Source organism: Dictyobacter arantiisoli, assembly GCF_008326305.1.
In the GTDB taxonomy this organism is placed as follows: domain Bacteria; phylum Chloroflexota; class Ktedonobacteria; order Ktedonobacterales; family Ktedonobacteraceae; genus Dictyobacter; species Dictyobacter arantiisoli.
This window is the reverse complement of the sequence record NZ_BIXY01000041.1, coordinates 1-57,159: the sequence shown is the minus strand read 5'-3', so window position 1 is coordinate 57,159 and position 57,159 is coordinate 1. Positions and strand designations below refer to the sequence as shown.

General features: G+C 49.8%; 52 protein-coding genes, 1 tRNA gene and 1 rRNA gene. 32 read left to right on the top strand and 22 right to left on the bottom strand.

Going from position 1 to position 57,159, the window contains the following annotated elements:
* The first annotated feature begins 653 nt into the window (after nucleotides 1–653).
* Complete coding sequence (locus F1593_RS14670; RefSeq protein ID WP_235932588.1) at nucleotides 654–893, top strand: hypothetical protein; 240 nt, start codon at nucleotides 654–656, stop codon at nucleotides 891–893.
* Nucleotides 890–1,300, top strand: a complete 411-nt coding sequence (locus tag F1593_RS14665; RefSeq protein WP_149402309.1) for a hypothetical protein — start codon at nucleotides 890–892, stop codon at nucleotides 1,298–1,300. Before F1593_RS14670 ends, F1593_RS14665 begins: the two co-directional genes overlap by 4 nt.
* Before the next feature lie 222 nt (nucleotides 1,301–1,522).
* On the opposite strand, the gene F1593_RS14660 is transcribed toward F1593_RS14665, so the two are convergent.
* A complete protein-coding gene (locus F1593_RS14660) occupies nucleotides 1,523–2,107 on the bottom strand; it encodes a DUF3090 family protein (protein WP_172632128.1) in 585 nt (194 codons plus the stop codon).
* Between the two features lie 105 nt (nucleotides 2,108–2,212).
* Complete coding sequence (locus F1593_RS14655) at nucleotides 2,213–3,193, bottom strand: D-2-hydroxyacid dehydrogenase (RefSeq protein WP_149402307.1); 981 nt, start codon at nucleotides 3,191–3,193, stop codon at nucleotides 2,213–2,215.
* 374 nt (nucleotides 3,194–3,567) lie between these two features.
* Between F1593_RS14655 and F1593_RS14650 the strand changes: the two genes are divergently transcribed.
* The 10 genes from F1593_RS14650 to F1593_RS14605 all read left to right on the top strand — a co-directional run bounded on the left by F1593_RS14650 (nucleotide 3,568) and on the right by F1593_RS14605 (nucleotide 12,289).
* Nucleotides 3,568–4,605, top strand: coding sequence for a D-2-hydroxyacid dehydrogenase (locus tag F1593_RS14650; RefSeq protein ID WP_149402306.1), 1,038 nt, complete (start codon nucleotides 3,568–3,570; stop codon nucleotides 4,603–4,605).
* Between the two features lie 346 nt (nucleotides 4,606–4,951).
* Nucleotides 4,952–5,173 (top strand): AtpZ/AtpI family protein, encoded by a 222-nt coding sequence (locus F1593_RS14645; protein ID WP_149402305.1) that lies wholly within the window; start codon nucleotides 4,952–4,954, stop codon nucleotides 5,171–5,173.
* Between the two features lie 67 nt (nucleotides 5,174–5,240).
* Complete coding sequence (atpB, locus tag F1593_RS14640) at nucleotides 5,241–6,116, top strand: F0F1 ATP synthase subunit A (RefSeq protein ID WP_149402304.1); 876 nt, start codon at nucleotides 5,241–5,243, stop codon at nucleotides 6,114–6,116.
* 112 nt (nucleotides 6,117–6,228) lie between these two features.
* Nucleotides 6,229–6,441 (top strand): ATP synthase F0 subunit C, encoded by a 213-nt coding sequence (gene atpE, locus F1593_RS14635; protein ID WP_149402303.1) that lies wholly within the window; start codon nucleotides 6,229–6,231, stop codon nucleotides 6,439–6,441.
* A 164-nt stretch (nucleotides 6,442–6,605) separates the two neighbouring features.
* Nucleotides 6,606–7,163 (top strand): F0F1 ATP synthase subunit B, encoded by a 558-nt coding sequence (gene atpF, locus F1593_RS14630; RefSeq protein ID WP_149402302.1) that lies wholly within the window; start codon nucleotides 6,606–6,608, stop codon nucleotides 7,161–7,163.
* Nucleotides 7,163–7,759, top strand: coding sequence for an ATP synthase F1 subunit delta (gene atpH / locus F1593_RS14625; protein WP_149402301.1), 597 nt, complete (start codon nucleotides 7,163–7,165; stop codon nucleotides 7,757–7,759). The genes atpF and atpH overlap by 1 nt, the downstream gene beginning before the upstream one ends.
* A gap of 157 nt (nucleotides 7,760–7,916) precedes the next feature.
* The gene (atpA, locus tag F1593_RS14620) at nucleotides 7,917–9,464 is read left to right on the top strand and encodes a F0F1 ATP synthase subunit alpha (RefSeq protein ID WP_149402300.1); all 1,548 of its coding nucleotides are present in this window, start codon (nucleotides 7,917–7,919) and stop codon (nucleotides 9,462–9,464) included.
* A gap of 11 nt (nucleotides 9,465–9,475) precedes the next feature.
* Nucleotides 9,476–10,384: an ATP synthase F1 subunit gamma gene (atpG, locus tag F1593_RS14615; RefSeq protein ID WP_149402299.1), complete on the top strand. Its 909-nt coding sequence runs from the start codon at nucleotides 9,476–9,478 to the stop codon at nucleotides 10,382–10,384.
* Between the two features lie 51 nt (nucleotides 10,385–10,435).
* Nucleotides 10,436–11,857: a F0F1 ATP synthase subunit beta gene (gene atpD / locus F1593_RS14610; protein WP_149402298.1), complete on the top strand. Its 1,422-nt coding sequence runs from the start codon at nucleotides 10,436–10,438 to the stop codon at nucleotides 11,855–11,857.
* Nucleotides 11,858–12,289, top strand: a complete 432-nt coding sequence (locus F1593_RS14605) for a F0F1 ATP synthase subunit epsilon (RefSeq protein WP_235932587.1) — start codon at nucleotides 11,858–11,860, stop codon at nucleotides 12,287–12,289.
* Nucleotides 12,290–12,436: 147 nt separating this feature from the next.
* Here the strand turns inward: F1593_RS14605 and F1593_RS28980 are convergent, their stop codons facing one another.
* Entirely contained in the window at nucleotides 12,437–13,510 is a 1,074-nt protein-coding gene (locus tag F1593_RS28980) for a hypothetical protein (protein ID WP_216368871.1), read from the bottom strand.
* A gap of 427 nt (nucleotides 13,511–13,937) precedes the next feature.
* On the opposite strand from F1593_RS28980, the gene gpmI reads away from it, so the two are divergent.
* Nucleotides 13,938–15,524 (top strand): 2,3-bisphosphoglycerate-independent phosphoglycerate mutase, encoded by a 1,587-nt coding sequence (gene gpmI / locus F1593_RS14595; RefSeq protein ID WP_149402297.1) that lies wholly within the window; start codon nucleotides 13,938–13,940, stop codon nucleotides 15,522–15,524.
* Between the two features lie 95 nt (nucleotides 15,525–15,619).
* Here the strand turns inward: gpmI and F1593_RS14590 are convergent, their stop codons facing one another.
* Genes F1593_RS14590 through F1593_RS14580 form a run of 3 tightly spaced genes read right to left on the bottom strand, consistent with a single transcriptional unit; the run spans nucleotide 15,620 to nucleotide 20,549 of the window.
* Nucleotides 15,620–16,609 carry a hypothetical protein gene (locus tag F1593_RS14590; RefSeq protein ID WP_149402296.1) on the bottom strand — a complete coding sequence of 330 codons (990 nt, stop codon included), beginning with the start codon at nucleotides 16,607–16,609 and terminating at the stop codon, nucleotides 15,620–15,622.
* A 34-nt stretch (nucleotides 16,610–16,643) separates the two neighbouring features.
* On the bottom strand, nucleotides 16,644–18,518 hold the full coding sequence (locus tag F1593_RS14585; RefSeq protein ID WP_149402295.1) for a glutamate mutase L: 1,875 nt from the start codon (nucleotides 18,516–18,518) through the stop codon (nucleotides 16,644–16,646).
* Nucleotides 18,519–18,542: 24 nt separating this feature from the next.
* On the bottom strand, nucleotides 18,543–20,549 hold the full coding sequence (locus tag F1593_RS14580; RefSeq protein WP_149402294.1) for a mediator complex subunit 15 domain-containing protein: 2,007 nt from the start codon (nucleotides 20,547–20,549) through the stop codon (nucleotides 18,543–18,545).
* A gap of 286 nt (nucleotides 20,550–20,835) precedes the next feature.
* Here F1593_RS14580 and F1593_RS14575 point away from each other — a divergent pair, with 286 nt between their 5' ends.
* The 3 genes from F1593_RS14575 (at nucleotide 20,836) to F1593_RS14565 (ending at nucleotide 22,916) form a co-directional block, all read left to right on the top strand.
* A complete protein-coding gene (locus F1593_RS14575) occupies nucleotides 20,836–21,147 on the top strand; it encodes a hypothetical protein (RefSeq protein WP_235932586.1) in 312 nt (103 codons plus the stop codon).
* Between the two features lie 329 nt (nucleotides 21,148–21,476).
* Complete coding sequence (locus F1593_RS14570; protein ID WP_149402292.1) at nucleotides 21,477–22,400, top strand: DUF92 domain-containing protein; 924 nt, start codon at nucleotides 21,477–21,479, stop codon at nucleotides 22,398–22,400.
* Between the two features lie 30 nt (nucleotides 22,401–22,430).
* Entirely contained in the window at nucleotides 22,431–22,916 is a 486-nt protein-coding gene (locus F1593_RS14565) for a DUF6789 family protein (RefSeq protein ID WP_149402291.1), read from the top strand.
* A 127-nt stretch (nucleotides 22,917–23,043) separates the two neighbouring features.
* Here the strand turns inward: F1593_RS14565 and F1593_RS14560 are convergent, their stop codons facing one another.
* The gene (locus tag F1593_RS14560; RefSeq protein WP_149402290.1) at nucleotides 23,044–23,400 is read right to left on the bottom strand and encodes a DUF4870 domain-containing protein; all 357 of its coding nucleotides are present in this window, start codon (nucleotides 23,398–23,400) and stop codon (nucleotides 23,044–23,046) included.
* 622 nt (nucleotides 23,401–24,022) lie between these two features.
* On the opposite strand from F1593_RS14560, the gene F1593_RS14555 reads away from it, so the two are divergent.
* The 5 genes from F1593_RS14555 to F1593_RS14535 all read left to right on the top strand — a co-directional run bounded on the left by F1593_RS14555 (nucleotide 24,023) and on the right by F1593_RS14535 (nucleotide 29,356).
* Nucleotides 24,023–25,810 (top strand): bifunctional lysylphosphatidylglycerol flippase/synthetase MprF, encoded by a 1,788-nt coding sequence (locus F1593_RS14555; RefSeq protein ID WP_149402289.1) that lies wholly within the window; start codon nucleotides 24,023–24,025, stop codon nucleotides 25,808–25,810.
* 342 nt (nucleotides 25,811–26,152) lie between these two features.
* On the top strand, nucleotides 26,153–26,503 hold the full coding sequence (locus F1593_RS14550) for a PTS sucrose transporter subunit IIBC (protein WP_149402288.1): 351 nt from the start codon (nucleotides 26,153–26,155) through the stop codon (nucleotides 26,501–26,503).
* A gap of 12 nt (nucleotides 26,504–26,515) precedes the next feature.
* Complete coding sequence (holA, locus tag F1593_RS14545; RefSeq protein ID WP_149402287.1) at nucleotides 26,516–27,538, top strand: DNA polymerase III subunit delta; 1,023 nt, start codon at nucleotides 26,516–26,518, stop codon at nucleotides 27,536–27,538.
* Between the two features lie 137 nt (nucleotides 27,539–27,675).
* The gene (locus tag F1593_RS14540) at nucleotides 27,676–28,785 is read left to right on the top strand and encodes a class I SAM-dependent methyltransferase (protein ID WP_149402286.1); all 1,110 of its coding nucleotides are present in this window, start codon (nucleotides 27,676–27,678) and stop codon (nucleotides 28,783–28,785) included.
* A 76-nt stretch (nucleotides 28,786–28,861) separates the two neighbouring features.
* Nucleotides 28,862–29,356, top strand: coding sequence for a DUF427 domain-containing protein (locus F1593_RS14535; protein ID WP_149402285.1), 495 nt, complete (start codon nucleotides 28,862–28,864; stop codon nucleotides 29,354–29,356).
* A 156-nt stretch (nucleotides 29,357–29,512) separates the two neighbouring features.
* Here the strand turns inward: F1593_RS14535 and F1593_RS14530 are convergent, their stop codons facing one another.
* Nucleotides 29,513–30,787, bottom strand: coding sequence for a glycosyltransferase (locus tag F1593_RS14530; RefSeq protein WP_172632127.1), 1,275 nt, complete (start codon nucleotides 30,785–30,787; stop codon nucleotides 29,513–29,515).
* Nucleotides 30,788–31,067: 280 nt separating this feature from the next.
* Between F1593_RS14530 and F1593_RS14525 the strand changes: the two genes are divergently transcribed.
* Nucleotides 31,068–33,047 (top strand): copper resistance CopC/CopD family protein, encoded by a 1,980-nt coding sequence (locus F1593_RS14525; RefSeq protein ID WP_149402283.1) that lies wholly within the window; start codon nucleotides 31,068–31,070, stop codon nucleotides 33,045–33,047.
* 226 nt (nucleotides 33,048–33,273) lie between these two features.
* On the opposite strand, the gene F1593_RS14520 is transcribed toward F1593_RS14525, so the two are convergent.
* The 4 genes from F1593_RS14520 to F1593_RS14505 are packed head-to-tail and all read right to left on the bottom strand — an operon-like array spanning nucleotide 33,274 to nucleotide 35,921.
* Nucleotides 33,274–33,801, bottom strand: a complete 528-nt coding sequence (locus tag F1593_RS14520) for a gamma carbonic anhydrase family protein (RefSeq protein WP_149402282.1) — start codon at nucleotides 33,799–33,801, stop codon at nucleotides 33,274–33,276.
* A gap of 47 nt (nucleotides 33,802–33,848) precedes the next feature.
* On the bottom strand, nucleotides 33,849–34,760 hold the full coding sequence (locus F1593_RS14515; RefSeq protein WP_235932585.1) for a proline dehydrogenase family protein: 912 nt from the start codon (nucleotides 34,758–34,760) through the stop codon (nucleotides 33,849–33,851).
* A gap of 57 nt (nucleotides 34,761–34,817) precedes the next feature.
* Nucleotides 34,818–35,690, bottom strand: coding sequence for an SDR family NAD(P)-dependent oxidoreductase (locus F1593_RS14510; protein WP_149402281.1), 873 nt, complete (start codon nucleotides 35,688–35,690; stop codon nucleotides 34,818–34,820).
* 3 nt (nucleotides 35,691–35,693) lie between these two features.
* Entirely contained in the window at nucleotides 35,694–35,921 is a 228-nt protein-coding gene (locus F1593_RS14505; protein ID WP_149402280.1) for a hypothetical protein, read from the bottom strand.
* Between the two features lie 629 nt (nucleotides 35,922–36,550).
* Here F1593_RS14505 and F1593_RS14500 point away from each other — a divergent pair.
* Complete coding sequence (locus tag F1593_RS14500) at nucleotides 36,551–37,672, top strand: hypothetical protein (RefSeq protein WP_149402279.1); 1,122 nt, start codon at nucleotides 36,551–36,553, stop codon at nucleotides 37,670–37,672.
* A gap of 110 nt (nucleotides 37,673–37,782) precedes the next feature.
* Here the strand turns inward: F1593_RS14500 and F1593_RS14495 are convergent, their stop codons facing one another.
* Together F1593_RS14495 and F1593_RS14490 are read right to left on the bottom strand one after the other, a co-directional pair.
* On the bottom strand, nucleotides 37,783–38,088 hold the full coding sequence (locus F1593_RS14495; RefSeq protein WP_172632126.1) for a 2Fe-2S iron-sulfur cluster-binding protein: 306 nt from the start codon (nucleotides 38,086–38,088) through the stop codon (nucleotides 37,783–37,785).
* 218 nt (nucleotides 38,089–38,306) lie between these two features.
* Nucleotides 38,307–38,903, bottom strand: coding sequence for a TetR/AcrR family transcriptional regulator (locus F1593_RS14490; RefSeq protein ID WP_149402277.1), 597 nt, complete (start codon nucleotides 38,901–38,903; stop codon nucleotides 38,307–38,309).
* Nucleotides 38,904–39,220: 317 nt separating this feature from the next.
* On the opposite strand from F1593_RS14490, the gene F1593_RS14485 reads away from it, so the two are divergent.
* Nucleotides 39,221–40,105, top strand: coding sequence for an NAD(P)H-binding protein (locus F1593_RS14485; protein WP_149402276.1), 885 nt, complete (start codon nucleotides 39,221–39,223; stop codon nucleotides 40,103–40,105).
* 178 nt (nucleotides 40,106–40,283) lie between these two features.
* Here F1593_RS14485 and F1593_RS14480 read toward each other — a convergent pair whose 3' ends face one another.
* Complete coding sequence (locus F1593_RS14480; RefSeq protein WP_149402275.1) at nucleotides 40,284–42,371, bottom strand: BACON domain-containing protein; 2,088 nt, start codon at nucleotides 42,369–42,371, stop codon at nucleotides 40,284–40,286.
* A 162-nt stretch (nucleotides 42,372–42,533) separates the two neighbouring features.
* The gene (locus F1593_RS14475; RefSeq protein ID WP_149402274.1) at nucleotides 42,534–46,085 is read right to left on the bottom strand and encodes a BACON domain-containing protein; all 3,552 of its coding nucleotides are present in this window, start codon (nucleotides 46,083–46,085) and stop codon (nucleotides 42,534–42,536) included.
* 402 nt (nucleotides 46,086–46,487) lie between these two features.
* Here F1593_RS14475 and F1593_RS28350 point away from each other — a divergent pair, with 402 nt between their 5' ends.
* Nucleotides 46,488–46,652: a hypothetical protein gene (locus F1593_RS28350; protein ID WP_172632125.1), complete on the top strand. Its 165-nt coding sequence runs from the start codon at nucleotides 46,488–46,490 to the stop codon at nucleotides 46,650–46,652.
* A 146-nt stretch (nucleotides 46,653–46,798) separates the two neighbouring features.
* Here F1593_RS28350 and pheT read toward each other — a convergent pair whose 3' ends face one another.
* Both pheT and pheS read right to left on the bottom strand, forming a co-directional pair.
* Nucleotides 46,799–49,333, bottom strand: coding sequence for a phenylalanine--tRNA ligase subunit beta (pheT, locus tag F1593_RS14470; RefSeq protein WP_149402273.1), 2,535 nt, complete (start codon nucleotides 49,331–49,333; stop codon nucleotides 46,799–46,801).
* 57 nt (nucleotides 49,334–49,390) lie between these two features.
* Nucleotides 49,391–50,437 (bottom strand): phenylalanine--tRNA ligase subunit alpha, encoded by a 1,047-nt coding sequence (gene pheS, locus F1593_RS14465; protein ID WP_268907054.1) that lies wholly within the window; start codon nucleotides 50,435–50,437, stop codon nucleotides 49,391–49,393.
* Between the two features lie 529 nt (nucleotides 50,438–50,966).
* On the opposite strand from pheS, the gene F1593_RS14460 reads away from it, so the two are divergent.
* Nucleotides 50,967–51,040: transfer RNA gene (locus F1593_RS14460), tRNA-Pro, on the top strand.
* Between the two features lie 73 nt (nucleotides 51,041–51,113).
* Here the strand turns inward: F1593_RS14460 and F1593_RS14455 are convergent.
* On the bottom strand, nucleotides 51,114–51,821 hold the full coding sequence (locus tag F1593_RS14455) for a site-specific integrase (protein WP_149402272.1): 708 nt from the start codon (nucleotides 51,819–51,821) through the stop codon (nucleotides 51,114–51,116).
* Nucleotides 51,822–51,829: 8 nt separating this feature from the next.
* Nucleotides 51,830–52,036 (bottom strand): helix-turn-helix domain-containing protein, encoded by a 207-nt coding sequence (locus tag F1593_RS29850; RefSeq protein ID WP_149402271.1) that lies wholly within the window; start codon nucleotides 52,034–52,036, stop codon nucleotides 51,830–51,832.
* On the opposite strand from F1593_RS29850, the gene F1593_RS14445 reads away from it, so the two are divergent.
* The 4 genes from F1593_RS14445 to F1593_RS14430 all read left to right on the top strand — a co-directional run bounded on the left by F1593_RS14445 (nucleotide 52,029) and on the right by F1593_RS14430 (nucleotide 54,684).
* On the top strand, nucleotides 52,029–52,172 hold the full coding sequence (locus F1593_RS14445) for a PhzF family phenazine biosynthesis protein (RefSeq protein WP_268907053.1): 144 nt from the start codon (nucleotides 52,029–52,031) through the stop codon (nucleotides 52,170–52,172). The two genes, F1593_RS29850 and F1593_RS14445, sit on opposite strands and share 8 nt — an antisense overlap.
* Nucleotides 52,173–52,524: 352 nt before the next feature.
* Nucleotides 52,525–53,106 (top strand): TetR/AcrR family transcriptional regulator, encoded by a 582-nt coding sequence (locus F1593_RS14440; protein WP_149402270.1) that lies wholly within the window; start codon nucleotides 52,525–52,527, stop codon nucleotides 53,104–53,106.
* The gene (locus F1593_RS14435; protein ID WP_149402269.1) at nucleotides 53,103–53,831 is read left to right on the top strand and encodes an MBL fold metallo-hydrolase; all 729 of its coding nucleotides are present in this window, start codon (nucleotides 53,103–53,105) and stop codon (nucleotides 53,829–53,831) included. Before F1593_RS14440 ends, F1593_RS14435 begins: the two co-directional genes overlap by 4 nt.
* 271 nt (nucleotides 53,832–54,102) lie before the next feature.
* Nucleotides 54,103–54,684, top strand: a complete 582-nt coding sequence (locus tag F1593_RS14430) for a Uma2 family endonuclease (RefSeq protein WP_149402268.1) — start codon at nucleotides 54,103–54,105, stop codon at nucleotides 54,682–54,684.
* Nucleotides 54,685–54,765: 81 nt separating this feature from the next.
* On the opposite strand, the gene F1593_RS14425 is transcribed toward F1593_RS14430, so the two are convergent.
* Together F1593_RS14425 and F1593_RS14420 are read right to left on the bottom strand one after the other, a co-directional pair.
* Nucleotides 54,766–55,335, bottom strand: a complete 570-nt coding sequence (locus tag F1593_RS14425) for a zf-HC2 domain-containing protein (RefSeq protein ID WP_149402267.1) — start codon at nucleotides 55,333–55,335, stop codon at nucleotides 54,766–54,768.
* A 1-nt stretch (nucleotide 55,336) separates the two neighbouring features.
* Nucleotides 55,337–55,954 carry an RNA polymerase sigma factor gene (locus F1593_RS14420; protein WP_172632123.1) on the bottom strand — a complete coding sequence of 206 codons (618 nt, stop codon included), beginning with the start codon at nucleotides 55,952–55,954 and terminating at the stop codon, nucleotides 55,337–55,339.
* A 133-nt stretch (nucleotides 55,955–56,087) separates the two neighbouring features.
* On the opposite strand from F1593_RS14420, the gene F1593_RS14415 reads away from it, so the two are divergent.
* Both F1593_RS14415 and F1593_RS14410 read left to right on the top strand, forming a co-directional pair.
* On the top strand, nucleotides 56,088–56,540 hold the full coding sequence (locus F1593_RS14415) for a DUF6249 domain-containing protein (protein WP_149402265.1): 453 nt from the start codon (nucleotides 56,088–56,090) through the stop codon (nucleotides 56,538–56,540).
* A 243-nt stretch (nucleotides 56,541–56,783) separates the two neighbouring features.
* Nucleotides 56,784–57,159, top strand: a 16S ribosomal RNA gene (locus F1593_RS14410); the annotation flags it as partial.

The following is a 57,159-nucleotide window of genomic DNA, read 5'->3' as shown; positions in this document are numbered from 1 at the left end:
GGACTTTCCCCTTTACAACGGACGGATTCAAATGTTCCCGAGGGAGATTGGTTGGCAGCTTTGGGTTATTCTGCTCTCGCTGCCTGATTGTTCAAAAGTGTCACGTGGTTTTGAACCATGCCTAACAATTAATAACAGTACCATTGGAAATATTCTATTGAACAAATCTATACACCTCTGTACATCCTATTCAGCTCATCCATAAAATAACAGATCAGAATCGCTTGTACCTGGTGAAATGATCTCTTAACCATTGACTATACACAGGTCCTCACGTACAATAGTAGTACCAACCTGTGTCTCCTTGTATACACAGTTGGTACATCCGACGTGTTGTATGCGCGGGCCTAAAACATGCTATAGCAAGAGGTATGTATCAATCTATCGTGCATGAGGGCGAGAATATTGATATCTGTCATCAGAGTTTGCGCACAGCGGGTAGCCAGCGACCATACAGGCCTGTTCAGAATCATGTAGTTCGTAACAGTGTAACCAAGAAGCATCGAGCGATTCGTTAAACCTGTAGAAATCGTAGAACGAAGACAGTGAGAGGCTACGACTTGATGTCTGTAGCTCCGGCTAATTCTAAATTTTCGTTGGCATCAGCCATGCAACAACATGGCGTAAACTGCTAAGGAGGAACGACTGTGGGAATGTTACGGGTGATGTCACGGCGCGGCGACGACCGTCTTGCATGGGATGAACAGAAAATTCAGGCAGGTGACCACGAAGCATTGGCTGCTGTCCGTGAGGCAGAGCGCATTTTTGAACAGGAACGCAGCAAAGGTGCCACAGCATTTCGCGTCGCCGATGGAAAACCGATACAACGTATTGATAAATTCGATGCCACGGCGGAACAGATAGTTTTAGTACCACGAGTCGTCGGCGGATGAACGTCGCGTCCCTGGCCATTTCTATCCTGTGTTGGATGATCATAGCGCTGGCGGTTACACCGGTCTTATGGCTGTTTCTGCTCCCATATGTGAAGGGGTGGTCACGCTCTGAACGGCAAGCCGCTAACCTCTTGCGGGATATGCTGACTCCAGAACAACTCCGTCAACTGCTCTGGCGCGGCTATTTGGAGATACCAAGCCCCACCGAGCCCAGGCGTACATATCGCGTACCAAAGAGCAAGGGCTATGTACAGGTCATTGAAAATGGTCGTGCCATTATGCGCCTGTGCCTGCAGCCAGTAGAGTATCTTCCCGATGCGGATGTTGTGGTACTTCACAAGCTCATGATAGAGGCCAATGAAGAAATCTACTTAGAAAAGGCCAACAAGTACACCTGCCACGATTAATCTATGAGAGTCCCCGCCATCCTGGCCTATGAATTTTCGCACCTACGGTGCTCAAACCAATTTTTATTGTATGTTGCTGTAAATATGCATAGCACATTTACAGCAACATACAATAAAAAGAGCGCAAGTGCTTACGCGCCTGCCAGCAAGTCAGCAGTAAGATCCCGATGATCCTGGGATTCCGACACATTCTACGTGTGCGGAGTAAGGTTTGCCAATATACTACCTTTCGTCATCGCTTTCTTCTATTTGGATAATCTGGCGATGTCCATTCTGCTTGACGCAGGCGTGAGGGCTTCCATCCAGAGGTGCATGACACAGGGGACAGACGGAGCGACCCGCTGAGATCACAACCTGCAAGGAGATGGACAAATCTTGTGCTTGCTGTTGCGTAAAGGCAAATGCAAGGCTATCATTGCTACGCATCATCTCATCCAGATCCTGCTCATTCTCCAGCAGTACATCTAATGGAATGATACTTAAAGAAAGTAACGCGTCCTGCTCATCAAAACTCAGGCGCATTTGTCCCACTTGCATATCGTAGGTAGGATAACGTGGAAAATCAGCTGGCATGGCCTCTATAGCAGGCAGTGCGCCAGCACGTGCCTCTGTCCGTAATATCTGGCCCTCGCTAATCAAGGCCAATGCGTGATCAATCGCCTCAGCTAACCCGGCTAGCTGCTCTTTTTCCATCCACAGTAGCGCTGATCCACCCTCACCGCGCAAGAAAAGATGGAAGCGCCGTTGTCCGGGTTGACCCACCGCTTCCACGCCCAATAACGATACAGAACCCAGGTCTATACTCATTATGCACCTCATGCTATTTCACTATCATCTGCAATGCCGCTGGCTCATAGAGAATAGGGAGAAGTCCGCTCTATTTATAGGACTATGATGCGTATGTAGCAAGCATCAATAGCCACGAGCCGGATCATAGCGATTATGCAGCGGTTCGCCTGCGCGATATTTGCGCAGGTTAGCAGCAAATAGTTCGGTCAGACGCCGATCATATTGTAAGCTATCACCTGAAATGTGGGGAGTAAGAATGACATTTGGTAATGAGAAGAGAGGGCTATCGGCTGGCAATGGCTCCTGTTGAGTTACATCCAATCCGGCACCTGCAAGCCATCCTTCGCGCAAAGCCCGGATCAGTTGTGGCTCATCAATAATGCCTCCCCGCGCTACGTTTACCAGATACGCGTGGGGCCGTAGCGCACGCAATTCAGGCTCACCAATCAATTTCTCTGTCGTAGGCGTTAATGGTACTGCCAGGACCACATAGTCGCTCTGGCGCAACATCTCATGTAAACGTGTCATAGGATAGAGCTGATCAATATCAGGATCATGGGCACCCTCCTCGACCGTACGCCGTGTCCCTATCACATGCATCCCAAAAGCTCTCCCCAATTGCGCGATACGCCGTCCGATACTGCCAAGTCCAATGATACCCAGTGTCTGACCATCCAGTTCACGACCGCCTAGCTTATACCAGTTCGCGCTCGCCGGCCAGACATGGCGTTCCTGCAAACGCACCATCTCAGGCCAGCTCCGATTAAACATCAACATACTCCCAAAGACATATTCACCAATGGTGGTGGCATGAATACCCACCGCAGTCGTCACCATCACCTCAGATGGAGCATCAAGGATACCCGTCGGGCGCAATCCATCCACGCCCGCTCCGGATGCCTGTAACCAGCGTAGATGAGGCGCTAACTCTCGCCAGTTCTGAGGAACCCAATAGGAACAAAGGATTTCAGCCTCTTGTAGTCGCGCCAGAAACTCCTCGGTATTGGTAAGACAGACAATGTCTGCCTGAGCAGCCTCACGCAAAATCTCTTGCGATGCCGCCGTAAATTGAAAAGTACTTAAAATTCTCCGCTGATCGGGCATAGAACCTCCTTATCGGGCTGAACAAAGGGCCAGAGCCATCGACCTTACTATTATAAGCGCCAGGACTTTTTTTCACTATCACAGCCGCCAAATCTGCCAGCCTTTATACTCTAGCAGAAAAAGTGTAGAACAAGCAAGAAGGAAGCTTGTTCTTGCTTATTTGCCGCCTAAGGCGGGGAGAGATGAGAGAAGGTGGGGAACACCTCACACCCCGGCAGGGGGGACTTCTCTCCCCTGCTAGCGCAACCCCTTTCGACGCACGCTGCTCTGAAACTCTGGTAAAACAGGTGCTGACGTGGTATCAATACAGAGAGAAAAGTCTTGCGCCTGAGCAATCAGGAAAGCGTTCTAGTAGTGGATAGAAAAAACCAAGCATGAATACAACAACATTGCCAACTATTCTTATCAATATGCCCATGGCTGAAACTATTATTACGGATGGCTTGCTGGAACAGTTCCAGCAGCAGTTTCCAGGCTATCAACTACACGTGGTATCCGCCAGAGCTACACATGAGATTCCCACCGATATCTGGCAACACACAGAGATTCTGGCGACGCTAGGGCACCTGCTGCCAGATCCAGAACAGGCTCCTCGGCTCCGCTGGGTACATCTACACTCAGCTGGTGCTGATGTCGCAACCAGACAACCACTCTACAAAACTGATGTTATTTTCACGACCAGTAGTGGAGTTCACTCTATCAATATTGCTGAATTTGTCCTGGCTGCTATCCTCTCCTGGTATCATGAGTTTGCACGCATGTACCAAGGTCAGCAACAAAAAAACTGGATAGAGATGCAGCATTTTCAGATTGATGAGCTCCATGGAAAAACGCTCGGTATCGTGGGCTATGGCAGTATCGGTCGTGAAATAGCCCGGCAGGCGCGGGCCTTTGGCACACGTATCCTCGCCACACAGCGTAATACAGATCATCGGGATCACGGCTTTCTCTTTCCTGGTATTGGAGATCCAGAAGGCACCATTCCCGAACGCTATTATCCCATTGAACAACTTCATGCGTTACTCCAGGAGAGCGATATCGTCGTCGCAGCAGTACCACTGACAGATAGTACGAGACAGCTATTCAATGAGGCTGCGTTCAAGGCCATGAAGCGACATGCCTATTTTATCAATATTGCCCGTGGCGAGGTGTGCGACGAAAACGCGCTGATCCAGGCTCTCAGTGAGCAATGGATCGCTGGCGCAACCCTGGATGTCTTTGAACAGGAACCTTTGCCCGCCGAGAGTCCCCTCTGGAGTCTACCCAATGTCTTTCTAACCCCACATATCAGCGGTTGGACACCTCACTATACGCAACGGACACTGGCAATCTTTACGGAAAATCTACGCCGCTATCAGGCTCACGCGCCACAAACAATGTACAATTTGGTCGACAAACAACACGGCTACTAAAAAATTAGATGGGAATATATCTTGTTGGATATATTCCCACTCATTAAACTGATCATATCGGCATGATATGCAGAATGCAATAAAAAGATCACAAGCTTCCTTATCTTTCGCTGAAAAACTCTCTTTCTCTGGCGTGTATCTTCCCTCTAGCTAAACAAAATAATAGGCTGAATTGGCTTGCAGTGAGCGTTCACACCTATAAGCTTAACGAATATTCTCCCTGCTTCTGTCTTGTTCGTTTCGCATACGAATAAGTGTATCTACTGTTGCAACAATCTCTCCCCCTGTGCTATAATCCGACTGGTATTATTGAGAGGAAAAAGATGGGACGATAAGGGAACAAAGGATGAAACAAAAGCCGCCTACCCCTACTATCTTGAGTACACTGGGGGCCTTGAGCGGAATGGGCTTTACAATAGCCATCCCCATTGCCCTTGGAGCCATTGCAGGACATCTACTGGATGGCTATCTTCATACCGGTGAATTGTTTATACTTCTTGGGCTGCTGCTTGGCCTGATTTCGGGGTTTTATGGAGCATACCGTTTATACAAAAGCGTCTTTCATTAGGCCAAACGGTCCCCCCTGGTACATCGAATAAGATTAGCAGAGCCCGGCTTATAGGGAGGACAGCCGAGTGAATCTGTGGAAACTTCCCAACATATCCATTGCACCAGATATCATTATTCCTGGAACATGGATTACTAACACTCTGCTATGTACGTGGATATCTATTATTATTTTGTTGGTCGTATTCTACTTTGGAATACGCCGACAAGACCTGGTCCCGAGCGGATTACAGAATGCCATTGAATGGGTGGTTGAGTTTCTACAGAATCTCATTGAAGGTGTGGCAGGCAAAGAGAAGGGAAAGAAATTTTTCCCCCTCGTAGCTACATTCTTTATCTTCATTTTATTCTGTAATTTACTTGACATTATCCCTGGCATTGATACGATTGGTACGATTGATGTTACCAGCAAATCGGTCGGAGCAGTCCATGGTCCGCTCCTCTGGGGTGCCGCATCTAACCAGCTTATCCCCTGGTTGCGCCCTGCGACAACCGATCTGAACCTGACGCTCGCAATGGCATTGGTGTCAGTGGTAGCCACACAGATTGTCAGCTTCTCGATGCTTGGCTTTAAAGATCAGATCAGTAAATATCTGAACTTCAAAGCGATCAAAGAGAAAGGCGGCATGGGATTTGTCGACTTCCTGGTCGGCATCTTAGAGATTATCAGTGAGTTCGGTCGTTTGATTTCTTTCTCCTTCCGTCTCTTTGGTAATGTCTTTGCAGGTAGCGTGCTGCTGGCAGTCTTCGCCTATCTGTTACCAGTTGTGGCAGACATCGTCTTCATTCCATTCGAACTGTTCGTCGCGGTTATCCAGGCGTTTGTGTTTGCCTTCTTAACCCTGCTCTTTATGCAAGTGGGCACCACCAGCCATTCCCATTCCGATGAGAATGTGCATGAGGCGGTCCATGAGTATGAGGAGAACGCTGCTACTGCCCATTAATGGGCGGTGGCAACACTGAGCTTGCTACGCGCAGATTTTTTTCTGCGATTGCATAAAAACAAAATTCATCAAAAATAAAACAAGCATTTATCCTTAAGGAGGATTTTACATCATGCAACAACTCGCAGCTGCACTCGCCATCGGTATTGGCGCCATCGGACCTGGTCTTGCCATCGGTATTCTTGCCGCTAAAGCAATGGAAGCTATTGGTCGCAACCCAGAAGCAGCTCCTGTCATTCAGACTAACATGATCCTGGCTATCGTGTTCGCTGAAGCTATTGCTATTTACGCTCTGGTAGTCGCTCTGCTGATCAAATTCATCTAAGTAATACCTGTTCGTACCGTAATGTGGAGACGTAGTGCGTCCATTCTGTGACTTCTCCTCCTCTGGTTTATCAAGATAAACCAGGGGTAGAAACAGACGATGCCGCGTCTCCGTGTTACGTGCGGAGTGTTCATGTATTACTTGTGACGAAAGGAAGCGCTATCGTGCAAATAACATTCACACTGGCTTCAGCCGCCATGGCCGCAGAGTCAACTGGCGGTATTGGAGCACTCGGTATTAACGCAGCCGCCTTCTTATCGCAGCTCGTTAGCTTTCTTATCGTCTTCTTTGTCCTTGGGAAATACGTTCTGCCCGTTGTTCAGCGCACGCTGGCAAAACGGCAGGCATTGATCCGAGAAGGCATCGAAAACGCTGAGAAGGCCAAGCGCGATCTCGCCGAGGCAACCAACAATGCCGAGCGTATCATTCTTGACGCCAAACGTCAGGCTCAGGATAGCATCGAACGGGCGACAAAGAACGCCGCACAGGTTGCTCAACAGATTGAAACCGAGGCACGTGAGCGTGCTGAGAAGATCAGTCAGCAACAGATTGCTCGCATCCAGCAAGAGGCCAATCGTGCTCGCCTGGAGTTGAGCCGCGATGTTATCAATCTTTCCATCGATGCCGCTAGCAAAGTTATCAGCCGGTCAGTTGATAGCAAAGACAACCGTCGTTTAGTCGAAGAGTTTGTCACGGCTAATGACCAGGCGAGGAATAACTAATGCTAAAAGGAGCGATTGCACGTCGCTATGCAGAAGCGATTTTCGAAATTGCGCGCAAGCAGAACACGATTGATCGCAGCCTGGATGATGTAAAAAACATCGCCGAGGTCTTTGGCAATCGTAGCCTGGCTTATTTGTTGCGCGAACCTAAAGTTCCTGCACAGCGCAAAGAGACAGCGTTACGCCAGACTCTGGCCGATAAAGTGCTGCCCACGTCGCTCAACCTTGCCCTGCTGATCGTCCAGCGCGAACTGGTCGATGTCATGCCAAACATTGCCACCGAGTTTGAAAACCTTGTGCTTGACTATCGCAATCAGGCAGTCGCAAAGGTAACGACAGCAGCGCAGTTAGACGAGGCACAGAGTGCCATCGTAAAAAGAGCGCTTGAGCAGAGAACGGGCAAAAACATTGTGATCCAGACTCGGGTAGACCCGAGCATTTTAGGCGGGGTTGTGGCCCGGGTGGGAAATCAAATTATTGATGGTAGTATTCGCAATCGCCTGCATGTCTTGCAGCAACAATTGATCTCGAATATTAGCGCCAGTGATAATGATTTGACTTCTGAAGATTTCAACCAGCCCGTGGCTACGGTTTAAGAACCACACCTGCAAGCAGTACTTTCTCGATCTCAGGTCCAGGTGTGACGGATCGGGAAGCGCATACAGTAGACCCCCGTAGACAGTCCACCTGATCTTTGACAAACAGATGAAAAACAAGTAACAAGCCACCAGGAAGAAAACTAGGAGGAACGCGATGGCATCTTGGGCTGATGAAATCAGTGCCATCATAGAGAAAAACATCGCAGGCTTCGGCACAGAAACCACCTCGACCGCGAGTGTGGGTACCGTTATCGCGGTACAAGACGGTGTCGCCCGTGTATACGGCCTGCAAGATGTACAATATCTTGAGTTGGTAGAATTTCCCCGTACAGGACTCTTTGGCATGGCCTTTAACCTCGAAGAGGAAGCGGTCAGTTGCCCAATCCTGGGTGATTATACACAGATTCGTGAAGATGACGAGGTTCGCACCACCGGTCGAATCATTCAAGTGCCCGTAGGCGATGCTCTACTGGGTCGCGTCATCAATCCCCTCGGTGAGCCACTCGATGAGCGTGGCCCGATTAGCACCGATAAGTTCCGTCCGATTGAACGTGTGGCCCCGGGCGTTATTACCCGCCTCTCGGTGAGTCAGCCAGTTCAGACCGGTATCAAGGCTATCGATAGCATGATTCCGATTGGCCGTGGTCAGCGTGAGTTGATTATCGGTGACCGCCAGACTGGTAAGACGGCTGTCGCTATCGACACCATCATTAACCAGAAGGGCAAAAATCTGCTCTGTATTTACGTCGCTATTGGTCAGAAAAACTCTTCAATCGCGCGTACTCGCGCCATCCTGGAAGAGCATGGCGCGATGGAATACACGATTATCGTTGCTTCTAGCGCTTCTGATCCCGCTCCTTTGAAATATATCGCCCCTTACGCTGGTTGCGCAATTGGTGAGGAATTCATGGAGTCCGGTCGCGATGCTCTGATCGTTTATGATGATCTGACCAAGCACGCTGAAGCGTACCGTAACATTTCCTTGATCATTCGCCGCCCTCCAGGACGTGAAGCCTATCCTGGTGACGTGTTCTATCTGCACTCTCGCTTGCTGGAACGCGCTGCCCGCTTGAATGAAAATTACGGCGGTGGCTCACTGACCGCACTGCCAATCATTGAAACCAAAGCGAACGACGTGTCGGCTTACATTCCAACTAACCTGATTTCGATTACCGATGGTCAGATCTTCCTGGAAAGTGACCTCTTCAATGCTGGTCAGCGCCCTGCTCTGAACACTGGTATCTCGGTCTCTCGCGTCGGTAGTAGCGCGCAGACTAAAGGTATGAGCCAGGTATCTGGTACCTTGCGTCTGGATCTGGCACAGTTCAGAGAGCTGGAAGCTTTCTCGCAGTTCGCCTCGGATCTGGATAAAGCGACCAAGTCACAGATTGACCGTGGCCGTCATATCCTGGAAATCCTGAAGCAGCCTCAGTATCAGCCGGTTTCGGTTGTACGCCAGGTTATCATTATGTACGCGGCAACAAATGGTTATATCGATGAGGTACCTCTGGGCCAGGTAGGCGCATGGGAGTCCGGTCTGTATCGTTTCCTGGATGCTAACTATCAGGATCTACAGAACGAGATTATCGAGACTTCAATCACGGGCCGCAGCAAAATGAGCGCTGACCAACTGAAGAAGTTGGGTGCCGCCATCGAAGATTATCAGAAAACGTCCGCACCACGCGAAGAAGAAAAGCGCTAGGAGGCAGATAGATGCCATCACTCCGAGAAATTCGGCAGCGCATACGATCAGTTAAAAATACGGCAAAAATCACCAAAGCTATGCAAATGGTGGCGAGTAGCAAGATGCGTCGGTCACAGGAGCGAGTGGAACAATCTCGCCCCTATGCCGATCAGATTCGCGAACTCACCGCCCGCCTGGCTGCGGCTGCGGCATCGGGTAATGACGATATGGCAGAAGATTTGGCCCTGTTGAAGCAACGTCCGGTCAGAAATATTGGCATTGTGCTGATTTCCCCGGATCGCGGTCTGTGCGGTGCCTTACCCTCGAATATTAATCGTCACGCTGCCCATACAGCGCAAGATGAGATCCACAATCTCGAAGCTCAGGGACGCCATCCTGGCGTCAGCTATATCGCGGTCGGCAAAAAAGGACGTGATTTCGTGTTACGTACTGAACAAAATCTGATCGCTGAGTTTACTGATTACGGTGACCATCCCGCTATGGACGATGCAACAGCTATGGCTCATGTGGCCGTGGATGCCTTCCTGAAAGGGGAGGTGGATGTTGTCTATCTGGTCTATGCCAAGTATGTCAATACTGTAACGCAGACACCAACAACGGTACAGTTACTACCAGTACAGCCACCTGAACACGAAGAGACAGCACAAGAACACGAAACAAATGAAGAGTATATCTACGAACCAAACGAGCAGGAACTCTTCAAAGCTTTGCTGCCACGTTACGTCGATGTGCAAATCTATCAGGCTCTACTTGAGAACATCGCCAGCCAGTATGCCGCACAGATGATCTCAATGAAAAACGCGACTGATAATGCCAACGAACTGGTTCAGGATCTCAACTTGACCTATAATAAAGCACGTCAGGCCGCTATCACGACCCAAATTCTTGAGGTGGTGTCTGGCGCTGCGGCACTCTAGTGAGATACATGCGCAAGGGGGAGGAAAAACACCCCTGCGATGGAGAAATACATGACAGTTACACAAACACGCACGAAGGGAAAAATCGTGCAGGTGCTGGGTGCTGTGGTAGACGTCGAGTTTCCCCCAGACCAGCTACCAGAAATTTATAATCTGGTGGTGACACGCCCGGCAGGTCTTGAAGAAGACCTTGCTCTGGAAGTTGAACAACACCTGGGTAACAACTGGGTGCGCTGCGTTGCTATGGGCCCGACTGACGGCCTGCAGCGCGGAACAGACGCCTTTGATACCGGTGCTCCTATCAGCGTTCCCGTCGGACCAAAGACCCTGGGTCGTATCTTTAACGTGCTTGGTCACGCTATCGATAACAAACCTGAGGTTGAGGATGCTCCCTATTATCCCATTCATCGTCATGCCCCAACTCTGGAAGATCAGTCTTCAAACGTTGAGGTCTTCGAGACTGGTATTAAAGTTATCGACCTGATCTGCCCTTTCATGAAGGGTGGTAAGATTGGTACCTTCGGCGGTGCTGGAGTCGGTAAGACGGTTATCATTCAGGAACTCATTAACAATATTGCGAAAGGCCATGGCGGTTATAGCGTCTTCGCAGGTGTAGGTGAGCGTACCCGTGAGGGTAACGACCTGTATCATGAAATGCAGGAAGCCAAAGTTATTGACCGCCTGGCAATGGTCTTCGGTCAGATGAACGAGCCTCCCGGATCTCGCCTGCGCGTGGCACTGAGCGGTCTGTCGATTGCTGAGTACTTCCGCGATGAAGAGCATAAGGACGTTCTGCTGTTTATCGACAACATTTTCCGTTTCACACAGGCTGGTGCTGAGGTTTCCGCTCTGCTAGGTCGTATGCCTTCCGCTGTGGGTTATCAGCCAAACCTGGCTGAGGAAATGGGTGAATTGCAGGAGCGCATCACGTCAACGAAAGCGGGTTCGATTACCTCGATGCAGGCCGTTTATGTACCTGCTGACGACTACACCGATCCCGCACCTGCGACGACCTTTGCTCACCTGGACTCAACTATCCTGCTGGAGCGCTCAATCTCGCAGAAAGGTATCTACCCTGCGGTAGATCCACTGACATCCACCAGCCGTATCCTTGATCCTCAGGTAGTAGGCGATGAGCATTATAATGTTGCTCGTGGCGTACAGACTGTCTTACAGCGCTACAAAGAGTTGCAAGATATCATTGCGATCCTGGGTGTGGACGAGCTGTCTGACGATGATAAGCTGCTGGTTGCTCGCGCTCGTAAATTAGAGCGCTTCTGCGGACAGCCATTCACCGTTGCGGAAATCTTTACTGGCCTGCCCGGCAAATATGTGAAGTTGGCAGACACTATTCGTAGCTTCAAAGCTATTCTGGATGGCGAAGTTGACCACATCCCCGAGAACCACTTCTTGTCGAAAGGCGCTATTGAAGATGTCATCTCGGCCTACGAAGCCAGCCAGAAGAAGGGTTAAATGATGGCGACACGCAATACACTGCATGTCGAGGTAGTCACCGCTGAGCATGAATTGTACAATGGCGAGGCCGAGATCGTGGATGCTCCAGGATCTGAGGGACAACTCGGCATTTTACCGGAGCATGCTCCGTTGCTCGCGCTGTTGGGGGCTGGCCCTCTTGAAATCAAATTGCACGGCGAAGATGAGATTATCTTTGTCTCAGGCGGTTTCTTAGAGGTCTCCAACAACCGCGTCACGGTCCTGGCGGATACAGCTGAAAAAGCGGAAGAGATTGATCAGGCACGCGCTGAAACAGCGCGCCGCCGTGCTGAACAGAGTCTGCAAGATGCACGAACGCGTTCTGAGCGGGCGGAAATCGAAGCAGCCCTGCAACGAGCCATCTTCCGTCTGAAGGCCGTAGAGCTGGCACGCACCAGACGCCGTCGCTAGGCAATACTTCGATATGCCAGGCAACTGACAGAAGTTCACAAAGAGTGAGAGGGTGGATAGGATGTATTTAATCCTGTCCGCCCTCTCTTCTTATTTATTCATGCGTTTTCACACGCAAGGCGCACCTGTATGGAAGCGCGCTCGTGCTTAGAAGTCGCCGCTGGAGCCGCCACCAAAGCCACCATCTCCACCACCTCCACCAAATCCTCCGTCACCACCACCGAAACCACTATCTCCACCGCCTCCTCCGAAATCTCCGCTTGCTCCTCCTCCAAAGTCTCCGCCATTATCTCCCCCAAAGCCACCATCTCCACCATTCCCAAAATCTCCGCTGGAACCGCCACCAAAGCCTTCATCTTGATCGCGGTCGCGCTCGCCGGCATTCTTTCCCAATTCATAGCCAAACAAGCCACCTGCAGCAGCACCAAGTCCACCTGCCGCCAGAGGATTCATGCCCTGATTCTGAGGTGGATACGGTCCCTGATAGTTGGGGGGATAGTTTCCTTGATAGTTCGGCGGGTAATTGCCCTGATAATTCGGGGGATAGTTTCCCTGGTTTTGATTGAAAGGCCCTCCCTGATTATAGGGCTGCTGACCAAAGCCCGCTGAACGGTTGAATAAGCCGCGACGACGGGCACGGGTACGCGCAAAGGCGATAGCACCAATAATGAGCAGAGCTATCAATCCCACACAACACAAAGTACTGCCAAACGAGCGCCCTGCTCCACCACCTACCCCTGGCAGAAATGAAGATGCAGAGCTTCCACCTAGCGCGTCATGAAGAGAATTAATAGCTGCTATTGTAGCGCCAGTATAATCTCTACTGCCACCACGGTTTACTGCATTTAAAAAGGCATTCGTAGCGTCTTGAAACTGACCACGGGAGAGTCCGGTATTCTTGCCTCCCGTAATCGCTACGTGGTGGCTATTAAATGCCAGCACAATCAAGTTGGAGTTACGGCTCGCAGATTGTTTGGCCTGCTGATCAAAGGCCGCATTCGATAAACTGCTTGTAATGCTGTAAATATCGATCGGCTTTGATAACGATGAAGCAGCATTCTGTACCTGGGACCGATTGAGCACATTCGCACTATCATAAATGTTGACGGAAGCGGCAAATGCTGCGGTGGCTGTAAACACAAGCAGACAGAAGGCTACAAATGCCGCCATACCCCCCTTGCGCACCATCCCCATCATGGATTCCGAAAGTTTGTTGTCCATTATCATCCTTCCTCATGGCAACGTATTTGAAATAGAGTACTGGCTGGCCTCATCCAGACTGCAAACTATTTCAAACTCTTTGCACCTATGCTTTGCCAGTATAAACGTACTGGTTGTATCGCTATCAAATCTTATTGATACTCCTCTAACTGTTATACGTAGTAGGTGGGCAGAGGGTTAGGAGCAATAAGATTCTATAAACCCATTAGCAAAGATAACCATAGTATACTCAGCAATTTATCTATTAGTGGTGAGTATGAAAATATTCAATTACTTCAGCCGCTATACTCAGGAACACGAAATAGGCATACAAACAGTTACAGGGCAATTGCCCGCATAGTTGCGCTATGCTTCCATGCCATGGCATGCTACAATGAGGTCGTAAACCATTGTTTGAGCATATATTATCGTGGAGTATAGTAGCAACATGAGTACGACATCATCGGGGCATAAACGCCCTTTTGTTCTGATTATTATGGATGGCTGGGGACTTAATCCTCGCCAGGAGGGGAACGCCATCGCGCTTGCCCGCACTCCCCATCTCGATAAGATTGCACGGGAATGGCCTCACACAGCAGTACGCACCTCAGGTGCAGCGGTCGGTTTACCAGATGGTCAGATGGGCAATTCAGAGGTGGGTCATCAGAACCTTGGCGCGGGTAAACGGGTGCTTCAGGACTATACACGTGTCAGCGAATCGATTCAAGATGGGAGCTTTTTCGAGAACCCGGCCTTCCTGAGGGCTATCGAACATGTCAAAAAGAATCAATCTCAACTTCACATTTGTGGATTGCTTGGCAATGGTGGCGTCCATGCACATGAGACACATCTGGAAGCTCTGCTCCGCCTGGCCGCAACCCACAATATAGAAAAGATCTTCATTCATGCTTTTACCGATGGTCGTGATTCCTCACCAACGGGCGGCCTGGAATTTATGCAACGCCTGGAGACACGAGCTCGCGAAATTGGCGGTGAACATCCCGCTAAAGTCGCCACAGTAACGGGTCGCTACTATGCAATGGACCGCGACAATCGCTGGGAGCGCACCGGCGCAACCTATTTCGCGATGACACGCGGCGAGGCCCAACAGCAGGCTGTTTCTGCCCTGGCAGCCATCCAACAAAGCTATGACAACAAGGTCACCGACGAATTTATTTTACCAACCGTCATCATGGAAGAGGGACATCCCGTCGGCACGGTACAGGCTGGTGATGCCGTTATCCACTATAACTTCCGGCCAGATCGCGCCCGCCAGTTGACAAAGGCTTTTGTGATGGAAGAATTGCCTCCTCAAGCAGAAGGCAAGTTTGAACGCGGCCCCCGTCTCAAAGATTTAATCTATGTGATGATGACACAGTATGAAGAGGGCCTGGATGCTGAGGTAGCCTATCGCGCCGATGAGGTCGAGATGCCATTGGCACGCGTTATCGCTGAGCAGGGCATGACTCAATTCCATACTGCGGAAACAGAAAAATACGCTCATGTCACCTTCTTTATCAATGGACGGCGTGAGGTTCCTTTCCAGGGCGAGGACCGTATCCTCGTGCCTTCACCCAAAGTACCCACCTATGATCTGCAACCAGAGATGAGCGCAAAAGGGATCACAGATACCGCCGTTGAGCAGATCCGTAGTGGGAAATATGATCTGATCATTATGAACTATGCCAATGCAGATATGGTCGGGCATACAGGCATTATCGAGGCAACCATTAAAGCCGTCGAGACTGTGGACACCTGTGTTGGGCGGATCATCGAAGCTACACTGGCTGTCGGCGGGAGCGCCGTAATCACAGCTGACCATGGAAACGCCGAACAGTTAATCGAATATGATACCGGCAAACCTTTCACGGCTCATACCACCTTCCCGGTGCCGTTATACTTCATCTCACCACAGTTTGCACAGGTCAAATTGCGCAGTGATGGTATTCTGGCCGATGTCTCACCCACAATCCTCCAGGTTATGCGCATCCCGCAACCAAAAGATATGCAGGGAAGAACCCTGATCTTACCATAGGACAGGCCCGCATTCATACAGCCAGAATACAAGTACCAGGGCGGCTCACAAGCGACGAAAGTATGTGGGCTGCCCTTTCCATAGTGAGGCGAATATTAACCAATACGCTCGATATTTGCCAGTGGAATGACATAGAAAGAACCGTCAACCGCACGTAAACGTACCGCTCGCGCCCGCAGATTAGAAGCAAACGTTTGCTCATACACAAAAAAGTAGTCGATACGTCCTACCAGTCCCAGACACTCACCAGCCGCAACACGCACCAATGATCCCAACGCCAGGGTCGTATCAGGTATCATGGCCCGCCAACCCTTCTCTATCTCAACCAGAGGAATCGAAATGACCAGTTCAGGATAGATATGGTGAGACAGGAGCGTTATGCCTGAAAGTAAGCCTATTGATCCCTGGTAGTGGTGTAACAAATTCAAAGTACGCGGGGGCATGATAACCGAACCTATGCCTTCAGTTAATAGTATGGTGAGAGGAGGGAGTTGACTCTGAGCCAGTTCTGGATTGGATGTTTTCAACAATTGGAGATAATCAGCACGCAGGAAACCTTCTAAATCGCGGAGAGCGATACTGCTGGCGATCACGCCCACCACCCCGGAAGCCAATGCCTGATGTAACAGACGTAATGTTAAGGGGCCCGGCACCACAAGAATTGCGCCCGGCGGGATAGCACGTGTCGTATTGTAGCGATCAGGCGCCTGCCATATCGTTAAAATTCCTGCTACCTGATTGCCTGCACCCAGCACGCCTTGCAGGAAGGCAGCATGGCTCTCAATGACGACACCACCGCGGGCCGTAAAACCTACTACGCGTCCATGCAAACCCGCAGGAATATTTTGAGGGGGAAAGGAGGCAACAGCAGCAGCAGGCAAGATTGGAGAAGAGGAGTGCGCCAACAACCTCTTCTCCTCTTCTTTAAAATGTTGCAGTGATGCCAGACGAAGCACAGGCTGGTCAGGCACCACTTCCTGACCATGATAGACTAATGGGATACCCTTGACCTGATAGCCTCCGGGCCAACGCTCTCGCTTCAAAAGCTGTCGTGGGATTACAGGCCACCCTGACGCATAAGTCATGGCGGGAACCTCCCAGCTATGTTTCGCTTCCCAGTTACGCCCCCAGTGCCTGTGACCATTGCAGCAAGCGTGCCTGCCTCTCAGTGTCATCCGCTGGCAGAGCTAACGGACGACCGCGCGCATCGATAATCAGTCCAATCAGACCGCCATCGATCTCTTCAGCTGCGCGAGCGCGCTCACCGGGTCCAAGCCCAACATCGACCGTTGGGGCCGGGAATAATGTAAGCAGAGCCTGCTCGTTGGGTTGCAGTGGAATCACTTCAACTGAACCACCCATGACGTCAACGCTAATTTGTCTGCCATTACTATATTCTACCCCCACCCTCACAGCCAGTTGCCCCAGTTGTACATTCCCAAAGGGAATGACACAGGTACCCAGGCGATGAGAGACGGCGTCATTTTCGTTTACCTGCACAGCCATAACCGGCGCGACCGTTGCAACTGCCCCTAATTGTGAGATCAACATCGTGCTATCTACTACCAGGGATGTCACACCACGCGGCTGTAATGCATCCAATAACATCATTGCTACCTGCCCATACCTGGGAGCATGAGCCAGTACACCACCAGTTGCAAGAATTAAATCAGTATCGGGCAATGCTAGATGGCTACTCTTACGCGCCTGCTCCACAGTAAGCGAGATCGCTTCACGCGCAAAGGCTTGTATCAAAGCTAGCTCGCGTGAATCTGTCGGCAACGTCTGTGGATGCAACATATGTTTTAGCACAAATTGCCGCACTTCATCCTCAGAAATGCTAAAAGGCAACCAGCGGGTGACGCGTTGTAAGCCAGCGCGCTGCAAAACATCGCCGATATTAGATCCAACGCCCAGAGCAGTATTGACCATCGGAATAAATTCGCCCTTTTCACCTGCCACCATCAACGCTGTCGTACCGCCGCCAACATCTACCGCCGTCACATTCATTGCATAGTGTTGAGCCAGAAAACGCACCAGACTGCTCAGTGAGGTTGCAGAAGGGACAGGACTGGCAGGAGACCAGTTGCGCACATGTTGATAACCAGGGACGTGCTGCAAGCCCTCATGCTCTTGTAGAGAACCGATAGCCGCACTGACGGCACCTACCTGAGCCGCATTGGTTAAAGGCTCGATACGCGTCACGTCAGCCACACTCTGTAGCATCCGGCGCACAGCTTCAACATATTGAGGAGCGCCCGCATAGATAACAGAATAACGTTTCGCCGCCCCATCCGCTTCAGTCGTTCCCTGCGTTGTATCCCGAGCGGCGTTCACCAGCAATTGACAGGCTTCTTGTAAAGGGGCCGGGCCAGCGGGACCATCGGCAACACCCATAATGACGGCTGCCTGAGGCTGTAATTCATGTAATTGTCCTGCTTGCCGTTCCCACTCCAGAGCGAGGCGCTCAGGGGTCCAGGCAGCCTTTTGAGCCATAGCATCAGCAGGCCCGTTGATCGCCCCGGCAGGAGTCGTAACTGCTACGTAGGAGGGAGAAGGCACCGTTTGAACCTGCGCATACAAGCCCGCAACAGCCTGGGCCGAGAGGCTTTCTAATTCGGGGGTCACAGCCCCTAGAAGCGCCACCCGGAGAGGATCACCAGCACTGATAGTGGCTACAAAAATATCAACGCCATCCCCATTTGGTTGCTCAGGCGAAATAATCTGTTTATCCGCCACAAAACGACGTCCAGTCACATTTTCAATGACATTAATCGCTTGAATAATGCCCTCGGTGAGATCTTCCTGGGGGGGCTTAATCGTGGATGGCGCTTCTCCGCGTGCCATTAAACGATACTGGCCCTCAACCAGACCAAATAGTGAGACCTTGGTAAATACAGCCCCACAATCAGCGACCAGTAGAGAAACAAGGGTCGCTGAATTCTGTGCCTGTGCTGGACCCTGTCCACCCTCTGGATAGGGTTGTGTATACATGTACGGTATCCTTCTTCTCTCAGATTAACGAGAAATCCACTCGCGTATCATGTCAAACATATTACGTTTCCTGGTGTTTTTCTGATCGCCAGCATTATCAGGAGTTGATGATGCTGCGGATGCATTCGTCATTGCATTGCCTCCGAAAGGAGACGTACCACTCATCGTGGGGTTCCCGTTCATGGAAAGATTATTCCCCATTGAGTTGTTTCCACCAATCGAAGCATTCGCACCCAATGCAGAGTTCATCTGGCCCTGGGCATTACCAGGATAATTTGTGCCATAGGTACCAGACATGCTGTTCCCTGCACCATAATTCTGTGGGAAAACGCCGCTCATCCCTGAAGGAGTGTTGGGCATGGCACCAGCATTGGGAAGCCCATTCAAATTGGCTTGGTCTGACAGCCCATAGCCATTTGCCTGCCCTATCTGCTCATAGGCGTTGCCCTGTCCTGACAGATCTGGCTGACCCATTTGACCGTAACCATAGGCGGGATTCCCCTGAGCTAGCAATTCATATCCATATGATGGATCGCTTTGTGCTGGCTGCCCGTAACTGTTCGCCTGTCCCGCTAGATTGGGCTGACCCATCTGACCATAGGCATTCGCCTGTTGTCCTGACTGACCCATCTGACCATAGGCATTCGCCTGTTGTCCTGACTGACCCATCTGACCATAGGCATTCGCCTGTTGTCCTGACTGACCCATCTGACCATAGGCATTCGCCTGGGCTGCGCTACTGTTTTGTTCTTGTTGCGCATCTGGATAATTAGGGACCGCTGAGGCTACGCCTAACATGGATGCAAACACATTGGCTGCCAGTTCACTACTTTCAGTAGGATTAGCTTCCCCACGTGGCCGACTGGGAACACGGATATTCTCTCCACGGGGCGGAATCGGGCTGGCAGCAGGGCGCCCGCCGGGGGTCATTCCAGGTTGAGGAGCCGACATGCCAGCTTGCTGATCACGTAACCACGAAGGAAGCGCATTTGCATCAATTAAAGATGAGGCAGCAAAGGGGCCACCTGCCTGGGGCGGTGCCGCATTGACTGGTGGAGTTTGCATCGGCGGCTGTCCGGTATTGGCTCCAGCAGGCCAGGCAGGTGCCGCCTGACCCATGCCAGGCCACCCGGTATTCTGCGCAGGCGCTGCATTGGCAGTTAATTTTGGATACTGACCGGAATTCTGTCCCCCTTCACGTAACCATTGAGGGATTGCATCAACCTCCAAAAGAGAAGAGGCAGAGAAACCTGTTTGCCCGACAAGAGGGACACCCTGTCCCGTTTGTGCCGGTTGCATGCTCCCAGTGTTAGAGGACTGCTCATTCTGGGATTGCATCCATGATGGCAACGACTCTTGATCAATCAGATCGCGTGCCGCCAAACCATTGCTCAATGATGAAACCGGCGGTGAGGCAAGCGGAGCGGATGGGGTTACTTGCTGTGGAGCAGAATTTGTATTTGTATTTACAGGTGCAGGTACCACACCAGGTCGAATGCCAGAAGGTTGCTGTAGCGTCTTCATCCAATCTGGAAGACTATCTGGCTGTACCAGACTGGCAGCAGAAAGATTACCCGGTTCTGAATCTACTGGAGTATTATTCGCAGCTTGCTTCCCTTCTTTCATCCAGGAAGGCAATGAATTTTCATCAACCAGCGATTGGGCAGGAATACTCGTAGGAGCCGCAGCATCTCCACTGTAGACCTGATCGGAAAAACTAGCGGGACGTGCAGAGGTAGCGGGATTAGCGGAGGTATTATCACGCTGATCACCACGCTCGGCACGCATCCAATTTGGGAGCGATCCTTCTTCGATAAGATCGGCCGGCGAGAAACTCACTGAATTATTGGTAGGGGGGGCAGGACGTTCTCCTGCACGCAACGACTCCAGCCAGGCAGGCAGTTCTGGTTGGTCCTGATACCCTGCTTTAGCGGCCGAACCGTTTTCTGACATGCCAGCGAGCGGCGTACCACACGACTGACAAAATGCGCCAGCGGGGGTCATCTTTCCACAACGGTTACACTTGATCACTTTTGCTCCTCACTTTCGCCAGGCCTCGTTCTTGGCAGTGTATCACTCTTTCTCCAGCTTGACAACGATAATGATGTATAAGATAAGACATGTTGATATGATACAATACGCACAGTATTAGTTATTCCAAAAGTACTATATAGCGGGAGTCACCTGGCACTCCTGCTAGATTTTTTACTTTACCACCCCACTCCGCCGCGATCTCGACGGAGGACTAAAAATCACGCAAGACGCAATTTGTGAGGGTTTAGGGATCAATGACAATCGCGTGGTAAGCATTCATTTAATGAAACGTATCGACCCACTACATCCTCACCTCTATGTCGAGTTGGAGGCGGTTCTCGACTGGCACTTTGACAAAGAATATGTTCTTCTTACAGAACGAACATTACATAACGAACAGCGACAAAGGCTTTTTATTTCTCCTCATTCAATCACACCTGGACAGCAAGCACAATACCCTGAACAAACAAACTTTGTGTGGGCAGTACAGGATGTTTCTCTCACAAAGTGTCAGCCTCCCAATACCAGCGGGATCTTGCTGCTCCTTGGCTGGCAGGCGCGTGCGCGCCTGCGCCCTTTTTATTATGTGATGTAGAAAAGGTTCTTCGAACCTTTTCTACATCACATAATAAAAATCTGTTTGAGCACCGCAGGTGCGAAAACTCATGTTTAGTGTGTGGTGCAGGCGCGCCTGCGCCTGCCAGCAGGTGAGCAGCAAGATCCCGCTGGTGATGGGAATCAAACACTTTGTCACAGGCACGGTCAAGCATCAATATATCCATATATTCTAAATTCTGAAAAGGGAGCCCAAAAACCTGATGAACTATTCGACTTGTCTTTCTATTACGCCTTCTTTAAGATAGAACCGATGACAACTGAATTCTGTAACAAAAATCCAGGAAAATTTTAACGAGGTACTAGTGTATGCCACATTTATTTCATAACCTGGCTGCGATCCCTGTGATAGAGCCTGGAGAGGTTTCGAAAAAGAGCACACTCGCTACAGGATCAAATAAAACGGGTCAGCGCCTGCTGCTGGGCCTCTTTTTGAGTAGCGCTATCGGTGGGTTGGCATATCAACGACGCTCGCTCAGTCGTAGCGGTATGCTTGGAGCAATAGGTACAGGTACAACAACCTTTGGATTGGGTGGTTGGTCCTGGGGACTTTCCTTGATCTTTTTCTTTGTCTCTTCCACTCTCTTCTCTCATTTTCGAGCTGCTGAGAAAGAAAAAACGGCGGCCGATAAATTTAGTAAGGGTTCACAGCGTGATCTGGCGCAGGTTGCGGCCAATGGAGGCGTGGCAAGCGGCATGGCTCTGGCATATCGTCTCAGTCATAATGAAACCTGGCGCTCTACGTTTGAAGCTGGCTTTCTAGGTGCAATGGCAACTGCCAACGCCGATACCTGGGCGACCGAATTAGGAGTGCTCAGCCAACAGGCCCCACGTTTGATCACTACCGGTCAGGTAACGACAGCCGGAACATCAGGTGGCGTCAGTCCATTGGGAGCCAGCGCCGCCGCTGCAGGAGCATTGGCTGAAGGGCTGATCTTTACATTGCTCAACCAGCAACCCGCACTACTTCTGCCACTCATCTCCCTTGTCAGTGGCTTTGCAGGCAGTCTGCTGGATAGCCTGCTTGGAGCGACTGTTCAGGCAATGTATTATTGTCCGGTGTGTCAAAAAGAGACAGAGAAACACATCCACAATTGTGGCACACCCACAACCTATCTACGAGGCATCCGTTGGATGGATAATGATATGGTTAATCTGCTGGCTACGCTCGGCGGAAGTAGTCTGGCTATGATCTTACGGTTACCCTTTCGCCCCAGGAAAACACGTTCATAATAAAGAAACATACAACGAGGATGAGAAAGAATGAATATGGTAAAAAAGAGACAGAAATTAATCAGACCCCAATGGCAACCAGGCAAGGCAGCCCTGGTAGGCACGCTCGCGACTCTCACCTACAGCCTTGCAATGGAAGGCGATAAATTCCTGATCGGCAACCGCTTTAGCGATGTTCGCTTCATCCAGGGATTAATCGAGGGGAAAAAACGCACTCCGAAAATCACGGCTCTGTCATGGGCGCTGCACTTCTTCAATGGCGTTGCGCTGGCCGAGTTGTATGGCGCGGTACTAAAACGTTACTTGCCAGGACCGGATTGGCTAAAAGGGGCGATCTTTGGGGAAATGTTTATTGTCAGTGCCTGGTGGCTAACCCCCTTTGCCGACAAACATCATCCTTTAATCAAAAACCAGGAACTACCGCAGCTCGCCAATTGGACCTCTTTCTGGCAAAATATTGTGCGCCATCTGGTCTTTGGTCTGACCCTGGGTCTCCTCTACAAAGACGAAAAATAACCACAAACACAATGGCAGAAATAATTTCAGCTCAACTGCATGTAATGGAATGTGTACATGTAGTTGAGCTGAAATATCTTGCAGAGCAGCGTGCTCTTCTGAAGGACAAACCAGAAGAATATCTTGCTTAGAACAATTTATGAAACCATTCATGGATCAAGGGCAGACGATAACGAGGATGCAACCAGGCCATGACCAATAACCAGATCCATGCGATAAAGAAGGTCCACCATAGAATACGCAACAACAGCCCCAGACCAAAGGATGTGAACCATCCTAACAGAGGAATCCACGATAAGGTCATATCAAGCATACTCACAGCGAAAATGAGTAACGAAAGTGTGCCAAAGATAAGGACTGATTGCAAAGCATGCCAACGCACATTCTGATTCTTCTCAATCAACAACAGCACAATCCCCGATACCCAGAACAACGAATATGCCAGCACACGCTCGATGCGCTCATTCAAACCAAGCGTCGTCATTCTATGCATCATTCAATGCCTCACAGTTCTACAGATTAAGGACCTCTCTCCGGGCCCTCTTCATCTCTGAATCATTATCTCTACAGCTATATACGCAAAAGTGGGAAGCGTGTTGCATGTCCGGCAATATTCTTTCTAGCAACTACGCTTCTTGTTTCAAGATAGCTCGATGTGTGCATAGCAAACATTGCACAGTTTTTTTGTCTGCAAGATCACAGACAAACGTAGCAATGTTTGCTATGCTAAACAGAGAACAATCAAAATAGTCATGGACTTGCAACCAATTGGAAACGTTAAGCGTTTCATCTTATGGGATCATTGGGGATAGGGCCAGAGAGGATTATGAAGAATCTCATGCATTTTACGCTGTGTAGGAGAAAAGTATGGAGCCAATAAAGAAACAAGCTGAAATGCTCCTTCATATAGAGTACAATGTTGCCAATGAAAAATATTGAAGAACTCGGCTACCTACAAAATGTAGTATAAAAAAAATACCATTCGCATAAAAATGGGGCAAGGGTCCCCAGAAAGCATTGTGACAGGGTGTATATATTGGACCAACAGAAGCAATAGCTACCAATATTCACATCTTTACCCCTGACATCCGAGAAGGATTGAATTGATGAATGAAGGGCATATGCAAGTCGAAAATACGCAAGCAGAAAATAAACAAGCACTAAATAAGGCTGATCGTATACGGCATCTCATCCGCTATCTGACTGGCCTGATGACAGGATTAGTGGGAATATCTGATATGCTATCGGCGATTGTTCCTCGTTTCTCGTGGAGCTTTTTTCTCGGAGCATGGCCGATTGTCAATCACCGTGTACCGGCACAAACCTTTACTGTGGTTGTCGGTTTCTTCCTGATCATTCTCTCCTATGGATTAATGCGCGGCAAAAAGCATGCCTGGAATATTACGCTTATACTGCTCTTGCTATCGGCGTTACTGCATATTCAACGTAGTGGTTCTGTACTGGCAACGGTGATTGCTTTAACCCTGGCGATTACGCTCTATTCGCTCTCTCGCTTTTTCAAAGCAAAAAGCGATCCTCCGTCGGTACGCCGAGGCTATATCGCGCTGGGCCTGGGCCTGGGTATTGTCGTTTTCTATACCATTGGCGGCTTTCTCGCGCTCTACGATGACTTTGAGCCATGGATTGACCGGGTTGGCATCCATGGCATCATTTTGCGTATGCTGGAACATGGCTACCTGCGCATCCCTCACACGACACAGGCGTTTTTCTTTCAGCATGCCCTGCCGGTTCTCTGCATCAGTGGTATTCTCTATGGTATGGCACATATTTTTCGCCCGGTGGCTGCTGCCCTCTTGCCAGATACAATCACTCGCAATAAGGTCAATGACATTGTACGCATGTATGGGACGAACTCGATTAGCTATTTTGCACTGGGTAGCGAGAAAACATTCTTTTTCTCAGACTCTGGTCGCTCGGTAATCAGTTATGTGCTGCAAGGCAGTACCGCGGTCGTGGCCGGTGATCCCATTGGTCCCGAGGATGAATTAGCACTTGTGATCAAGCAATTCGTGGATTTCTGTCATGAGCAGGACTGGTCAATTGTCTTCTGGCAAATCCGTGATAAGGCGGCGGCACTCTATCGTCAGGCGGGCTTCCATCTCTTAAAGATTGGTGAAGATGCGATTATTGACGCACAAAATTTCACGCTCAAGGGCGGCGCCATGGCAAATGTGCGCTCAAGTGCCAAACGCGCTGAGAAAGATGGCTTGCATGTCGTCTTTTATCGTGGACAGGTCGCCGATAGTGAACAAGTGCATCAAATGGCATTGATTTCACAGCATTGGCTAGCCGAAAAGGGTGGTTCAGAGATGAGCTTTAGCCTGGGTCGCTTCGACGCTCAGGGTGATCCTCAACAGATGTATGCCCTGGCCGTGGATCAGCAGAATAAGGTTCATGCATTTGTCTCGTTCATTCCCATTTACGGCCGCCTGGGCTGGGGATTAGATTTGATGCGCCGCGCTGAACAATGCGCCCCTGGCACGATGGAACTCTTGCTGGCTCGCTCTATTGAACATCTCAAAGGCAGCGGCGCTCAGACAATTAGCCTTGGTCTGGCACCTCTGAGCAATGCTAACGAAGATGATGAGACATTCCTGGGCACCAGCATCGATTTCTTAACTGATCGCTTTGGCAACCCCAGCAAAAACCAATCTCTGTTTAACTTTAAGAAGAAGTTTCAACCCACCTGGGAAAGCCGCTATCTGGTCTACTCAGATGCCCTGAAGCTCCCCAAAATCGGCTGGGCCCTCTACAATGCCCATCAGACCGATGCCTCCCTGGTCAGCATGGTGCGTCAGACGCTCTCTGAGTTACAGCACCAACATATCGAGGCCAAAAATACGCTCAACGCCATGGAAACTGTCAAAGCCTGAACAGGCTATTGGCGTGTGGGGGAAATCCCCCACACGCTCTCCCCGACGCCTCCCCCAACGCTCTCTCCCATGCCTCGACATCATTCCTGGGGTACGGATGAGCATATCGTACGTGAACGGGAAAGCGCACCTCGGTTGCGACCTTGGCACGCACCTACGTTTTCCGTCATTTGTGGTTTTCCCCACATTCATTGTATTGAAAGGTATTGACCACGAGGATTCGGGCCTTCTTTGGTTGGGGTGATGCACATATGTTGTTGTCACAAATAATAAAACTGCCTTATAATAAACATGGTATCTACATGTATTTTCGATTTATTATCCTGAGGAGGCATAAATCTTATGGTTATTGGCGCGCTCTCTTTGGATCAAGTCACCATTGGAGCTTTTTTCGGCTTCTTGCTGTCATTGCCCATCGCGCTCTTCCTGGTCTTCTGGCTCAGTGCTGTGAAAAAACGCTCTGCGGTTATCCTGGGTGGATTCGCTGGCACTTTGATCGCGTTTCTTGTTATACTGGCATGGGCGGGGACATTGATTCGATCCCAACCTATTGAGGGTGCGAATGGCGCATCCGCATTCTTTGGCGGCGTCCTGCTCTGCGCAGCGGCAGGGCTGGTCGGTGGTATTGTCGTTGATCTACTCGTGGCGCGCCGCAATAGCCGCGATTACCGTAGACAACTCTCACACGAATAATGGTTATTGGCGATGTTCTATCTTTTGCATGGTGAAAACGAGTTCACGAGCCGTGAACACTTGAAAAAATTACGCACGCAAGGCGATTTTGGGTTTAACGAGGATAGCTATCCGGGCGCTGAGACAAGCCTGAAGACTATCCTGATGAGCAGTGATACGTTGCCATTTTTAAGTGAGCAGCGCTTGATTGTCATTGATGGTCTACCCAAAAAGAAGCGTGGCGAAGGCACCGCAACGGCAGAAGATACGACTAAAGGCGGCAAGGCGAAAAAAGGCAAAAAGAGTAGCAAATCCGCCACTGGTCGCGCTGGCTTTGAAAAGGAGCTGGCGGAATACATCGCCACTATGCCAGATACCACGGTGATGATTGTGGTAGTTGATGAGGCGCTTGAAAGCAGTAGCGCCCTCTTAAAGGCCGCAGAAGCCCATGGGAAAGTCATTCAGAGTACCCTTCCCAAAGGGGCGGCTCTGGAAAAATGGATTCAAAATCGGGCCAAAGCGACCGGGGCGCAGATCACGCCAGATGCCGTCGGCTTGCTGGCGAACTTTATCGGCAACAATCTCCGCCTGTTATCCAACGAAATTGATAAGCTGGCAATGTATGTCGGGCCAGGTGCCACCATCAATGTTGGGGATGTACGCCAGCTTTCAGCACAGGTACAGGAGGCGCGCATCTTCGATCTGACCGATGCCTTATCCCAACGTAATCGCAAGCAAGCCCTGAATATCTTACATGACCTGCTAGCGGATGGTGAGCCGCCACTCAAACTAATCAGTACCATTACGTCCCAGGTACGTTCACTACTCCTGGTAAAAGAACTCGCACAAAAAGGGATGCGCGGTGGTCAAATTGCTTCGACGCTGGGTATCGCACCTTTTGTTGCAGATAAAGCTTTACGCCAGGTTGGCAATTTCAGTATCCCACAACTCGAAAATGCCTATCATCAGCTTCTGAGCACCGATGCCTCCCTGAAACGCAGCCTGTTAACGCCTGAACTGGCTCTTGATCTGCTGGTCGTTAATTTCGGCATGTGATCCTATCCCCGCGTTCCATAGAAAGTCTTCTCAAGCTACTTGACAGATAGCCAGGCATTTGCACACAATGAGGAACACAAAACCTGCCACGTCATCTGCGGCAACGACGTGCAATCTATGAGGGAAAGTTTTTCAGTATGCAACTATCTTCACTACAACACGCCCTGCTTGAGCGTATTCAACAACAAGGTGCTATCACATTTGAAGAATATATGCGTATGGCACTCTATGAACCTGGCGCTGGCTATTATGTGACCGGACAGGCAAAGATGGGCTGGGAAGGTGACTATTATACCAGCACGGATATTGCTGATTTCTTTGCCCACTGTATGGGACGTCAGCTTCAGCAGATGTGGGAGTCATTGGGAAAACCCGCCCACTTTGGGGTACTTGAACAGGGCGCGGGACGGGGCGACCTCGCAAAAGAGGTTCAACAGTGGGCCAGTACAGCCGCTCCGGAATTTCATGCCGCCCTGGACTATCGTCTGGCGGACATCACCTTCGGACAGGACGCACTCTCCATCCGTACAGACGATTTCATTCCCAGCGTGATTTTATCTAATGAACTCGTCGATGCCTTCCCAGTGCATATTGTGGAGAAGCAAGACGAGGCGCTCCACGAGGTCTATGTCACAATCCAGAATGGACGTTTGGCCGAAACACTTCAGCCGCTAGAGGATGGTCCTCTACTGGCATATTTTGAGCGCTTTCACATTCCCTGGCAGACCTTTCCCAGTGGTTGGCGAGCCGAAGTAAATCTGGATGCTATAACATGGATGGAACGTACCAGTCAGTTGCTGTTGGGCCCCAATCCTAAACGAAAACGACGCGGCTTTATCATCGCTATCGACTATGGGGATAGCGCCAGAGAGCTCTATTCAACCGAGCGCTATCGTGGAACCCTGGCCAGCTACTATCAGCATCAATTTTCCGAACGCCCCCTGGCTCGACCGGGCGAGCAGGATATTACCGCTCATGTGAATTTTACAGCGTTACTCGATGCCGGTCGCCAACAGGGATTACGCCTGCACAAATACACGACTCAACGTAAATGGCTGATGGAAACCGGTATTTATGAAGAATTAGAACAGGTCCATCAACAACACTTTGGCATCATTGATCAAAATCGTGCCAGCGATCAAGGACAGGTAGCCTTGCTGCAATGGTATAATCTACGCCAACGTGTCTCGGCGCTGACCGATCCGCGTGGCATGGGAGACTTCAAAGTGCTTATCCTCAAACGCTAGTACCCGCTTTGTGGCTATCAATTATCCTCTTGTTAAGAACCAGAGCGCAACTTGGGCCAAACAGAAGGAGGATTACATGCTACGAAAAAGAATCGCGCCAGGACCAGGGCAGGAATCGGTATGGGACTATCCTCGCCCGCCGCGCTTAGAGGATAGTCAGAAACTGATTCAAATTGTGTTGAATGGCATTGAGATTGCCCATACACAGCACGCGAAACGTGTCCTGGAGACGAGCCAGCCGCCAACCTATTATATTCCGCCTGAAGATGTGAAAATGGAATACTTTATCCCCAGCCACAAGCATACCTATTGCGAATGGAAAGGGACAGCCTCCTATTACACTATTACGGTAGGAGATATATCGATCCCAGATGCGGCCTGGTACTATCAACATCCAAGTCAGGGATATGAAGCGCTGTCCGGCTATATTGCGGTCTATCCCAGTCAGATGGATGCCTGCTATGTAGCTGGCGAGAAAGTCCAATCACAAGCAGGCAATTTCTATGGAGGCTGGATCACCAGTGATATCGTGGGCCCATTCAAAGGGGGAGCGGGCACTATGGGCTGGTAACAGGCAAAATCCCCAATTGGTACTGATAACAATCAGAAGTTGAGGATGACGATAGAATCGGATAAAAACAAGCGTATACCTCTTGTCAGGTCTTCGCCACAGGGCCAGCGTGCGACCGTTACGCACGACAAGAGGTACCGCCTTCACTAAGGGAGATTATTTCTTATTTCTGGCATTCTCATCATGGTATTGTCTGCCACGCCAGTCAACCCCACGTCGGGTCAGGACACGCCATGTGGATTGGCCCAGGATACCTTCAAAGAGGGCTCCGGCCAGTGGATGTGTGAGGGCATAGTACCAGGGAACATGAAACTGCTGGTTGAGCCAGACACGATATGTCAACAAAGGCACCCATTCTAATCCCGTCGCAACTGCCACTTCACGAGCAGTAATCCCTCCAGCATGGCGTTTACTCCGTGTCAATTTTGCCAGCAAAGGCAAGAGAAAGGGCACAATTGAGATCATCGGCAATCCAAACAGCTGCACCAGCACAAAAGCGATGCCGCCCCGATTTCCCAGATACGAATTCTTGCGCCATCCTCGCCAGATATCAGATAAACCATGATACATATGCACATGCAGGAGTCCGCTGCTATCCACAAAACGCAGGCGGTAATGGTTTGATTTCACCAGTGCAGCTAAATCTCGATCATCCAACAGGGTCGCACGCATCTCAGGACGCGCATAGCCGCCAAGTTGTTCATAAACCGCACGCCGAATCAAGATATACTGACCATTGGCGATTGCGACCGGACTGGCTGGATCATTGACCAGACGCGGAGGATACAGCATACCAATACCTAGAAACGCCATCGGCATCAAGACGCGATCCCAAAACGTTGGCAACTCTTGCTCCGAACCTAATGAGAAGAGATCAGCATGCTCTTCAAGAGCCTGAGTGATAGCTGAGCGCAAGGCATTGGGCGCATGCCAGGTATCGGCATCGCTAAAGAGGAACCACTCTCCCTTTGCCTCCTGTACGCCGCAATGTATCGCGTGTGGCTTACCAGCCCAACCAGCAGGCAACTCATCCTCTAAATGCAAGACACGCAGGCGTTGTCCCTGAGGATGCCTCTGCTGCAACTCCTCTAAAATGACCCCTGTCCGATCAGTTGAGCCATCATCCACTACTATAATTTCATAACGGGTGTAATCTTGTTCTAATAAGGATTGCACGCTCCGTCGTATATTTTGTTCCTCATTGCGAGCAGGCATAATAATCGAAACAACCGGCAATGATGAGAGCATTTGAGTGGCTTGTAAAGAGATGGTGGAAGTAACATCTTGCTTGAGTGGAGGAAGAATCTGCAACCGGTCCTCTTGCCGGGGTGCGGTACGCCGCCAGAGAATGCTATAGAATCCAGCAATACCAATTACATGGGACCACAAAAGAAAGCGCGGCAAGGATTGCCGCCAGAACCATTTTTTCATATCATCACACTTTTGCAAAAAATCAGTTTCCATCTATTATAATCAAAAGACAGAGGGAGGACAAATCATCTGAAACAGACCGGATGAGATGAACTGGCATGTCAGAGCATTGCGACCACCTGTTTTACTGGTGTACAATCTTAAATACCCATGACGCGTCGCGGTACTCTTCCGGGGTACCCAATTATGACGCGCGTCATCCCGCAGTAAGAGAAAAGTGCGCACAGACAAAGGCCGCACGCATATTTCCACGGGAGCGCGCACACAATAAAGAGAATGTATGCAACAAAGAAGATTGCTTGTATTACCAATAGCGCTGCTCTTGAGCTTTCTGGCCTATTTCACCATCTCAGCAATCCAGCCATTGCCAGCGGCTCAGGCTCATGCGTTTGTTATCGGCTCCGATCCAGTCGATGGTTCAACCATTGGCAAAGTTCCGAGTCAGGTAAGCATTTTTTTTAATGCACCTATCAGTGCTATGAGCCATGCCCATATTTACTCGATCCAAAATGGCAATCTGGTGGAGGTTACTGCCAGCTACAGCGCTATTTCGCCATCCAATTCCCGGGAACTCATCACATCACTGAAGACGCCCGCTACTCAACCAGAGGGTAGTTATGAGGTCCTTTGGACCGCGATTGCAAACAATGATGGAAATACTAGTTATGGAATTATTGGCTTCGATGTCGGCTATTCCGGAACAGGAGCCTCGGGTGTCGCCACGCTCGGTCCATCGAGTAGCAACAATCTAAACGGCATTCATAAGCTGGATACAACAGCACTGCTCTCCATTGCCTGGGAGTTGTTAGCCAGCGCCGCATTAACGTTCTGGATTGGCATTCTCGTGGTTGAACAATTGCTCCTATCAGCCGGTCGTGGTTCGGGAATTTTTCCGCAAGTGCGCAAACATTCCCATATAATCGAGTGGCTCTGTCTCTCCATATTACTATGTGGAGAATGTATCGCTATTATTCTGCGGATGGTTCGCTTCGCGCAAGCCACTCCAGGCCAAAGTCTCGGACAACTCCTGCACATCATCCCGGACACAACCTATGGCATCATCTGGTTCCTGCGTATATTATTGATTATCACTGCGATGGTTTTCCTGCGTCTGACTCCACATAATAAAGATGTGGTACCAGTATCCGAACCGGAACCAATGACCAATTTTGAACGCCTGACAACCCAGGAGCTAAAAATCAATAACCATAGAAGAACCAGGCAACTAATCGAAACACCGTTACCGGAACCAGCAACGCCCAGGCGGCATACCGCTATCTGGATGGCTCTGATTGGACTGATCATACTGACCTATGTCTTGACCAGTTCTGTCATATCGGTATTAAACCCACCCATTAGCGCCATTGTCTTTGACTGGTTTTATCTGGCAGCCCAGGGCGTCTGGTTAGGCGGCTTTGCCTATCTCGCCTATCTCCTGCTCCCTCTGCTGACGGGGGTTGAACTGGAATATAACACTGAAACCCTGACTTCTTTACTGCGCCGACTCACGCCACTCTTAATGGTTGGGCTGGGCATCCAGATTGTTAGTGAACTTTTTATCAGTGAAGCCAGTATGCACCGCTGGCAAGATTTCATCAATGATCCATATGGCCGCACATTACTGGTCCAGATCGTTGCTACCTTGCTGGCAGTTGGCCTCAGCATGTATTCCTTATGTGTGCTGCGACCCCGACTGACTCATCAGGCACTGCTGCTTCCAGTCGTCAAGGCGGATTTGCCAGCCAGGCGTACCCGCCAGTCCAGGCTTAGCAGTACAGGTCGTCAGCTCAAGATAAGCACCAAGTTGCTGACCGTTTGTGGTGCCATTATGCTGCTCTGCCTGGCCCTACAGTCCTTTTACACGCCGCCCATTAACTTTCCCAATATCAACTATAGCAATGTGCAGACAAGTCCAAAAAACAATGTGATTACCGCGCAAACCCAACAGATGGGCGATCTCACAGTTACCGTGCAAGTCATGCCAGGCCGCGTAGGCTATGACCACACAGTGATCGTCATCATCAATAACAACAAAGGACAACCGGTGACCGATGCCCAGGTAACCCTTACCACGAATATGCAACTGATGGACATGGGAACAACTCATGCCAGTATCAATGGTGGCAACCCGGTCTATATCACAACCTTCGCGAAAAAGGATGCCTTTAGCATGGCCGGATTATGGCAAATTAAAGTAGGCATTCAACGTCCAAAACAATCCTTACTTGAGGAGACCTACAATATCGTCCTGACAGCCTAGTACTCTGTTACTCTTCATTTGAAGGGGTGGGAGAGAGAATGGGGCACAGCCCAATACGGTTCACATAAAAGGAATGATAAACAAAAAAGGAGGGGAATTCGTACTGCGGGGAGCGATGTAGGTGCGTGCCAGGTATGTGAACCGTATTGGGGCACAGCCCCAGACCCCAGTCAAGGGGCTTGCTGCCCCTTGCATCCCCGCTTTTCAAATGAAGAGTAACGCAATACTAGTCTACTGGAGGAGTAGAGGCTTGTTGATATTCCTGTGCCAGTTCAGCATAGTGTTGTGCACTGAGAAACAACATAGTGCGCTCATTATCTGTAAGCTTGCGGATGACCCGTACAGGCACGCCCACAGCCAGAGAGTGTTCCTCAACGTGTTTGTGTTCACTGACCAGTGCATTGGCTCCTATGATCGTCTCAGCGCCAATTGAGGCATGGGATAGCACTGTGGCATGCATGCCCACCAGTACCCGCTCACCCAGGGTGGCGCCATGCACCACAGCATTGTGTCCAATCGTACACTCCGCACCGATGGTTAAGGGAGCATCGGCATCCACATGCAGGGTACAGTTATCCTGTATATTGCTCTGACGACCAACGACAATTGGCGCGCTATCTCCACGCAAAACCGCGTTATACCAGATGCTCACTCCCTCATGAAGGGTGACATTTCCAATCACCATCGCACCAGGAGCAATAAAAACATTCTCCGCAATGGTGGGCCAGACTCCTTTGTAAGGCAATACGGGCATACTCTCTCCTATTCAAGCATGAATTTTCGCGCAATTGGCAGCGAATATCAGTGCCAGGCATTGGTTACAACAAACATAAGATTCGCCGGACGCTCAGCCATGCGCCGCATCAAATAGGGATACCAATGCGAACCATAAGGAACATAGACACGCATATTATACCCTTCTTTGACCAGTTTTCCCTGCAAATCACGGCGTATACCGTAAAGCATCTGGAATTCAAATGACTTTTTGCTGATTCCGTGCTCGCGTACAAACGCACAGGCCGCATCAATCATCGCTTCATCATGAGTGGCAATAGCTGGAAAATTGCCGCGTGCCAGCAAAATTTTCATGAGCTGTACATAGTTTTGATCGACATCCGCCTTCTCTTGATAGGCGATATCAGGTTCCTCTTTGTATGCACCCTTCACCAGGCGTATCCGCATGCCCTGCCCGACAAGTTGCTCAATATCCTGGCGACTCCGATAGAGATAGGATTGAATAACGGTACCTACTTGCGGATATTGTTTCTGCGCCTCTCGTACAATCGCACAGGTCTGTTCTGTATAGGTACTAGCCTCCATATCCACACAGACAAATACATTGTGTTGCTGACCAACCGACAATAATAGAGCCAGATTTTCCTCACACACGGCACGCCCGATATCCAATCCCAACGCGGTCAATTTCACAGATATATTCGCAGCAATACTGGTTTTCGTGATCAATTCAATCGCAGAACAATATGCACGTACAGCCGCCTTCGCTTCCTCCTGCGTTGAAACATTCTCACCAAGCAAGTCTAGCGCCACCTGGATGCCACGATCATTCAGCAAACGGGTCGCATATGCAGCATCATCCAGAATTTCGCCAGCTACAAAACGGCGTGACACGTTGCGGGTCAATTTATTTTGAACCACGAAGTCACGAAGGCGAGGATTTTGAGCCAGGTACAGCAGTGTATCTTTAAGCATCATTATCACCCTTTCAATGAGGCAAAAAGAAGACGCTATAAACAACATCTTGAAGATTGTTTACCAGTGCATTACCAGGCGAATAAGTTTGTCCCACAAACGATCTGGTAACATCAGACGCAAGAACATCAAGGCGCTCGCACTAAAAGGCACACCATAGCGCGCACGCGGTTTTGGATCAGCCAGAATGCGCAGGACCGTATCGGAAAACTTCTGGATAGGAAAGCCTTTTTTGCTGGATCGTTGCGCTGATTTCTTAGCCATCGTCAACAAGCGTTCATAAGGATTGTGCTCGTCAATGCCAATATGCCCAAAGGAACGCTCAAGGCTTGTCAGCCAGATACCAGTTGGACTGGAGGCAGGCTCAATCAGGACAACCTTGACTCCAAAGGGGGCCAGTTCCAGGCGCAACGCATCGCTTAGCGCCTCAAGAGCATATTTACTGGCAGAATAGAGGCCGGTCACAGGAATAGACATCTTCCCCGAAATGCTACTAACAGAGATGATTGTGCCCCGGGCCGCTTTGAGCAGCGGAAGTAAGGTCTGTATAACACCGACATGCGCAATCACGTTGATTTCAAACTGCGCCCGTAGATCATCCAGTGACAGCAGTTCAATGGGTCCTCCATAGGCAGTACCAGCATTATTGAGCAGCGCATCCAGACATGGGACAGCCTCAGGAGAAACAGAGCGCAGGACATCCTCTACATCGCGAGCCAGGCGAGCCACCTGTTCGCTTTGTGTAATATCACAGATAAAAAGAGAAATATTACTCTGGCAGTGGCGCTGCTCTGCCTCTTGAAGCAGGGCAACACGATCACTTTCTTTACGCACTGTCGCAAACACATGCCAGCCTTGCTCGGCTAAAACGAAGGCAGTATAACGACCAAAGCCACTTGAACAGCCAGTAATAACAATTGATTTTTGTGCCATAATTTATATTCCTTCAGGACCAATACGACTCCACAAACCCAGCCGTGTTAACTCACAACGCGCCTCGAAACCAAATAGCTCAGGGTCCATCTCCCGTCCATGACGAATAACCAATCCACGTAACATCTCAATGAACTCTGCTTTAGAAGCTAGATCGCGTTCAAAAGGGATATGTTGCGCTAAATGCTCGATGGCCTGCCTGTTATACCATTGATCGGATGTCTCGGTCATAGAATGAAAGATGTATCCTTCTTTTCGCCAAACCTATGCGTTCACTATTACAAAGTGTTTGATTCCCATGGTCTTCGCCATCCTGGTGCATGAGTTTTCGCACCTGCGGTGCTCAAAACTGTTTTTAGTGTGTGGTGTAGAAAAGGTGCATAGCACCTTTTCTACACCACACACTAAAAAGGGCGCAGGCGCGCACGCGCCTGCCAGCCAGGGAGCAGCAAGATCCCGATGATACAGGGAGTCTGACACATTCTTAGCAGAAAAATCCATGTGCCAGAGTATTCTCTATTTATTGTAACGCACAGAGAAGTAAGCTGCAATGAAACCGCATATACATCGAATACGTCAGAAAATTATCGCTAGATGCATGGTAACATCAAAAATAAATACGGGTAAATGAAAAAGAAGAAAAGATCCTTTTCTGGCACAAGTTGGTGCAGTATGAAGATGAGCGGATTATATATAGCCATTTTGCCCTAAAGCAAACAGCAAAACTTGATCAAATACAAAGTTAAGTGTTACTGTGATGGAGTGCCAGATTAAATTGACACAATGAGAAGTAAGTGCACTGAAGAATTTATATTAAGGTAGGCGAGGAAATGTTCTGTACCTATTGTAAAGCAGCACGTTTGGCGAATGAGGCACCATGCCCTAACTGCGGAGCCCCGTCTCCACTCCTGGACAATTCCCAACAGGCTGGCTGGGGCACAGGAGCGCCTGGTGGATCACCCTGGGGCGGACCCGCTATGCCCAACAGTCCACAAACCGGGGGACAGTGGGAACAACAAACCCCTCAAATGTCTTTTAATAACAATGCACCGGCCTATAAAAGCACAGGCGATGCCTGGCAGCAACCTTTCGAGCAACAGAGTCCGACATCTTCCTGGCAGCAGCCTTTCGAGCAGCAGAATCCTATGCCATCCTGGCAGCAGCCTTCCGAGCAGCAGAATCCTATGCCATCCTGGCAACAGCCTTCCGAGCAATGGAATAACCAGTATCCAGGGCAAGAATCCGCACAACAAATGAATAATCAGAGTATGCTTCCCGCACCCTATCAAGGTGGAATGGAACTTCAGCCCGTTGGAAGACAATCAACGATTTCACTACAACTGGTTCCTCAACATGCGGTTGAACATTTGCTGCCAGCCAACCCGGAAATGCCGGATATTGTCCATGTCGCCCCGATGTATACCAAGCCTCGACCTATTGTCCCCAAACGTCGGGTTATCAGTGGATTATTCAGCGTCATCATTGTGGCACTCTTACTTTGTAGTGCTGCCGGTTACTATGCCAAAGCCAGCGGGACCTGGGACAATATACTCAACTTTTATAATGGAAAACCAGTATCAAATCTCCAGACCAACACTCAAAACATTCCAGATCCGCCAGCACGCGATCTGAAAAAGGATTATGGAGCGGGAGACCAGGTTATTCAAGCTGCCGCGCTAACGGACCGTGTTGATAAAAGCAACCTGCCGATCCAATCGGTGACAATCTTTCAACCCGGGCAGAAATTTTATCTCACATTCAGTGCTCAGCCGCCCAAAGGAACACAGGGACACGTTACCACCAAATGGTATACTAACGGCAAATTTTACGAGCCAATTACCTATCCTGATGTTATCAAATATGATCCAGCCAATGTCGATAATTTTGTGATAGCGATGTCTTTTCCCAACACACTTTCGGGATCAGTTGAGATTTATTGGAACAACACCTTCGCCCAACGCCTTTACTTCGCGGTACGATAAAAGCCTACCAGAGCGTAACAGGATGACAAACATCATCTGGCACAAAACAGGGTTCCCCGGTATCTAATGGGGAACCCTGTTTTGTGCCAGGAAGTAGCGTATGCTACGCATTATTTACATTGGGTCTCGACTTGAACGTCGCCAAAAACCTTCACCTGACAGGCCAGACGCACGTTAGGATTCTTCTTCAAGTCGCTACGTAACCAGAACTTCTCCATAAAAGAGAGCTCGCTGATATTGGCGGGCGGCGAGACGGCGACGCGATCAGTACCGCAAAAACCATTACCGTGGCAATTCGCAAACTTATATACCCCACAATAAATGGGCACATCGTTCTCTAGCGCCGGATAACGAACAGTATCTCCTTCGGGCACGTCCACCCGTACATTTTCGCGTACATATGTAATGGTTGGCACGATTCTATCCTCCGAAATAGCTGATAGCTTATTTATACAGCATTGCTTGATTATGCTTTGTCAGAATATAGCACAGAAGGGAAAGAGCGTGCAACAAAATAAACAGCATTCCAATCAGCCAGGAGAGCAAGCGGAAGCGCCAGAAACCTGTTATCTGTCAGTTAATTTGAGTCTCCCACCAATTTGGTCATTCTGATAGTGCAGAGCCAGGGCATTGGTCAAGTCACCGTGACAACAGGTGACAAGCCAGCAATCACGATAGCCAAAACGTGATGAGCCATCACGTCTTTCGTGATGGTCTGGTCTCCCCGACTCCATTGCACTGCGGGACCGAAGATGGCCCAACTGATGACCAACGCCGTGGTTTCTCCTGTTTCCTGGCAGACGGGCACCGACAATGGGACCTGCTTCAGCCAGTTCAGGAGGACCTCCTGGAGTTCTTGCTGCAAAGCGACCTCGAAGAACGGCACAAACTGCCTATCAGCTGGCTTGAGGTGATACTGCCAGAGGGCAAGAAAATCGAACACGGCGAGAATAAGCAGGTGCAAGGTGCTCCTCTGCAAGGTGGATGTGGTGGAAAACTGGCTCTCCAACACGTGGTGAAACTTCTCGCGCATCCAGACTTCTAAAAGGGCATATTTGTCTTCAAAGTGAGCATAAAAGGTAGCCCGGTTGACTGTTGCGCGTTCTGTGATTTCTTGCACTGAAATAGAGTGAATGGTGTGTCGTTCCTCAAGCAATGAGATGAATGCTTGCAGCAACAACTGACGGGTCCGTTTGACCCGTGGATCATTCTCATTCGCTGGTGTAGCCATGTTCTCTCTTCCCCTGATGATGTCCTCATCCCCCTCTGAAAAGCAACAGTTGCCCTCTGGTGTTGTCTAAACAACGATCCGACCGCTTTGCTGATTGCTTTCCATTCAGAGGTAGTTTACTATTCCTCCTGTGTAGTATACACGAAAGTGTTGATTAGATAACAGTGTTGTCTATCCACCATCCTTCTGTTCACTCCAGAGATGCAGTAGCCATCAAATGCAGGGGCACCTATCCCGAGAGCACACAAAGATGGAGGAAGGACTATCGAAATGCAAGCAATCGTCAATACGCAATCTCTCTCTTGGAGGTAATTTTCATGATCGTCATTACAACTCCCACTGGCCTGATCGGTCATCAAGTTCTGAATAACCTGCTCAATAGCGACGAGCAGATCCGCGTGATCGTGCGCGATCCTTCCCGTCTGTCCCCGCGCGAACGCGAGCGCGTCGAAGTCGTGCAGGGATCGCACGGCGACCTCGACGTCGTCAGCAGGGCGTTTGCAGGTGCAGACAGCGTCTTCTGGGTGGTGCCCCCAGATCCCCATGCCGAGAGCGTCGAGGCCGCCTATGTGGACTTCAGCCGACTGGCGTGTGACGCCTTCAAGCGCCAGGGGGTCAAGCGGGTGGTTGGCGTCTCGGCCTTCGGTCGTGGGGCAGCCGTGTCCGGGAACGCTGGCTATGTCACGGCATCGCTGGCTATGGACGACCTGATCGCAAGCACGGGGGTCAGTTACCGTGCTCTGACAATGCCCACATTCATGGATAACCTGCTCCGTCAGGTCGAGTCGATCAAGAACCAGGGGATGTTCTTCGACATGCTATCCGGGGACCTCAAGCAGCCAACCTGCGCCACCTGCGACATCGCCACCGTTGCCGCCAGACTGCTGCTCGATCACACCTGGAGTGGAGTCGAAAGTGTCCCGGTGCTCGGTCCTGAGGACCTCTCCTACAACGACATGGCACAGATCATGTCCGAGGTGTTGGGCAGGCCAGTGCGCTTCCAGCAGATCACCAGTGAGGCCATGAAGGCCACGCTGACCGGATTCGGGATGTCCGACGCTATGGCGCAAGGTATGGTCGATATGATTGCGGCCTATGATCAGGGACTCGCCACCGCCGAGCCACGCACCCCCGAGTCCACCACTCCCACGAGCTTCCGCCAGTGGTGCGAAGAAGTGCTCAGGCCAGCTATCCTGGCCTGAGCACCCTGAACCATGAAATTGGGAGCAATTTCATGGTTCAGGGTGCTCCCATAGGGGCATGGCTTATTTTAGCGGTATTGTCCCGCCCGTAGGCCATGCCTCCCACAACATCCGTGTCGGGGAACATTCCAGAGCGTTGGGGTGAGAGAATCGTACGAGCAAGGGTGCTTTCTCGTATTTAAGCGGTATTGGCCGCATGCGGTGTGCCTGTGGGCACAGCACCTGTGGCAGTGAGACTGATAGGAACATTTTGATGCAGAGTAGTCGATCCAGGGATGCCTCCAGAGACCGCCAGCGTCGCTGCAAATCCCGCGCCTGTACTTTGCGCCGGTATCTGTACAGACACTGTGAGGGTAGCGCTTTGTCCGGCTGCCAGGGTGCCCTGTAACGAGCTGATTGTCACCCAACTCGCATTGCTTCCATTCACAGCAATTGCCCACTGTAACGGTGTATTGCCAGCGTTCGTCAGCACTAATGTCTGAGATGCTGGTTGTGTACCAGCGCTGAATGTAAAATTCAAGGCCGTCGGCTTCACATTCAACACCGGATTGGATGATATGGGAGCAGCCGCCACAAGCAATGAAATAGCTATTTGTTGCTTGATACCACTGGATGTAAGAAAACTGATCGTTCCTTGATAGGAACCAGGAGGTAAGTTTTGATCAATAATCGTCACTGTTGCCGTTAACTGCTCCCCTGCTGCTAGTGATCCCTGTGCAGGAGTCACCTGTAGCCACTTCCTCTGATCGATAGTACTCGCCATGGCATTCCAATTCACCATCGCTCCCCCGGTATTTTGTAAGGTGATATTCTGCCCGGTTGGCACTTTCCCTGCGACCATTGAAAAATTCAACGTTGCGACAGACGCGACAAGATTGCCTGGCTTTGATACACTCATTGAGACATTCACCAGCCCATGCATCGCCCCATCAAAATGAATCGTACTTTGATACGATCCAACCGCGAGATGAGTAGAATGAGCGCTCACGATGACTGTTTCACTCCCACCGGCTGCCAGGGTGTCATGATCAGGTGATAGGGATAACCAGTTCGTAGAATCACCACTGGAAATGCTACTCGACCACACCCCGCTTTGTTGTCCATTATTATGGATGGTGATAAACTGGTCATTCGGGTCCTGGCTATTGCTCGCAGTGTAGGTTAACGCAGTAGTCGATACCGCCAGAGATGCGGGGCCAGGCGTAACCGACATGGTGACTGGAAGGATTACTGTTGGCCCATCGCCCCCTGCTTGCGTAAAAATCAAATGACCGGCATAGGAATGTGAACTTAAAGTCCCACGATCAACCGAAACCATTACATTTTGGCTGCCAGAAAAACTTCCCTGCGCCGGGGTCACCGCCAGCCAGGATTGATCACTGCTCACTTTCCAGGAGACCTGTCCACCTCCTGCATTTGCCAGAGTCACAGACTGGCTGGAAACGATCCCAGGCGCGGCGCCAGGAAAACTACAAACAGTCTGCGAAATCTGCAAGGAAGGCGACAGCAAAGAGGCAGTCAGCACCGTCAGTCGGGTGACAGCATCCACCTCATGGGTGCTATCTACCGCATGTATCAAATGGCTACCCACTTGCCAATCGGCAGATACTGGTATCTGTACAGAAAATTTCCCCTGCGCGTCTGTCCATGCAACCACTGGCTTCCCCTGTTCATTGCGCACGAGTAGCTGATTATCCCGATAAAAAGAAAGCTGATCGTGGAGAACAAAGCCGCGTCCGGTCAATGTAAAAACATCATTGACCCGTACCTTATCAGGTGAGACTTGAATGACAGCGGTCGCGCTGGTAGGGCGCTTTCCAACCAATGCAAAGGCAATCAAGCTGGCCGCCAGCAACATAAAAATGCAGGATAAGGTCAGGAGTGATGAGACTGCCCGTGGGGATAGGGCGAAATGTGGTCGCCAGCGAGGCTGTGGCTGATGAGCCAGAGCCCGTTCGCGTTCGCGTAAAGCCTCACGTTGAGCCTTGAGTTCTTCTGTGGGCGGAAACACGATATAATTGGGGTCCTGTTGTATCCTCAGGAGTTGTTCTTTCTCCTCTGTGGGGGAACGTTGGGCCAGCATCATACTCGATTGATACGGCTGGTCTTCTGGGTGTAGACCAAATGTATGGCCCGCACGATGGGAAGAAGCCGATGAGAGAGCGTCTGGACGTGCCTTCTCAGCTAATTCTCGTCCACAATAATAACAAATCTGAGCATCAGCACGCTGTATAGCCTGACAATAAACACAACGTCTGGTATTCATAACGCTCCATTCCAGTCGGAAATTTTATTTACTCGCTCAACCCATTGGCATCAATGACAGAACTATTTCTACTAAAGAAAGACGTTTCTGTCACAATATTCCCAAATAGGGTTACATCCTGTGCTTCCACTAAAGCAATAAACAGTAACGTATGCTTCCTTTTCAAGGTATAACCGCGCTTGGAGTACTGCTGGGACTGGTACCAATGGTCATATTTACTACACTGCCAGACACCGTTAATGAAGTACTACTTGTAAAGGTTACGTTCGACACATCCGTTCCGGCTACAGTTACGGTGTATACTCCCATAGGCACATTAGAAAGCGTCAAGTTGCCCTGGCTATCCGTGATACCACTGGCTACTATATTGCCTGCACTATCAGATAACGTCACATTCGCCCCCGCAAACGGCATCGGTGTAGTACATAGTACGGCATCACAGGAGTTCACCGTCAAATTGACAGTTGCTCCTACAACATTGACTGTAATTGGAATCGTTGGTGTATTACTGACGCTGGCGCCACCACTACCGGTAGAAGAGAATATGATTGTATCATTATATGAACCAATCTGAAGGCTAGTAGCATCCACACTGACCCCTAAAGAACTGCCATGCCCATTATCGCTTCCCGCATTGCCACCTAAATTGAGCCAGCTATTATTTGCCTGGGCCTTCCAGGTGACGGGTAAAGAACAATTACCAGTCATATTCAACAATATATTTTGCATATTGCTAACTTGCCCTTGCGTAACTGTAAAATTGAGACTTGAGGCATTACTTTGTAGCGAACAAGGAGCCATCACAAGCATATCAACCACTAGCGCCTGCGGACTTCCCTGTACGATAGCCCCCATATTATCGGTAGCCGAGATTTTTATAGTGGTATGGACATCTCCAGGTGCAAGACCAACCAGCGATGGACTCACCACAAGCGTAGAGGATTGACCGCTGGTCGTAAAAGTTCCATTGTTCGCGGATAGATTTAACCAACCAGCAGATGTATCATAGCTCGCCTGCCAGGTCACCGGCCAGTTACAATTGCCAGAAGCCGTAATGGCAACTTGTATAGGTGTAGGATTAGATTGCTGCCCCTGGGTCGCGGTAAAGGCCAGGGTACTGGCTGAAGGTAGGGTTAGCGCGCAGGGTGCCTCTACGGTCAGATGAATAGCAATGGTTTGTGGGCTTCCACCAGCCGGATTCCCGTTGATATCAACTCCGCTCAAAGCAATACTTCCACTATAACTCCCTGCAGTTAAACCAGCCGTACTGACATTCACCACCAGACTTCCTGTTTGTCCAGGTGCAATCACATTTTGAGACTGTAATACGTTTAACCAGGAATCGAGAGGGCTCGTACTGATATTCCAGATTAAAGCACTGGCCCCGGTATTTGTCAGCGTGATCGTTTGTCCCGGAGGATTCATCTGGCCCTGTGTCACGCTAAAATTGAGATTAAGAGGTGATGCTCCAATGATAGGTGCACCCGGCGGCGGTGGATTTTGTACCACGAGCAGGACAGACACCGTTTGCGTGCTTTGCGCCACAGTGATTGTAATGGTGCCCGAATAGGTTCCCACACCGAGACCAACTGGATTAACCGTCACTGTTGAAGTGGCCGGAGCAGAACCTTTCAATTGACCACTGGCAGGCGCAATAGCCAGCCAGCGCGCTGAGGAGGTGGCGTTCCAGTTGACACTCCCAGAACAACTTGCATTCCCCATCAAACTCAATACCTGGTTACCAATACTGGCCTGACCAGCCAGCGCATTAAACGTAAGCATTCCTGTGCTGACCGTCAATCCACAACGCGGCTGCACGGTCAGCGTGATAGTCACCAGTTGGGGACTATTCAATGCGCTTTGCCCGGACTGAGTAACAAAGGTCAAAACACTGGTATAGGTTCCGGGTAATAGCGCGGCACTATGAACCACAAGAGGAATGTTGACCGTTGAGCCCGGCACAACCTTCCCGGATGTCACCTCTGGATGTAACCAACTTGTGGTGGTGATCAGGCTTTGCAAATAGGAGTTCGAATCAGAGGTAGATCGAGGTGCCTGATTACTAATTGTCCAATAGAGAGCCTTGGTACCGGGATTGGTCATAACCAGGGATTGACTATGTGGATCACTCAATCCATCGACGGCAGTGAAAGACATCAATGCAGGTGAAATACTCATCACGGCACCGGCATTGGCTGGTAGCGCCAGGACTTGCATTTGTATAATAAGGACTTGCGGCTCACTTACATTAGAGAAGAATGTGATCTTCCCTTGATAATTGCCAGGCTTCAGATAGGTGCGGTCGGCAGCAATTTGAATTTCTTGATGATCACTAAACATGCCATTATTGGGAGAAAGCAGCAACCATGCATCACTACTACTGGCAGACCAATTAATAGTGCCACCTCCGCTGTTATCCAACCTGATCGTTTGAAACGAATTTGCTCCCTGATATTGTGGTCCCAGGTTCACAGCATTAGATTGCAATTCTAAATGGCCCGGGCGCGTTGAACCCACGCCAACAACTAGCATAGCACTGGCCGTATAGCGTGTGCGTTCATCTTCAGCGACAATGGTATGTCCGCCCGGCTCCCAACCATCCTCCACCAATAACACCACGTCCTTTGCGCCCAGAGCATTCACCTGGACAATATTGCTCACATTTTGTAAGCTTACCTGTTCCTGAATATCATGTGAAATCGCAACGGAAGAGGACGTAGGAAAATTGCGTAGCCGTAGCGTAACCAGATCCCCATGGTTGGCAAAACGAGTTGAGAGCGTCAAGGTTGGAGCCATCGTGACAGTTCCTGCCGGTTTACCCTGTGCGAGGAACGAAATCATCGCGGCATCGGCAATCAGAGCAATAACAGCCAGAAGAGAAATACACAACAAAAGGACGCGAAAACTCTTCTGAGGCTCATGCTTCACACCTTCCCACACAATTGCCAGACGCTCCCTGAATGCGCGCTGTATATCCTCATCTTCTATCTTTCTGGATTCCGCACTCGACGGGAATTGGCGTGACTGCAATGGATCATAATTGTTGATCCACGCATCCTTCTCTTCATCGGTTTCCGTGCTATGAAGCCAGGGCCAGAGATCAGGCAAATGTTCATCGAGAGGTTTACGTAACACCGGCTGCGTAGCAAAGGCAGAGCCAGGTAGAGGATTGGTGCTCGCACGTTGAATCTCAGCCGAAATATCACATAATGGAGTCAGACGCGATGCACGAGGCCCACGTCCATTTTGGCCTGCCTCTGGATCTGATTCGGCAATCAAACGAGCAGCATCATTTAAGCGTTGCAACGATGTATCAAGTTCAGGTGCATAATCAACAGGAAAGTTATTCTGTTCAGCGTCCCGGGGGAAAATATCCTTATCGACATCAGCGATAGGAAAATCATTCTGTTCAATATCCTGGGAATTTTTATTCTCATCGGCATAAGCAATAACCATCAGAACCGTCGCAGACGAAAGATCAGACTGACTCAGGTTTGTTTGGTCTATTGTTATGATCGACGGATCAGCAGGAGCTAGAGCATGTTCGAAAGCGGGAGCATCCACTACATCCTCTGCAGCGACTGCTTCCTCAAGATAACTCTGCTCACCTGCTTGATCATGGCTATGATGATGTTGTTGTAAATGTAAAAGGCACAGCTCACAAAAAATAGCAGAAACGCTACAAGGTCTATTGCAACGTAAACATTGATTCATCGTTAGACTCTTCTCAAAATACACAACCAAATCTATACATGCCAACATCTCGAAATTCGTCCCACATCACTCCCCTGCTGCTTACAGGCTGGCAATACTCCCACACAACCATACACTTTAAAATCGTTGGATACGGTAACCATACACAGAGAGATTAACAAACTGACGGGATAAGCATCATGTGAAATAACTTGATAGCTATTTTTATACATAAAATGAACGCTCACCTTTAGAATGGAGCGCTCACAAATCAGAAAATAGAGGGCTACGTATATAATAGGAAATATAAATAGAAAAATACTATTCCTCTTGAGGAGGTTTAGTATTATAAATTATAAACAATTTTCAAGATCCCCAATGCTCATATCTTCTTTCTATAGCCATAAAGGGTATGTTCTCATTATGACTATAAGACAGGTAGCAACGAAAGAGATCAGTAAAAAGGATCGTAGCGGTAAAGATCCTTTTACTGCTACGATCCTTTTTACAAAGTATTTGATTCCCATCACCATCGGGATCTTGCTGCTGACTCACTGGCAGGCGCTTGCGCGCCTGCGCCCTTTTTAGGATGTGGTGCAGGAAAGGTGCACAGCACCTTTCCTGCACCACATCCTAAAAACTGTTTTGAGCACCGTAGGTGCGAAAACTCATGCGCCAGCATGGCGAAGATCATGGGTATCAAACATCCACCTTGTGAGTGAGAGAACACGAGGTTAGCGCAAAACTGCGCCAAAATCCTCATGCAAGAGACGGATAATACGCTCTTGCAATTCATTGGCCTCAGTATCCTTCAGGGTACGATTGGTGGCCTGGTAAACAAGCGTGTACGTCAGGTTCTTTTTGCCAGCTGGAATTGGATCGCCAGTATAGACATCGAAGAGTGTAACTGAACGTAACAGTTCACCACCGTGACGCGCAATCTGCTCCTGAATGGTCTGGGCAGGGATCTTCTGGTCCACTACCAGAGCCAGATCACGTGTCAGTTCCTGGTGGCGTGAGATCGGTTGGTAAGCAATCTGAGTCGGGATCACCGCATAGATTTGTTCCAGATCCAGTTCTGCCAGGTAAGCACGATAGGGTAAATCGTAGCGCTGCTGCACCAATGGATGAACCTCACCAATCACACCGACGGGAATATAGTTGATCTCGCCAGCAGCATCTTCCTGTCCCAGTTCCACCAGGGCTGTACGGCCAGGATGGAAGGTTGGATGCTGCGTTGACGCGAAGCGATAATGGGTGATCTTCAAACCTTCCAGTAATGTCTCAATGACACCCTTGAGATCATAGAAATCCGCTGCATGGGATAATTCAGGCAACCAGGTATTTTCAGCCGGACCACACAGGGCGACGCCAATGGTACGCCGCTCTTCCGGTAACTGCTGCTTATCCTCACCTGGCAGATAACGACGTCCCAGCTCGAAGAAGCGCAAGCCAGCTTTATTATGCTTACTGTTTTCCTGAACAGTCTCTAACAAATTGCTCAGCAAGGTCAGGCGCATCACATCCATATCAGAGCTCAATGGATTGACCAACGTCACGGCAGGAATGGAGCGTATGTCAAAATCCGCACTATCCGTCACGACATTGGATGCCGCCAGTGTAGCTTGAGTCTGTGCAACCGAACGACCTGAAACCTGGAGCAGGGCAGTCGCGGAGGCACCATCAACCTGTGCCAGCACCTTCGCCATACGGGTCCGACTGGTCAGGGTGTAGGTAATAATCTCATTCAAGCCAGCGCCAACCGCGAGAGAACGCACCTCCTGCTCACGCTCAAACCAGCGATCCTGGCTTAACGCAGGCAATGGACCATCAGGAATGGTACTTGGAATGCGATCATAGCCAATTAAGCGAATCACCTCTTCGACCAGATCGGCACTTTCTTTGACATCTGAACGATAGGTTGGTACCGTCACCTGCATAGACTTGCCATCCTCAGAAGCTACAACCGTGAAATGAAGCGCGGTTAGAGCATCAATAGCCTCACTCTGGGTCACTTTCATTGAGGTATACCACTCAACATCCTCGACGGAGAAGTCCAGCATCCGCGCTTGCGCTGGCTGAGGATAATGATCGACGATACCAGGATGGACATTTCCGCCCGCCAATTCAGCAAGCAGTTGTGCAGCCCGATTCGCGCCCGCCAGGGTTAGCTCCGGGTCCAGCCCCTTCTCAAAATGCGTGGAGGCATCTGTGCGCAAGCCCAACAGCGTCGAAGTACGGCGAACATTGCCTGCTTTGAAGTTTGCCGCTTCCAATAAGACCGATGTCGTCTTTGCGCTGATCTCGCTGACCGCACCACCCATAACACCAGCAATAGCCGTAGGACCATTGATATCAGTGATCAGCAACATAGAAGGAGACAGTTTCCGCTTCACATCATCAAGCGTCGTCAAGACCTCACCCTCATGGGCGCGGCGCACAATCACATGGTGTTCTGGCACCAAATCATAGTCGAAACCATGGAGGGGCTGACCAAACTCTAGCAAGACATAATTGGTAATATCCACCACATTATTAATGGGACGCATGCCAGCGGCCAGCAAGCGCTGTGCCATCCAATTGGGTGAAGGAGCCACCTGCACATTGCTTATCACGCGAGCGGTATAACGAGGGCAAAGCTCGCTATCCTCAACGGTAACCCGTACCAGTTCCTTGGTAGGTGTGCCCTGCTCCTGTACGTGTGGCTGTGGGATACGCAGCGGCTGCTTCGTTAAGGCTGCAACCTCACGGGCAATCCCAATAATTGAAGAAAGATCACCGCGATGGGCCTTAATCGAAAAATCGAAGACCACCTCACCCAACAGATTCACCAGCGGCTGACCTAACTCCGTAGCAGGCTCCAGAATATAGATACCGGAATGATCATTGCCCATCCCAAGCTCGCTTGGTGAGCACAGCATACCCTGTGAGACATACCCAAACTTGCGTGTCTCGCTGATCGTAATATCCCCGACCTGTGCACCCGGCAAAGCCAGTGGTACCTTATCGCCCAATTTAATGTTGGGCGCGCCACAAATTACATTGATCTGTTCACTACCAGTATTAATCTTCGTATAATTCAGGTGGTCTGAGCCTTCCACCTTCTCCAGATGATCAATCTGGGCAGTAATAATTTTATCGCCCCAGGTGGCACCGATATATTCAATGCCCTCCACCTCTAAACCAGCCATTGTTAACGTATGCGCTAATTCTTCAGGCGACAGGCTAATATCCACATAATCCTTGAGCCAGCTCAAAGGAACTCTCATTGCGTCTTCTCCTTCATGCGTGGGAACGCCACGCACCCATACACTTCAATCAGGCCACTACAACTGGCGTAAGAAGCGTAAATCATTGCCGGAGAAGAGACGTATTTCTCCGATACCATATTTTAACATCGCAATCCGCTCGACACCCATACCGAAGGCAAAGCCGCGATATTTTTTAGGATCATAGCCAACATTGCGCAAGACCTGGGGATGTACCATACCAGAACCTAAGATCTCCAGCCAGCCGCTATATTTGCAAGAACGGCATCCCTTCCCATCACACAAACCGCAGCTAATATCCATCTCGGCGCTGGGTTCCGTGAACGGGAAATAGCTACCACGGAAGCGTACACGGCGCTCCGGGCCAAACATCTCATGTGCGAAGCGCTCCAGACAGCCTTTGAGATCCGCCATCGTACACACTTCATCGATCAGCAAGCCCTCAATCTGATGGAACATCGCCTCATGGGTCGCATCGATATCCTCATTGCGATAGACCTTACCCGGCACCACCACGCGCACAGGAGGCTCTGACTGCTCCATCGTACGGATCTGCATCGGCGAGGTCTGAGTACGCAACAGGATCTGTTCAGGGGACACCCAGAAGGTATCTTGCATATCGCGGGCAGGATGATCGGTAGGAATATTCAATCCCTGGAAGTTATGATAATCGTCTTCAACTTCCAGGCCCTGTACCACACTGAAGCCCATGCGAGCAAAAATCTCAGTCACCTCAAGGATCGTACGTGAAAGGGGATGCATCTTCCCAACAGGAAGGGCGCGGCCAGGCAAGGTCACATCAATACGCTCTCTCTCCAGGGCCAGCAGCAATTCGCGCTGCTTCAACTCCTCGCGCTTCTCCTGTAAATGACGCTCCAACGCAGTCTTTACCGCGTTGATCCTTTGCCCCACCACCGGGCGCTCTTCTTTCGTAAGCTTTGGCATCACAGAAGAGAGACTCTTCAACTCGCCACGATTGCGTCCCAGATAACGGGTATCCCATTCTTCTAAATCAGCAGATGAGTTAATCGGCTCCAATTCCTCGAGTGCCCGCACGCGCAGCGCATCGAGTTGACCGAGCAACTGTTCGAGTTGTCCAACCATAACAACCTCCAAAAAATCAAAAAACCGACATTCGTCAACAGGGACGAAGTTGTCGGTATAGCAAGCTCCGTGGTACCACCCGTATTGAATACTCTCAGTCAATGCATCGCATCATCAACGCACAACCACCCGGCACGCAAAAGAGCCAGTCAGTATTCCACTCGGTTTGTCCAATAACGGTGACATACCGGGGCTGTCTACTCTATGAATGAATACACTTCAACAGCCAGCTCTAGGGTGAACTTCAACGGGCGGCGGCGTAAAAAGGCTTACAGTCGATGACCTTTTCTCCCTGAACGCTTGAGAACGTCTACTCTCCCCATCAACGCTTTTCACTGCACAATGCAGCATATTTATCTACCGTAAAGTTTAGCATACTGCTCCACAAAAGTCTAGCAGCCAGTGACAAATTCGGGGATCAAACGCGCCTCATTGGATGTGAATTACCAGCGTGAAAAATTTCAGCAAAAAAATGCTTGACTTGATTTTTCTTTTCTGCTATACTCCTATCTGTTCCCTACAAGAACAGCGGGGTGTAGCGCAGCCCGGTAGCGCACTACAATGGGGTTGTAGTGGTCGGAGGTTCAAATCCTCTCACCCCGACTAAATGACAAGGCTGGAAGTATCGCCATAAACGAGCTTCCAGCCTTGCTTTATACCACTACTCAAAAAAACACTACAGAACAAAAAAACAACAATGCAATACTTGCAAACGCTTACGATCAAGATCAATGTTAGACCAACGCAAAGCTAGCAGCTCACCCCGACGCATACCTGTTACAACCGCCGTTGCAAGCAAGACTTCCAGGCGATGCCCCCGAATATGCTTCATCAACACATGCGTTTGCTCTACCGTTAATGGCACAACCTCACGACTTACTATGCTAGGAGGAGTCACCAGGTCGCACACATTTCTTGACACCATTCCCCAACGTACCGCATTATTTAACGCCAGGTGCAACACACCATGAATATCATGCACAACCTTAGATGAAAGCATACCATCAAGCTTTTTTGAATAGAAGGCTTGCACTTGCTGAGGAGTAAGCTTTTGTAACCATATCTCGCCCAGGTCAGCGACCACATACCCAATAAGCTTTTTATAATTGACATAAGTACCAATACGAAGCTTGCTCTTGTGAACATTCTCTAACCAATCCACTAAATACTCACCGAGTTTTTGCCGAGTCCCTGTAGCTAAAGTCCCCTTCTCAAGTTCTCGCAGAGCCTCATTCTTTTTCTTAATAGCGTCTTGTTTTTTCTCAAAGTAAAACTTTTTGCGCTTACCAGGAGCAATCGAAACCGCCGCTACCCAACGATCACGACTTGCATCAAAGTACACCGAACCCTCATTATGACCACGACTTTTTTCTCTGCCATACACAACCTCCCCTAAGCAAGTACTTGCTCACGTTCTTTCAACCAAGTATGAAGGAAATCAAGGTACACACGTCTCATTCCTCTTACTTTGATTGAAGGCATCCCTTCAAAGTAAATGTAGTTATAAACCGTCTGCCGACACACGCCCAGGTGCTCAGCAACATCAGCAACAGACAATACAAATTTTTGTGTAGGTGCAACACCCCCTAGCTTGTCCATTGTTGGAGGGCAAGGCGAAGCGATGCAGCGAACTGGACAGGTGGAGGTTTCTGTCCATGGTCGTGAAGCAAAGCCAGAGCGTGTGCAAATTGGAGGCCAGGCGGTCACGGTGTTCCAAACGGAGATCACTTTGTAGATCTAACGCGATGGAAGACATGACTGGATCAGATCGTCATGCTTAAAGAGGAGGGAATTGTCTTTTTTTGGGACAGCTTTCCCGACTGATTTCGCCCACTCCAAACCTGTCGTGTGGAAATTGGATCGAACAGGACCATGCTTAGAGGAAAAAGGACTCCTCACAACTCCATGTGAGATATTTTTTACGAGGGAGGAACATGCGCCTCAAGCCGAGACTTTTTGGTAAGCATGTGAAAGGGATTCTCACTGGTTATTTTCTGATCCTTGCTTCAAGATCTGGGTCTTGACATTTGCTAGACCAGTCACTATACTGGTGATAGTAGTTAGACCAGTCGGTACAGGAGGATCTCTTGGAGACAGAAGGAACACGGACACGCATCATTGCTACGACTGTTGAACTGATGGAGGCACAGGGCTATCATGCGACCGGCTTGAACCAAATCCTCCATCTGAGCGCAACGCCGAAAGGCTCGCTCTATCATCACTTTTCTGGGGGAAAAGAAGAGTTGGCGGCAGAAGCGGTTTCAGCAGCAGGGCAAGCTTTTACACACGAGCTTGATGCCATCATTGTGGAAGGCACTGATTTGGGCATGGCGCTCTCTCTTCTCATCTCCTTCTTTCGCGAGCGCCTCCAGACATCCAATTTTCAAAAAGGCTGTCCGCTGGCTACAGTCACATTAGAGATGGCAGCCACCAGTGATCTCATACAGCATGCCTCTCGCGCTGGCTACCATGCCTGGCTGACACGCCTGGAACACTTGCTGATTGCCTCAGGCTGCGAACCAGCGCGCGCTCCTGCGAGAGCACTCTTTGCGCTCTCCGCAATTGAAGGGGCGCTCTTACTCTGTCAAGCCGAGCGCAGTACACACCCCTTAGAACAGGTGGTGGAAGAGCTCCGGCTTCTTTTCGAAGGAGACACCAAAGCACGATGAACCTATCTGACCATACTCCACGACAGAAAGCTTCCGTCACTGATTCCACGCAGATAACGGACATGCAGATGATTGCTCATCATGTCTGGCAGTTGAGCAACTGTTTTCCAGCAAACCTCTTCAATGTCTATCTCATTGAGGATGTGCTCATTGACGCAGCCACACGCTGGGATGCTTCCAGTCTGCTCAAACAACTGGCAAACATCCCCCTTTCGCAGGTGGCACTGACCCATTGCCACCCCGATCATCAGGGAGCCGTCAAGCAGATCTGCACCACCCGCGGCATCCCACTTGCCTGTCCTGAAGCGGACATCGCGAGCATGGAGGGACATGCTCCCATGGTCCCCAGGACTGCCGCCATTAAAATAATGCAACTGGGGTTCGCCGGGCCAGCGTATTCAGTCCAACGAAGCCTGCATGATGGTGACGAAATAGCTGGATTTCGCGTTATCCATATGCCCGGACATACTCCTGGCCATGTGATGTACTTTCGTGAGTCCGACCGGGTGGCGATTGTGGGAGACGTGTTGCGCAATAACCATCCTCTCACGGGCAAAATTGGCCTGTATGAGCCGCCGGCCGTCTTTACGCTGGATCCTGAAGAGAACCGCTGCTCTATTCGTAAACTTGCACAATTACATCCAGCTCTCGTCTGCTTTGGTCATGGGCCAGTGCTCCACGATATGGAACAACTTGATCGATTTGTTGACCGACTCCCGTCATAAGTAAAATGTCAATAGAGATAAGAAAGTACATCTCATGATTTTTTAGTCAAAGTTCATACCCACCTTGTAATGTAGCAACGATGTAGTAACGCTTCATTATTTGTTCTTTTTATTGGTAAAACCTGAAGTTGACATGCTATGCCCTTAACAGAAAATGCATCCGTTTATAGTGGATGATGGATAGCAGAAATCTGTAAATTACATTATACTATACTAGTATGTGGGATGTGGCGATCTTCCTATTTCCAGGAACTGTATTAAGGAGGAAACAATGGTATTACCAGAATATCCAAAGATGAGCGTTGAAGACTATCTCATCCTTGATCGTAATAGCCATGATGCGCGCTATGAGTATTTTGAGGGGCAGTTGCGCATGCTGGCAGGTGGAAGTACCTATCATTCAGCTATTATCGCCAATTTGACGATTCTCCTTGGTACGTCCTTAAGAGGTGGTCCATGTTGGATTTATAATTCGGATATCCGGCTCCAACTGGCTGAAGATCGCTATGTGCACCCGGACATCACCGTGAGTTGCAACCCGGATGATCACGAGCTTGAGGATATGCTTCGTTATCCTTGCCTCGTGGTCGAAGTGCTTTCCCCAACTACTGAGGGCATTGATAGAGGTAGAAAGTCTATTTACTATCAAGAGTGCGCGACGATACAAGAATATGTGCTGGTTGATTCCTTGAGTATGCGCGTTGAGGTGTATCAGCGCGAGGATACTGGCTGGAAACTTTATACCTATGGTCCAGAGAGCACGGTTACACTGGATGGTCTCGACATCCAGTTCGCTATTGAGGAGATTTATCGAGGTATGAAGTTGGATGGCAAGCGGGCGAGACGGAAATAAAGGGCCAGGAGTTGATGTTCGAGCTGTCCGATCTGTAGAAGATGTTGACAGGTCGGGCATCTCGATTGTGACTCTGAACGATTACCAGACGGGGAGGCGGTCCATGACGGCTTTGTACCAGACGGTACGCATGTCGGAGCCAGCTACGATGAGCGTGATCCAGATGCCAAGTATGGTTCCAATGATCCATAAAAAGGTCATCAGGAGATTGACATTCGCAGTTCCCAGAAGGTTCCAAAGGGTCAAAAAAAATCCAGCCAGGAGATTATGACTGGCGCTGGCAAAGAACGACGTACGGATCGAGGGCAGTTGCAATAGCAGTCCTAACATGGCGACGGTAGCCAGTGCGCTGGCAAAGAGCATCTCCAGCCAGGAGGGACGATAGGAGAGAAATGATCGAGAGACCTGCACCTGGGATTCAGATTGCTGGACGCTCAGCGCGACACGGCGCATCACATTTGCGGTCAAATCTTCAGGCTCACGAATCATCTCAGTAGTAGCTAAAGCTTGATCAATCTCCATAAATAAAAAATAAGTGCGCGAACAATCACCGCAGGTAGAGAGATGCTTTTCTAAAGTACGTATTTTTTCCAAACTAAGTTGTTTATCAGTATAGAGTTGTATTTGACGTGTGGCCTGGGAACAGTGCATGCTAACCTCTTGATTTCCACTCTTGATCAAACGCCTCAAGACGCTCTTTCAAAAGGTTACGAGCGCGAAATAAATGTGTCTTGATCGTGCCAATGGGCATTGTCAAGATTTCAGCCATTTCTTCATAGGTCATTTCCTGCAAATGTCTTAGTACCAGTACAATACGATATTTTGCAGGCAATGTCGATATATGCTCACGGACAAGGGCCTGTCGATCACGTACTTCTAATTCCGTACCAACACGCTCATCGTTCTCTATCGTCTTGGCTTGAATAGCCGCTTGCAATGCATTATCTCGCTTCCGCAGATCCAGTTGCTTTAAAGCGCAGTTATAGGCGATGCGATAAAGCCAGGTCGAAAATTGAGCATCACCTCGGAAGGAAGATAATCCCTGCCATGCCGCGAAAAATGTTTCTTGAGTGACTTCATTTGTCTCTTCATATTGCTGCAGCATACGATAAACAAGGTTAAATACACGACGCTGGTGACGTTCCACCAGTAAGGCAAACGCATCCTGGTTACCGGCTTTACTGGCTGTAACCAACGCGATATCATCCTGCTCAACAGACGCAGAAGTTATGTTTGCAAGAGACATTCCCATACTATGTGGTGGCTGCAATAGATACTCACTCATCATGCTACATTAGAGAACAGATCTAAAAAAAATGTTTCATCAATTTGACGAAACATATATCCAGGCTAAACGTATCTTATCATAACAGAAACCATTTCGTATAAAGAGGTAGCCCGAAATGTCATACAACGTCTTAGCACTCTTACTGGGGTGGCTGATCGCCCTGATTCTCTTTTTAGGATTCATTGCTCTGATCCGTTACATTCAACATCGGGAACGCATGGCAATGATCACACATGGCATTCCTCCTGTCCGCCAGCGCCGCAATCGTGGCATATTACGGGCAGGCTTGATTATTATGATGGTGGGCATATCATTGACAGTTGGGCTTTATCCACTCGGATTTGTGCTGCCAACAGCCTTTACGGCCACGCCGCTCCATCTAGGCCCCTGGCTTCTTCCAGGGCTCATTCCCTTTGGTGTTGGTCTGGCCCTGACCAGCAGTTATTATTTAGAGCAAAGCTCGCAAAGTGAAAGTGAGGAACAAAAACATCACAATCCAAAGGAGATCGTGGATGAAAAAGTCATTTCATTCAAGGAACATCGGTCAAAAGAACAGGGCAAGGACTGAATTTAACCTCTTTCGTAAAAACTGCTTAAAAAAACGCTTGACAGAAAAGCCGGTCAGTGATATTATCCTTCTTGCGCCAGACGGAATGTCTGAAGCGCTTCTATAGCGAAAGCAGTGGAAGAACCTGAACAACTGAAGAGTGGTAAGGAAACAGATAAAACAATAAGCCAGTCAATTGCTTTGACGAGCTTGCCATAACAGTGCATTAAATGTTGTCTGTAGAGATGACGTTTTTATAAAAATTGGATGGCGAGTTTGATCCTGGCTCAGGATAAACGCTGGCGGCGTGCCTAACACATGCAAGTCGAACGCTCTTCGCAAGAAGAGAGTGGCGGACGGGTGAGGAACACGTGGGCTATCTACCCCCTGGTGAGGAATACCGGCGAGAAATCGCCGACAATACCGCATACGCTCGTAAGAGCAAAGCTCGCAAGAGCGCCAGAGGATGAGCCTGCGCCCGATTAGTTGGTTGGTGGGGTAATGGCCTACCAAGACGGCGATCGGTAGCTGGTCTGAGAGGACGATCAGCCACACTGGGATTGAGAACGGCCCAGACTCCTACGGGGGGCAGCAGTGAGGAATTTTCGTCAATGGGGGCAACCCTGAACGAGCAACGCCG

Bases quoted from the DNA above. Each gene is read 5' to 3' on its own strand.
- F1593_RS14670 (WP_235932588.1), top strand. From the start codon at position 654: ATGTTACGGGTGATGTCACGGCGCGGCGACGACCGTCTTGCATGGGAT.
- F1593_RS14665 (WP_149402309.1), top strand. From the start codon at position 890: ATGAACGTCGCGTCCCTGGCCATTTCTATCCTGTGTTGGATGATCATA.
- F1593_RS14660 (WP_172632128.1), bottom strand. From the start codon at position 2,107: ATGAGTATAGACCTGGGTTCTGTATCGTTATTGGGCGTGGAAGCGGTG.
- F1593_RS14655 (WP_149402307.1), bottom strand. From the start codon at position 3,193: ATGCCCGATCAGCGGAGAATTTTAAGTACTTTTCAATTTACGGCGGCA.
- F1593_RS14650 (WP_149402306.1), top strand. From the start codon at position 3,568: ATGAATACAACAACATTGCCAACTATTCTTATCAATATGCCCATGGCT.
- F1593_RS14645 (WP_149402305.1), top strand. From the start codon at position 4,952: ATGAAACAAAAGCCGCCTACCCCTACTATCTTGAGTACACTGGGGGCC.
- atpE (WP_149402303.1), top strand. From the start codon at position 6,229: ATGCAACAACTCGCAGCTGCACTCGCCATCGGTATTGGCGCCATCGGA.
- atpH (WP_149402301.1), top strand. From the start codon at position 7,163: ATGCTAAAAGGAGCGATTGCACGTCGCTATGCAGAAGCGATTTTCGAA.
- atpA (WP_149402300.1), top strand. From the start codon at position 7,917: ATGGCATCTTGGGCTGATGAAATCAGTGCCATCATAGAGAAAAACATC.
- atpG (WP_149402299.1), top strand. From the start codon at position 9,476: ATGCCATCACTCCGAGAAATTCGGCAGCGCATACGATCAGTTAAAAAT.
- atpD (WP_149402298.1), top strand. From the start codon at position 10,436: ATGACAGTTACACAAACACGCACGAAGGGAAAAATCGTGCAGGTGCTG.
- F1593_RS14605 (WP_235932587.1), top strand. From the start codon at position 11,858: ATGATGGCGACACGCAATACACTGCATGTCGAGGTAGTCACCGCTGAG.
- F1593_RS28980 (WP_216368871.1), bottom strand. From the start codon at position 13,510: ATGGACAACAAACTTTCGGAATCCATGATGGGGATGGTGCGCAAGGGG.
- gpmI (WP_149402297.1), top strand. From the start codon at position 13,938: ATGAGTACGACATCATCGGGGCATAAACGCCCTTTTGTTCTGATTATT.
- F1593_RS14590 (WP_149402296.1), bottom strand. From the start codon at position 16,609: ATGACTTATGCGTCAGGGTGGCCTGTAATCCCACGACAGCTTTTGAAG.
- F1593_RS14585 (WP_149402295.1), bottom strand. From the start codon at position 18,518: ATGTATACACAACCCTATCCAGAGGGTGGACAGGGTCCAGCACAGGCA.
- F1593_RS14575 (WP_235932586.1), top strand. From the start codon at position 20,836: ATGAAACGTATCGACCCACTACATCCTCACCTCTATGTCGAGTTGGAG.
- F1593_RS14570 (WP_149402292.1), top strand. From the start codon at position 21,477: ATGCCACATTTATTTCATAACCTGGCTGCGATCCCTGTGATAGAGCCT.
- F1593_RS14565 (WP_149402291.1), top strand. From the start codon at position 22,431: ATGAATATGGTAAAAAAGAGACAGAAATTAATCAGACCCCAATGGCAA.
- F1593_RS14560 (WP_149402290.1), bottom strand. From the start codon at position 23,400: ATGACGACGCTTGGTTTGAATGAGCGCATCGAGCGTGTGCTGGCATAT.
- F1593_RS14555 (WP_149402289.1), top strand. From the start codon at position 24,023: ATGAATGAAGGGCATATGCAAGTCGAAAATACGCAAGCAGAAAATAAA.
- F1593_RS14550 (WP_149402288.1), top strand. From the start codon at position 26,153: ATGGTTATTGGCGCGCTCTCTTTGGATCAAGTCACCATTGGAGCTTTT.
- holA (WP_149402287.1), top strand. From the start codon at position 26,516: ATGTTCTATCTTTTGCATGGTGAAAACGAGTTCACGAGCCGTGAACAC.
- F1593_RS14540 (WP_149402286.1), top strand. From the start codon at position 27,676: ATGCAACTATCTTCACTACAACACGCCCTGCTTGAGCGTATTCAACAA.
- F1593_RS14535 (WP_149402285.1), top strand. From the start codon at position 28,862: ATGCTACGAAAAAGAATCGCGCCAGGACCAGGGCAGGAATCGGTATGG.
- F1593_RS14530 (WP_172632127.1), bottom strand. From the start codon at position 30,787: ATGAAAAAATGGTTCTGGCGGCAATCCTTGCCGCGCTTTCTTTTGTGG.
- F1593_RS14525 (WP_149402283.1), top strand. From the start codon at position 31,068: ATGCAACAAAGAAGATTGCTTGTATTACCAATAGCGCTGCTCTTGAGC.
- F1593_RS14520 (WP_149402282.1), bottom strand. From the start codon at position 33,801: ATGCCCGTATTGCCTTACAAAGGAGTCTGGCCCACCATTGCGGAGAAT.
- F1593_RS14515 (WP_235932585.1), bottom strand. From the start codon at position 34,760: ATGATGCTTAAAGATACACTGCTGTACCTGGCTCAAAATCCTCGCCTT.
- F1593_RS14510 (WP_149402281.1), bottom strand. From the start codon at position 35,690: ATGGCACAAAAATCAATTGTTATTACTGGCTGTTCAAGTGGCTTTGGT.
- F1593_RS14505 (WP_149402280.1), bottom strand. From the start codon at position 35,921: ATGACCGAGACATCCGATCAATGGTATAACAGGCAGGCCATCGAGCAT.
- F1593_RS14490 (WP_149402277.1), bottom strand. From the start codon at position 38,903: ATGGCTACACCAGCGAATGAGAATGATCCACGGGTCAAACGGACCCGT.
- F1593_RS14485 (WP_149402276.1), top strand. From the start codon at position 39,221: ATGATCGTCATTACAACTCCCACTGGCCTGATCGGTCATCAAGTTCTG.
- F1593_RS14480 (WP_149402275.1), bottom strand. From the start codon at position 42,371: ATGAATACCAGACGTTGTGTTTATTGTCAGGCTATACAGCGTGCTGAT.
- F1593_RS14475 (WP_149402274.1), bottom strand. From the start codon at position 46,085: ATGAATCAATGTTTACGTTGCAATAGACCTTGTAGCGTTTCTGCTATT.
- F1593_RS28350 (WP_172632125.1), top strand. From the start codon at position 46,488: ATGACTATAAGACAGGTAGCAACGAAAGAGATCAGTAAAAAGGATCGT.
- pheT (WP_149402273.1), bottom strand. From the start codon at position 49,333: ATGAGAGTTCCTTTGAGCTGGCTCAAGGATTATGTGGATATTAGCCTG.
- pheS (WP_268907054.1), bottom strand. From the start codon at position 50,437: ATGGTTGGACAACTCGAACAGTTGCTCGGTCAACTCGATGCGCTGCGC.
- F1593_RS29850 (WP_149402271.1), bottom strand. From the start codon at position 52,036: ATGGACAAGCTAGGGGGTGTTGCACCTACACAAAAATTTGTATTGTCT.
- F1593_RS14435 (WP_149402269.1), top strand. From the start codon at position 53,103: ATGAACCTATCTGACCATACTCCACGACAGAAAGCTTCCGTCACTGAT.
- F1593_RS14430 (WP_149402268.1), top strand. From the start codon at position 54,103: ATGGTATTACCAGAATATCCAAAGATGAGCGTTGAAGACTATCTCATC.
- F1593_RS14425 (WP_149402267.1), bottom strand. From the start codon at position 55,335: ATGCACTGTTCCCAGGCCACACGTCAAATACAACTCTATACTGATAAA.
- F1593_RS14415 (WP_149402265.1), top strand. From the start codon at position 56,088: ATGTCATACAACGTCTTAGCACTCTTACTGGGGTGGCTGATCGCCCTG.